The sequence below is a fragment of the Nocardia sp. CDC153 genome (assembly GCF_035818515.1).
Lineage (GTDB): Bacteria > Actinomycetota > Actinomycetes > Mycobacteriales > Mycobacteriaceae > Nocardia.
The window spans coordinates 1-57671 of record NZ_JAYKYU010000003.1 but is presented as its reverse complement, the minus strand read 5'-3'; the positions used below and the strand labels follow the sequence as shown (position 1 = coordinate 57671).

At 67.6% G+C, this 57671-nt stretch carries 53 protein-coding genes, 2 tRNA genes, 1 rRNA gene and 1 pseudogene (1 of these 57 running past the window's edge); 40 read left to right on the top strand and 17 right to left on the bottom strand.

Annotated features, from left to right (window positions below):
• From VMT65_RS17050 to VMT65_RS17035, 4 genes and pseudogenes are all read right to left on the bottom strand, one after another.
• Positions 1-1025, bottom strand: the 5' portion of a protein-coding gene (locus VMT65_RS17050; RefSeq protein ID WP_442790283.1) for a flavin-containing monooxygenase. Its footprint begins 499 nt before the window's first position; the window shows 1025 of its 1524 coding nt (coding positions 1-1025); the start codon lies at positions 1023-1025; its stop codon lies beyond the left edge, outside the window.
• Positions 1026-1048: 23 nt separating this feature from the next.
• A pseudogene (locus tag VMT65_RS38465) lies at positions 1049-1264 on the bottom strand (4-hydroxyacetophenone monooxygenase); the annotation flags it as partial.
• Between the two features lie 425 nt (positions 1265-1689).
• Positions 1690-2613, bottom strand: a complete 924-nt coding sequence (locus tag VMT65_RS17040; RefSeq protein WP_326309254.1) for a ferritin-like domain-containing protein — start codon at positions 2611-2613, stop codon at positions 1690-1692.
• A gap of 22 nt (positions 2614-2635) precedes the next feature.
• Positions 2636-3472 (bottom strand): SDR family NAD(P)-dependent oxidoreductase, encoded by an 837-nt coding sequence (locus tag VMT65_RS17035; RefSeq protein ID WP_326309253.1) that lies wholly within the window; start codon positions 3470-3472, stop codon positions 2636-2638.
• A 103-nt stretch (positions 3473-3575) separates the two neighbouring features.
• Here VMT65_RS17035 and VMT65_RS17030 point away from each other — a divergent pair, with 103 nt between their 5' ends.
• Positions 3576-4277, top strand: a complete 702-nt coding sequence (locus VMT65_RS17030; protein WP_326309252.1) for a TetR/AcrR family transcriptional regulator — start codon at positions 3576-3578, stop codon at positions 4275-4277.
• Between the two features lie 5 nt (positions 4278-4282).
• Here the strand turns inward: VMT65_RS17030 and VMT65_RS17025 are convergent, their stop codons facing one another.
• From VMT65_RS17025 to icmF, 3 genes are all read right to left on the bottom strand, one after another.
• Positions 4283-5269 (bottom strand): methyltransferase, encoded by a 987-nt coding sequence (locus VMT65_RS17025; RefSeq protein ID WP_326309251.1) that lies wholly within the window; start codon positions 5267-5269, stop codon positions 4283-4285.
• Positions 5270-5376: 107 nt separating this feature from the next.
• Positions 5377-6453, bottom strand: a complete 1077-nt coding sequence (locus VMT65_RS17020; RefSeq protein WP_326309250.1) for an amidohydrolase family protein — start codon at positions 6451-6453, stop codon at positions 5377-5379.
• A gap of 96 nt (positions 6454-6549) precedes the next feature.
• The gene (gene icmF, locus VMT65_RS17015) at positions 6550-9840 is read right to left on the bottom strand and encodes a fused isobutyryl-CoA mutase/GTPase IcmF (RefSeq protein ID WP_326309249.1); all 3291 of its coding nucleotides are present in this window, start codon (positions 9838-9840) and stop codon (positions 6550-6552) included.
• 153 nt (positions 9841-9993) lie between these two features.
• Here icmF and VMT65_RS17010 point away from each other — a divergent pair, with 153 nt between their 5' ends.
• The 5 genes from VMT65_RS17010 to VMT65_RS16990 are packed head-to-tail and all read left to right on the top strand — an operon-like array spanning position 9994 to position 15402.
• A complete protein-coding gene (locus tag VMT65_RS17010) occupies positions 9994-11493 on the top strand; it encodes a CoA-acylating methylmalonate-semialdehyde dehydrogenase (RefSeq protein ID WP_326309248.1) in 1500 nt (499 codons plus the stop codon).
• A 5-nt stretch (positions 11494-11498) separates the two neighbouring features.
• Positions 11499-12638, top strand: a complete 1140-nt coding sequence (locus tag VMT65_RS17005; RefSeq protein WP_326309247.1) for an acyl-CoA dehydrogenase family protein — start codon at positions 11499-11501, stop codon at positions 12636-12638.
• On the top strand, positions 12635-13717 hold the full coding sequence (locus VMT65_RS17000; RefSeq protein ID WP_326309246.1) for an enoyl-CoA hydratase/isomerase family protein: 1083 nt from the start codon (positions 12635-12637) through the stop codon (positions 13715-13717). The genes VMT65_RS17005 and VMT65_RS17000 overlap by 4 nt, the downstream gene beginning before the upstream one ends.
• A gap of 9 nt (positions 13718-13726) precedes the next feature.
• Positions 13727-14629 (top strand): 3-hydroxyisobutyrate dehydrogenase, encoded by a 903-nt coding sequence (gene mmsB / locus VMT65_RS16995; RefSeq protein ID WP_326309245.1) that lies wholly within the window; start codon positions 13727-13729, stop codon positions 14627-14629.
• A complete protein-coding gene (locus VMT65_RS16990; RefSeq protein WP_326309244.1) occupies positions 14626-15402 on the top strand; it encodes an enoyl-CoA hydratase in 777 nt (258 codons plus the stop codon). The genes mmsB and VMT65_RS16990 overlap by 4 nt, the downstream gene beginning before the upstream one ends.
• A gap of 10 nt (positions 15403-15412) precedes the next feature.
• Here the strand turns inward: VMT65_RS16990 and VMT65_RS16985 are convergent, their stop codons facing one another.
• Both VMT65_RS16985 and VMT65_RS16980 read right to left on the bottom strand, forming a co-directional pair.
• Positions 15413-16465, bottom strand: coding sequence for a hypothetical protein (locus tag VMT65_RS16985; RefSeq protein WP_326309243.1), 1053 nt, complete (start codon positions 16463-16465; stop codon positions 15413-15415).
• Positions 16466-16541: 76 nt separating this feature from the next.
• Entirely contained in the window at positions 16542-17084 is a 543-nt protein-coding gene (locus VMT65_RS16980) for a MarR family winged helix-turn-helix transcriptional regulator (protein WP_326309242.1), read from the bottom strand.
• Between the two features lie 126 nt (positions 17085-17210).
• Between VMT65_RS16980 and VMT65_RS16975 the strand changes: the two genes are divergently transcribed.
• Positions 17211-17284, top strand: a tRNA-Cys gene (locus tag VMT65_RS16975).
• A gap of 46 nt (positions 17285-17330) precedes the next feature.
• On the opposite strand, the gene VMT65_RS16970 is transcribed toward VMT65_RS16975, so the two are convergent.
• Together VMT65_RS16970 and VMT65_RS16965 are read right to left on the bottom strand one after the other, a co-directional pair.
• A complete protein-coding gene (locus tag VMT65_RS16970) occupies positions 17331-18737 on the bottom strand; it encodes a metallophosphoesterase (protein WP_326309241.1) in 1407 nt (468 codons plus the stop codon).
• Positions 18738-18744: 7 nt separating this feature from the next.
• A complete protein-coding gene (locus tag VMT65_RS16965; RefSeq protein ID WP_326309240.1) occupies positions 18745-19188 on the bottom strand; it encodes an Rv0361 family membrane protein in 444 nt (147 codons plus the stop codon).
• A gap of 120 nt (positions 19189-19308) precedes the next feature.
• Here VMT65_RS16965 and VMT65_RS16960 point away from each other — a divergent pair, with 120 nt between their 5' ends.
• The 6 genes from VMT65_RS16960 to VMT65_RS16935 all read left to right on the top strand — a co-directional run bounded on the left by VMT65_RS16960 (position 19309) and on the right by VMT65_RS16935 (position 25288).
• On the top strand, positions 19309-20331 hold the full coding sequence (locus tag VMT65_RS16960; protein WP_326309239.1) for an iron ABC transporter substrate-binding protein: 1023 nt from the start codon (positions 19309-19311) through the stop codon (positions 20329-20331).
• A gap of 143 nt (positions 20332-20474) precedes the next feature.
• Complete coding sequence (locus VMT65_RS16955) at positions 20475-21953, top strand: ABC transporter permease (protein ID WP_326310281.1); 1479 nt, start codon at positions 20475-20477, stop codon at positions 21951-21953.
• Positions 21950-23068 carry an ABC transporter ATP-binding protein gene (locus tag VMT65_RS16950; protein WP_326309238.1) on the top strand — a complete coding sequence of 373 codons (1119 nt, stop codon included), beginning with the start codon at positions 21950-21952 and terminating at the stop codon, positions 23066-23068. Before VMT65_RS16955 ends, VMT65_RS16950 begins: the two co-directional genes overlap by 4 nt.
• Before the next feature lie 108 nt (positions 23069-23176).
• Complete coding sequence (locus VMT65_RS16945; protein ID WP_326309237.1) at positions 23177-23530, top strand: hypothetical protein; 354 nt, start codon at positions 23177-23179, stop codon at positions 23528-23530.
• A 144-nt stretch (positions 23531-23674) separates the two neighbouring features.
• On the top strand, positions 23675-25072 hold the full coding sequence (locus VMT65_RS16940; protein WP_326309236.1) for a hypothetical protein: 1398 nt from the start codon (positions 23675-23677) through the stop codon (positions 25070-25072).
• 9 nt (positions 25073-25081) lie between these two features.
• Entirely contained in the window at positions 25082-25288 is a 207-nt protein-coding gene (locus VMT65_RS16935; RefSeq protein WP_326309235.1) for a hypothetical protein, read from the top strand.
• 10 nt (positions 25289-25298) lie between these two features.
• Here the strand turns inward: VMT65_RS16935 and VMT65_RS16930 are convergent, their stop codons facing one another.
• The 4 genes from VMT65_RS16930 to VMT65_RS16915 all read right to left on the bottom strand — a co-directional run bounded on the left by VMT65_RS16930 (position 25299) and on the right by VMT65_RS16915 (position 28814).
• Positions 25299-26573: a lipase family protein gene (locus VMT65_RS16930; protein ID WP_326309234.1), complete on the bottom strand. Its 1275-nt coding sequence runs from the start codon at positions 26571-26573 to the stop codon at positions 25299-25301.
• 380 nt (positions 26574-26953) lie between these two features.
• Positions 26954-27026, bottom strand: a tRNA-Arg gene (locus VMT65_RS16925).
• Positions 27027-27138: 112 nt separating this feature from the next.
• Positions 27139-27852, bottom strand: a complete 714-nt coding sequence (locus tag VMT65_RS16920; protein WP_326309233.1) for a DUF305 domain-containing protein — start codon at positions 27850-27852, stop codon at positions 27139-27141.
• An 11-nt stretch (positions 27853-27863) separates the two neighbouring features.
• The gene (locus tag VMT65_RS16915; RefSeq protein ID WP_326309232.1) at positions 27864-28814 is read right to left on the bottom strand and encodes a DUF3105 domain-containing protein; all 951 of its coding nucleotides are present in this window, start codon (positions 28812-28814) and stop codon (positions 27864-27866) included.
• A 122-nt stretch (positions 28815-28936) separates the two neighbouring features.
• Here VMT65_RS16915 and argS point away from each other — a divergent pair, with 122 nt between their 5' ends.
• The 10 genes from argS to prmC all read left to right on the top strand — a co-directional run bounded on the left by argS (position 28937) and on the right by prmC (position 41554).
• On the top strand, positions 28937-30595 hold the full coding sequence (argS, locus tag VMT65_RS16910; RefSeq protein WP_326309231.1) for an arginine--tRNA ligase: 1659 nt from the start codon (positions 28937-28939) through the stop codon (positions 30593-30595).
• On the top strand, positions 30596-32017 hold the full coding sequence (gene lysA / locus VMT65_RS16905; protein ID WP_326309230.1) for a diaminopimelate decarboxylase: 1422 nt from the start codon (positions 30596-30598) through the stop codon (positions 32015-32017).
• Positions 32014-33342 carry a homoserine dehydrogenase gene (locus VMT65_RS16900; protein WP_326309229.1) on the top strand — a complete coding sequence of 443 codons (1329 nt, stop codon included), beginning with the start codon at positions 32014-32016 and terminating at the stop codon, positions 33340-33342. Before lysA ends, VMT65_RS16900 begins: the two co-directional genes overlap by 4 nt.
• Positions 33339-34427: a threonine synthase gene (thrC, locus tag VMT65_RS16895; protein ID WP_326309228.1), complete on the top strand. Its 1089-nt coding sequence runs from the start codon at positions 33339-33341 to the stop codon at positions 34425-34427. The genes VMT65_RS16900 and thrC overlap by 4 nt, the downstream gene beginning before the upstream one ends.
• Before the next feature lie 25 nt (positions 34428-34452).
• Positions 34453-35409 (top strand): homoserine kinase, encoded by a 957-nt coding sequence (gene thrB, locus VMT65_RS16890; protein ID WP_326309227.1) that lies wholly within the window; start codon positions 34453-34455, stop codon positions 35407-35409.
• A 342-nt stretch (positions 35410-35751) separates the two neighbouring features.
• Positions 35752-37818, top strand: a complete 2067-nt coding sequence (gene rho, locus VMT65_RS16885; RefSeq protein WP_326309226.1) for a transcription termination factor Rho — start codon at positions 35752-35754, stop codon at positions 37816-37818.
• Between the two features lie 798 nt (positions 37819-38616).
• Positions 38617-38841 carry a 50S ribosomal protein L31 gene (rpmE, locus tag VMT65_RS16880; protein WP_033085055.1) on the top strand — a complete coding sequence of 75 codons (225 nt, stop codon included), beginning with the start codon at positions 38617-38619 and terminating at the stop codon, positions 38839-38841.
• A 137-nt stretch (positions 38842-38978) separates the two neighbouring features.
• The gene (gene prfA / locus VMT65_RS16875) at positions 38979-40058 is read left to right on the top strand and encodes a peptide chain release factor 1 (RefSeq protein ID WP_326309225.1); all 1080 of its coding nucleotides are present in this window, start codon (positions 38979-38981) and stop codon (positions 40056-40058) included.
• Between the two features lie 18 nt (positions 40059-40076).
• Positions 40077-40517 (top strand): aminoglycoside 6'-N-acetyltransferase, encoded by a 441-nt coding sequence (gene aac(6') / locus VMT65_RS16870; RefSeq protein ID WP_326309224.1) that lies wholly within the window; start codon positions 40077-40079, stop codon positions 40515-40517.
• A gap of 158 nt (positions 40518-40675) precedes the next feature.
• The gene (gene prmC, locus VMT65_RS16865) at positions 40676-41554 is read left to right on the top strand and encodes a peptide chain release factor N(5)-glutamine methyltransferase (RefSeq protein ID WP_326309223.1); all 879 of its coding nucleotides are present in this window, start codon (positions 40676-40678) and stop codon (positions 41552-41554) included.
• Between the two features lie 3 nt (positions 41555-41557).
• On the opposite strand, the gene VMT65_RS16860 is transcribed toward prmC, so the two are convergent.
• On the bottom strand, positions 41558-41851 hold the full coding sequence (locus tag VMT65_RS16860; RefSeq protein WP_326309222.1) for a DUF427 domain-containing protein: 294 nt from the start codon (positions 41849-41851) through the stop codon (positions 41558-41560).
• A 100-nt stretch (positions 41852-41951) separates the two neighbouring features.
• Between VMT65_RS16860 and VMT65_RS16855 the strand changes: the two genes are divergently transcribed.
• The 11 genes from VMT65_RS16855 to VMT65_RS16805 all read left to right on the top strand — a co-directional run bounded on the left by VMT65_RS16855 (position 41952) and on the right by VMT65_RS16805 (position 51722).
• Positions 41952-42617 (top strand): L-threonylcarbamoyladenylate synthase, encoded by a 666-nt coding sequence (locus VMT65_RS16855; RefSeq protein WP_326310280.1) that lies wholly within the window; start codon positions 41952-41954, stop codon positions 42615-42617.
• Between the two features lie 11 nt (positions 42618-42628).
• Complete coding sequence (locus tag VMT65_RS16850) at positions 42629-43825, top strand: MraY family glycosyltransferase (protein ID WP_326309221.1); 1197 nt, start codon at positions 42629-42631, stop codon at positions 43823-43825.
• 11 nt (positions 43826-43836) lie between these two features.
• Positions 43837-44283 carry a hypothetical protein gene (locus tag VMT65_RS16845; protein ID WP_326309220.1) on the top strand — a complete coding sequence of 149 codons (447 nt, stop codon included), beginning with the start codon at positions 43837-43839 and terminating at the stop codon, positions 44281-44283.
• Positions 44284-44700: 417 nt separating this feature from the next.
• Positions 44701-45426 carry a F0F1 ATP synthase subunit A gene (gene atpB, locus VMT65_RS16840; protein ID WP_326309219.1) on the top strand — a complete coding sequence of 242 codons (726 nt, stop codon included), beginning with the start codon at positions 44701-44703 and terminating at the stop codon, positions 45424-45426.
• Positions 45427-45501: 75 nt separating this feature from the next.
• Positions 45502-45744, top strand: a complete 243-nt coding sequence (locus VMT65_RS16835) for an ATP synthase F0 subunit C (protein WP_120736968.1) — start codon at positions 45502-45504, stop codon at positions 45742-45744.
• A 26-nt stretch (positions 45745-45770) separates the two neighbouring features.
• Complete coding sequence (locus VMT65_RS16830) at positions 45771-46325, top strand: F0F1 ATP synthase subunit B (protein WP_326309218.1); 555 nt, start codon at positions 45771-45773, stop codon at positions 46323-46325.
• A 19-nt stretch (positions 46326-46344) separates the two neighbouring features.
• Entirely contained in the window at positions 46345-47154 is an 810-nt protein-coding gene (locus VMT65_RS16825; RefSeq protein WP_326309217.1) for a F0F1 ATP synthase subunit delta, read from the top strand.
• A gap of 68 nt (positions 47155-47222) precedes the next feature.
• On the top strand, positions 47223-48860 hold the full coding sequence (gene atpA / locus VMT65_RS16820; RefSeq protein ID WP_326309216.1) for a F0F1 ATP synthase subunit alpha: 1638 nt from the start codon (positions 47223-47225) through the stop codon (positions 48858-48860).
• A gap of 57 nt (positions 48861-48917) precedes the next feature.
• Positions 48918-49889, top strand: coding sequence for a F0F1 ATP synthase subunit gamma (locus tag VMT65_RS16815; protein ID WP_326309215.1), 972 nt, complete (start codon positions 48918-48920; stop codon positions 49887-49889).
• An 18-nt stretch (positions 49890-49907) separates the two neighbouring features.
• The gene (gene atpD / locus VMT65_RS16810; protein ID WP_040805210.1) at positions 49908-51338 is read left to right on the top strand and encodes a F0F1 ATP synthase subunit beta; all 1431 of its coding nucleotides are present in this window, start codon (positions 49908-49910) and stop codon (positions 51336-51338) included.
• Between the two features lie 6 nt (positions 51339-51344).
• On the top strand, positions 51345-51722 hold the full coding sequence (locus VMT65_RS16805) for a F0F1 ATP synthase subunit epsilon (protein WP_326309214.1): 378 nt from the start codon (positions 51345-51347) through the stop codon (positions 51720-51722).
• Between the two features lie 98 nt (positions 51723-51820).
• On the opposite strand, the gene VMT65_RS16800 is transcribed toward VMT65_RS16805, so the two are convergent.
• Positions 51821-52912, bottom strand: coding sequence for an NAD(P)-dependent alcohol dehydrogenase (locus VMT65_RS16800; RefSeq protein ID WP_326309213.1), 1092 nt, complete (start codon positions 52910-52912; stop codon positions 51821-51823).
• 190 nt (positions 52913-53102) lie between these two features.
• Here VMT65_RS16800 and VMT65_RS16795 point away from each other — a divergent pair, with 190 nt between their 5' ends.
• The 6 genes from VMT65_RS16795 to VMT65_RS16770 all read left to right on the top strand — a co-directional run.
• Positions 53103-53762, top strand: a complete 660-nt coding sequence (locus VMT65_RS16795; RefSeq protein ID WP_326309212.1) for an MspA family porin — start codon at positions 53103-53105, stop codon at positions 53760-53762.
• 63 nt (positions 53763-53825) lie between these two features.
• A complete protein-coding gene (locus VMT65_RS16790; protein ID WP_326309211.1) occupies positions 53826-54503 on the top strand; it encodes an MspA family porin in 678 nt (225 codons plus the stop codon).
• Positions 54504-54671: 168 nt separating this feature from the next.
• A complete protein-coding gene (locus VMT65_RS16785) occupies positions 54672-55094 on the top strand; it encodes a DUF2550 domain-containing protein (RefSeq protein ID WP_326309210.1) in 423 nt (140 codons plus the stop codon).
• A gap of 149 nt (positions 55095-55243) precedes the next feature.
• A complete protein-coding gene (locus VMT65_RS16780; RefSeq protein WP_326309209.1) occupies positions 55244-55837 on the top strand; it encodes a cob(I)yrinic acid a,c-diamide adenosyltransferase in 594 nt (197 codons plus the stop codon).
• 10 nt (positions 55838-55847) lie between these two features.
• The gene (gene murA / locus VMT65_RS16775; protein ID WP_326309208.1) at positions 55848-57110 is read left to right on the top strand and encodes a UDP-N-acetylglucosamine 1-carboxyvinyltransferase; all 1263 of its coding nucleotides are present in this window, start codon (positions 55848-55850) and stop codon (positions 57108-57110) included.
• A gap of 441 nt (positions 57111-57551) precedes the next feature.
• Positions 57552-57671 (top strand): 16S ribosomal RNA (locus VMT65_RS16770); the annotation flags it as partial.

Below are 57671 nucleotides of genomic sequence, written 5' to 3'. Positions count from 1 at the left end.
TCCATGACCTTGAACCCGGTCGCCATGATGAGCACGTCGACTTGGTGGTGACGGCCGGTGGTGCGCAGTCCGCTGGCGGTGATCTCGGTAATGGGATCGGTTTCGAGCGTGACGTTCTCGCGGTTGAAGGTCTTCAGATAGTCGTTGGAGAACGAGGGCCGCTTGCAGCCGAGGGCGTACTTCGGTGTGAGCTTCTCGCGCACCACCGGGTCCTTCACCTGTTCGCGCAGATGGGCCAGGCCCGAGCGCTCGCCGAGCTTCACCACGGGCAGCACCTTGTAGTAGTGCGCCGAGAGCGGGAAGGTGATCTCCACGAACGCCTGGCTCAACCACCGGGTGAGGAATTGCCCGCCCGGCAGCCGCATGAGGGTGCGCACCGCGGGCGGCATGGGCGCGTCCGGCCGGGGCAGGCACCAGATCGGGGTGCGTTGGAACACGGTGAGTTCCGCGACCTCCTTGGCGATCTCGGGAATGATCTGGATCGCGGACGCACCGGTGCCGATGATGCCGACTCGCTTGCCCCGCAGGTCGATGCCATGGTCCCAGCGCGCGGTGTGCATGGTGATGCCCCGGAACCGTTCCGCGCCAGGGATATCCGGCAGCTTGGGGCGAGTCAGGACACCGGTCGCGCCGATGAGGTACCGGCAGGTGATCTCGTCTCCGTCCGAGGTCCGCACCCGCCACAGGTGGAGGGCGTCGTCGAAGTCCGCGCGGGAGATATTGGTGCCGAACCGGATTCGCGGTCGCAGCCCGTACTTCTTCACGCAGTGCTCGGCGTACGCCTTCAGCTCCCGGCCGGGTGCGTACACCCGCGACCAGGACCGCTGCTTCTCGAACGAATACTGGTAGCTGAACGACGGAATGTCCACGGCGATACCGGGATAGGTGTTCCAATGCCAGGTCCCGCCCACCCCGTCGGCCTCGTCGATCATGAGGAAGTCGTCGAATCCCGCCTTGCGCAGGGCGATGGCCGTCCCGATCCCCGAGAACCCCGCGCCCACAATGACGATCTCATGGTCAACCACAGTGCTGGTCACAGCGTGTCCTCCGCGTAGATGATGCAGTCCACCCGATGCTCGATCCCGTCCACGGTGCGAATCCCGAGCGGCGCGAGCCGGGCGATGGGCCAGGAGACGAGCGTGCAGTTGTCCCGCTCGAGGGCCCGGTAATAGCGACCGTGCACCCGCACCGCGGCCGCCCGATCCGGCGTCAACTGCCGCCGCTGCCACGAATCGCCCACCTGTAGGCGAAGATTCACCGCCGCCACCAGCCGCAGGACCTCCTCGCCCACCCGCCGCAGCACCTGTCCGCCAACCCCCTCCGTCATTCCGGCATGCTTTTGGCCGGGATCCACACCGGCCGCACTGTCACCGATCGGGGTGGATTCCGGCCAAAAGCGCGCCGGAATGACGGGGAGGACGGGCGCTTTGGGCAACTGGCGCAACAGCGTTCGAGCGCCAGGTAGCGGTGGGGTGGGCAGGATCCAGATCGGGTCGTGCTGGAAGACGGTCACGCGCCGGGCCTGATCGACGACCGGCGGCACCACCCTGGCCAGGGCGGTGCCGCCGCCGATGACGGCGACATGGAGGCGGTCGAGTTCGTGCTGGTCGCGCCAGTGGGCGCAGTGCACGATGGGTCCGGTGTAGGTTTCGCGGCTTCTCCGGGAGTCGTCCCGGCGCTGCGGGGCGCTCATTTCGCCACCGGCTCGTAGGTCAGCGCCTTGGACCACGACGGGGTGCGACGCAGGACGCGGGTGGGGAAGTGGTCGATGGCCTTGTTGAGCGCGTCGTTGATGCCCTGCACCGGCTGCCAGCGGTTGATGGCGGCCATGCCGTGCAGCCGGACCACGTGATACAGCGGCACGCGCTTGATGTCCGGGCTGCGCTCACCGGCCTTCTCGTAGCGCCGCACGGCATTCCAGAGCTTCTCCTCGTCCAGCCCCATGGCCATGATGTTGGTGGACATGCGCGACAGCAGCGGTGTGTAGAGCACCGCGCCCAGCAGGAAGGTGGGCCGCAGCGCATACCCCGCCGTCTCGATGGCGATGCGCCGCATCGGCCCGGCCCCGAGCTGTTCGAGCACCTGGAATCCGACCGCCAGATGCCGGGACTCGTCGCTGTTGATGTGTCGGAACACCTCGTGGCACAGCGGATCTCGCACCTCGTCGAGCAGGAACTTGACCAGCGCGCCGTCCAGTGCGCACTCCAGCGACGGGATCACCGTGCCCAGCACCGGCAGCGTCAGCCCGTCCCCGTAGCGGTCCAGCCATTGGATGACGAGCCGAATGTTCTTGTTGGGCACCGGCATCGCGTCCCCGTCGAGCATGCCCCAGCGTCGCATCAGGGCCAGTTCGGCATTGGCGTGCTTCTGCTCCTCGGCGTGGAAGTACCGGTAGATCTCCTTGAGCGGCCCGTCCGGCGCGCGCAGCGTGAGCGCGGCGAATCCGCGCGCACCCACGTGTTCGATCCACACCAGATCGGCCATGAACCGGGCCAACGTGGGGCGCTGTTCGTCGGTGATGAGCTCGGCTCCCGGTGCGTCCCAGTCGATATCGGCCAGCGCCCACTGTCGATCCTGGATGACGGTGAGCATGTCGGAATACGCGAACGCCATTGTTCAACTCCTTGCTGTGGAACTACCGCACCAGCCGCTCCAGCAGTCCGGCGGCGCGGGTGTAGGTATCGGGCAGTAGTCGCTTGGACTGCCAGATGGCCTTGGCCTCGATCTGCGGGACCACGTAGAACTGGCCCCGATCCACGGCGTCGAGGGTGGTGCGGGCGATCGACGCGGGCGGGCGGCCGGTCCAGCGAATGAGGCGGTCGCCCCAGCGCTGCACGTTCTCGTCGCCGATCGTGACGCCTTCCAGAATGTTGGTGCGAACGCCCGTGGGGCACAGCACGGTGACGGTGACGTCGGTGCCGGACAACTCCGCGGCGAGGGTCTCCGACAGCGCCAGCACCCCGGCCTTGCTCACGTTGTAGGCGGCCATGCGCGGCGCGGAGCCGAAGGCGGCGGCGGAGGCGACATTCACGATCGAGCCGTGCCCGGCCTCGCGCAGGCGGGGCGTGAAGACGTGGCAGCCGTGGATGACGCCCCACAGATTCACGTCGAGCACCTGATGCCATTCGGCGGGCGGGGTTTCGCCGATGAGGGTGCCGCCGCGGCCGATGCCCGCATTGTTGACCACCAGGTCCGGGCTCTTGCCGAACCACTCCTCGGCCGTGTGGGCGAGGGTGGTCACCTGGGCCAGGCTGCTCACATCGCAGACGGTGTCGAAGGCCTTTCCCCCTGCGGCGGCGACCAATTCGACGGTGGCGCGGGCCCGGTCCGGATCGATGTCGGAGCAGACGACCCGGCCGCCGCGCCGTCCGATCTCGACGGCGAAGGCCTGGCCGATGCCGCTGCCCGCGCCGGTCACCACCGCGTCCGCCTGCCGCGTGCGTCGGGACCCGCCGAAGGGATTGAGTCGCATGGGAACTCCCGGGAAGTGCCGTCCGGTCGGGCAATTGGTGGCGTATGCCACCACTGGCCGCACCTGCCACCAATTAGGCTCCCGGTGCGCTACTTTGTCAACTATGGACAGGTCCGCACCGGCGGCCGCACGCGCTTCGGCAAGGGCGGCAACGGAGTTACCCGCACAGGACGCGCACCCCCGGCGCGGCGGCACGTGGGGCGGGCGCACGCAGGAGGAACGCCGCGCCGAGCGACGTGCGCGGCTGATCGCGGCGGGCTTGGACATCTGGCTCGAAAACGGCTGGGCCGCCGTTACCATGCGCGGTGTGTGCACCCGCGCCGGCCTCAACGACCGCTACTTCTACGAGCATTTCGCCGATCGCGACGACCTGTTGGGCGCGGTCTGGGACGAGGTCGGTTTCCAAGTGCTGGCCGAGCTCTCGGCGGTGGTGGCGGAGAACCTCCAGCATCCGGCGCTGGGCATCCTGCACCTGGCCATCGCCCGCGCGGTCGCCCTCCAGTCGGAGGGCCCGGCCCGCATCCTGTTCGGCGATCACGCGGGCAGTCGGGTCCTCGAGGAGCGCCGCACCGAATTGCTCACCGAATCCACCGATCTCCTGATCGCCACCGCCCGCCCCTACCTGCGCCCCGGCGTCGACGAATCCGATCTGCGCATGGGCGTCCTCATGGGCATAGGCGGCTTCATAGAGCTCCTCACCGCCTGGCGCACCGGCACCATCACCGCCGACGCCGACCGCATCATCGACCACGTGAGCCGCACCGCCGACCTGCTCGGCACGCAATACCTCGCGCTGCCGGACTGAGCGCGTTACTTCAGCGCCCAGACCATGGATTCGGGTCCGGCGAGGTGTTCGGTTTGGGGGTCGTGGAAACCCGCTTCGGCGAGCCAGGTTCGGAGGTCGGCGGCGGTGTAGTCGAAGCCGCCCGGGGTTTCGATGAGCATATTGAGGCTCATGAGCAGGCCCTGCAGGTTGGTGCGGCGGTCATCGTCGATGAGGGACTCGTAGACCAGGAGCGCGCCGCCTTCGGGCAGGGCCGCGTACGCCTTGGCCAGCAGCATCTTCTTGGTGGGCAGGTCCCAGTCGTGCAGGATGTGGCCCATGACGAGGACGTCGGCCTCGGGCAGGTCGTCGGTGCGGAAGTCGCCGGGTTCGAAGACGACCCGATCCGCCACCGGCTCACTGTATTCGGTGAAAATGGGCGCCACCGGCGGCAGGTCGTAGCCGATGCCGTGCAGGTGTGGATTGGTCTCGAGCACGGTCCGCAACAGCGCGCCCTGCGCGGTGCCGATATCGGCCACCGTCTTCCACCGATGCCAGGGGAACACCTCGGCGATGGCGTGCGCGCTGGGGAGTGACAACCCGGTCATCGCGCGCTGAAAGTCGTAGAGCCGCTGCGGATCTCGGTACAGCGCGGTGAAGAAGTCGCCCCCGTTCTTGGCCTCGTTCTGCGGCAGCCCGGTGCGCAGGCCCTCGGTGAGCCCGCCCCAGAACGGATACAGCCGCGCGGCCGCCATCTCCAGGAATCCGCCGATGTACTCGCTGCCGGTGCTGTCCAGGTAGGTGGCGGTGTCGGCGGTATTGGCGTAGCGGTCGTCGGTGCGGCGCAGCATGTCCATGGCCACCAGGGCGTCGAAGAAGTCGCGCGCCGCGCGCGGGTGCAGGCCGAGTTCGCGCTGCAATTGCTCGGCGGTCAGCTGCCGATGCCCGAGCACCGTGAACACCCCGAGCTCGACGGCGCTGAGCAAGGTCCGGGACTCCCAGAAACCCATTCCGATCCGCAGGATCCGCTCCATGGCGCATCACGATAGCCACAGCGACGCTCCGGCAACGGCAAATCGGCCGGGCCGGGAGCGCCGGGTCGCGGGAGCCGGAATTCCGCTCGGGTCCCGGCGGGCGGGAATCAGAGCTCGTCGATCCGGTACACCCGCTCGGCATTGCTGCGGAACACCTGCTCGATGGCCTTGTCGTCGGCCCCGTGTTCGGCCAGCGCGGTGGCCACCGCCTCCGCCGCGTCCGGAATGCTCGTAATCGACTTGTCCACGGGGAAATTCGAGCCCCAGATCAGCCGGTCCGCGCCGAACACGTCCAGCGCGTGCGCGAGCAGCGGCGAAATCCGTTCCAGCAGTGTCGGAACCGGTGTCGGCTCGCCCCGCTTGGGCACCGGATGTCCGAGGATCGGCATCATCAGCCCGCTCACCTTGGACACCACATTGGCGTGCGCGGCCAAGGCGCTCAGATCATCGCGCCAGCGCACGAACAGTTCGCGCCGCTGCCCCGGGTTCTGGCCGGTATTGCGGCCGACCGGCCCGAAAATGCCCGCGGGCGTACCGAGATGGTTGAGCACGATGGTGGTGTCGGGGTATCGCTCGGCCAGCGCCGTCACCTGCGGCAGCTGTCCGGAATACACCCACGCCTCGAATCCGAGCCCGCGATCGGCCAGCGCCGCGAACCCGTCCAGGAACGCCTTCGAGCCGAGTTTGTCCGGTTCCTTGCAGGTCGCGCGCACGCCGTCGTCCGGGTGGTGCTCCACGCGGGTACGGATGCCCCGGAACCGCGGCGAGGCGGCCCGATGCGCTTCGAGCAGTTCGGCGAATTCGGGTTCGGTGGGATCGCCCGCACCGATGATCGCCCCCAGCGCCGGTGTGTCCACCCCGAACGGCAGGCTCGCCACCCACTGCGTCTCATTGGCCGGGGCGAGCGGGCCCTTGCCGTTCCACTCCACCTCGATGTGCACGATCACCTCGACCGGCACCTCCCCGGCGTCCGCGTGATAGTCGCGCGGCAGGTAAGGGTGCACGAAAGGCGTTGGATCCCCGACGAATTCGCGTTCCCGCCGGGGCGCCAGCCGTTTGGCCAGATCCATCGGCACCGGCACGTACCGGAAGAGTCTGGCCAGTCCGCTGAACTCCCGCGGCGTGGTCAATGGATCCCACTGGTGAATGTGCGCGTCCACAACGGTCATGCCCGCGAGGTCCATGAGGGTGCCTTCCGTCTGGGTCAGCCTCCTCCGGATTGTTCCACGCCCATCGGTCCACGGCCATGAAATCGGACCTGCCGCGCCCGGCGCACCCGCTCAGACATTCCTCCGATACTGCCCGCCCACGGTGAAGAAGGTGTCGGTGATCTGCTGCAGCGTGCACACCCGCGCCGCGTCCATCAGCACCTCGAAGACATTGTCGTCACCGGCGGCGGCCGCGGCCAGCCGGGCCAGGGCGGCGGGCGCCTCGTCGCGATGCCGGTCGGTGAACTCGCGAACCCGTTGCAGCTGAGACTGTTTCTCCGCCTCGGTGCCCCGCGCCAACTCCAGCACCCGATGCTCCTCCTCGTGCGGATTGCGGAAGGTGTTGACGCCGATGATCGGCAGGCTGCCCTCGTGCTTGCGGCGTTCGTAGAGCATGGACTCGTCCTGGATCCGCCCGCGCTGATAGCCGGTCTCCATCGCGCCCAGCACGCCGCCGCGCTCGCTGATGCGCTCGAACTCCCGCAGCACCGCCTCCTCCACCAGGTCGGTGAGCTCGTCGATGATGAAGCTGCCCTGCAGCGGATTCTCGTTCATCGCCAATCCCCACTCGCGATTGATGATGAGCTGAATCGCCAGCGCCCGCCGCACCGATTCCTCGGTGGGCGTGGTGACCGCCTCGTCGTAGGCATTGGTGTGCAGACTGTTGCAGTTGTCGTAGACCGCGATGAGCGCCTGCAGCGTGGTGCGAATGTCGTTGAAGCTCATCTCCTGTGCGTGCAGCGACCGCCCGGAGGTCTGAATGTGGTACTTGAGCTTCTGGGACCGGTCGTTGGCCCCGTACTTGTCGCGCATGGCGATCGCCCAGATGCGCCGCGCCACCCGGCCGATGACCGAGTATTCGGCGTCCATGCCATTGGAGAAGAAGAACGACAGGTTGGGCGCGAAATCGTCGATGTGCATGCCGCGCGCCAGATACGCCTCCACATAGGTGAAGCCGTTGGCGAGGGTGAAGGCCAGCTGGCTGATGGGGTTCGCCCCGGCCTCGGCGATGTGATAGCCGGAGATGGAGACCGAGTAGAAGTTGCGAACGCTGTTGCGCACGAACCATTCCTGGATGTCGGCCATCATGCGCAGGCTGAATTCGGTGGAGAAGATGCAGGTGTTCTGGCCCTGATCCTCCTTGAGGATGTCGGCCTGCACGGTGCCGCGCACGGTGGCCAGGGTGCGGGCGCGCAGCTCGGCGGCTTCCTCCTGCGTCGGCTCGCGGCCCTGCTCGGCCGAAAACTGTTCCACCGCTTGATCGATGGCGGTATTGAGGAAGTAGGCGAGGATGGTCGGCGCGGGACCGTTGATGGTCATCGACACCGAGGTGGTCGGCGAGTCCAGGTCGAACCCGTCGTAGAGCGCCTTCATATCGTCGAGGGTGGCGATGGAGACACCGGAGGTGCCGACCTTGCCGTAGATGTCGGGCCGCTCCGCCGGATCGTGCCCGTACAGCGTCACCGAATCGAAGGCGGTCGAAAGCCGTTTGGCGTCGGCGTGTTCGGACAGCACCTTGAACCGCCGATTGGTCCGGAAGGCGTCGCCCTCACCGGCGAACATGCGCGCGGGATCCTCATTGTCCCGCTTGAACGGGAACACGCCCGCCGTGAACGGGAACCGCCCCGGCAGATTCTCCGACCGCAGGAACCGCAGCAGCTCACCGTGATCGGTGAAGCGGGGCAGCGCCACCCGGGGAATCGAACTGCCGGACAGCGTCTCCCGCCGCAGCGCGGTCCGCAACTCCCGGTCCCGAACCTTGACCACCTGCTCCTCGCCCCGATACGACTCGGCGACCGCGGGCCATTCCGCCAGCAGCGCAGCGTTTTCCGGCGTGAGATCGGCCCGCGCCTCCTCGAGCAGGGCAGCCACCTCCGTCGCAGCCCCATCCGTCATTCCGGCGTGCTTTTGGCCGGAATCCACCCCTGGATCCCGGCCAACAGCATGCCGGGATGACGAGGAAGAGGTGAGTTCGCCGAGCACCTGCTCCAATCGCTGCACACGCTGCGCCGCGACGACCTGCCGGGCCGTCTGCGCGTGGTAGTTCCGGACCGTTTCGGCGATCTCGGCCAGATACCGCACGCGGGCGGGCGGAATGATCTGCGCGAAGCGCGTCGAGGCCCGAGTCTCGACGCGGGGGAGTACGCCTTCCTGCAATGGCAGTCCCTGCTCGCCGAGCAGTCCGGCCAGGTGCTGGTAGAGCGCCGTCACGCCGTCATCGTTGAATGTTGCCGCGCTGGTGCCGAATACCGGCATGTCCTCGGGCGAGGCGTGGAAGTCCTCGCGGTTGCGCACCAGTTGCCTCGACACGTCGCGCAGCGCGTCCTCGGCGCCCCGCCGCTCGAACTTGTTGATTGCCACGACATCCGCGTAGTCCAGCATGTCGATCTTCTCGAGCTGGGAGGCCGCCCCGAACTCCGGCGTCATCACATACAGCGAGACGTCCACGTGTTCGGCGATGGCGGCATCACCCTGCCCGATGCCGGGAGTCTCCAATACGACCAGGTCGAATCCCGCTGCCTTGCAGGCGATCACCATGGTGTCGATATCGTGCGGCAGTTCCCGCTCGCCCCGGGTGGCCAGCGACCGGAAGTAGACCCGCTCGCCGTCGAGGGCGTTCATGCGAATGCGGTCGCCGAGCAGCGCGCCGCCGCCGCGCCGCCGCGTCGGATCCACCGCCAGCACCGCCACCCGCAGCTTGTCCTGCTGATCGGTGCGCAGCCGCCGAATGAGTTCGTCTGTCAGAGAGGACTTTCCGGAGCCGCCGGTACCCGTGATGCCCAGCACGGGCACGTGCCGAGCCCCCGCCGCGGCGATCAGCGCGGCTCGATCCGCCTCGGGCAGCGTCCCCTGCTGCAGGCAGGTCAAGGTCCGCGCCAGTGCCGCCCGATCCCCGCTGAGCACGGCCTCCACGGGCGCGGGAGTCAGCGAAAGGTCCACGTCGCACGCCGAAATCAGCTGATTGATCATCCCCGGCAGGCCGAGCCGCTGCCCGTCCTCCGGCGAGAAGATCGTCACGCCCGACTCCGCGAGCCGCGCGATCTCCTCGGGAATGATGACCCCGCCACCGCCGCCGAAGATCTTCACGTGCTCGGCACCGGCCTCCTTCAGTGCCTTGGCCAGGTACTCGAAGTACTCGATGTGCCCGCCCTGATACGAGCTCACCGCGACACCCTGCACATCCTCGGTGACCGCCGCGTCCACGACCTCGCGCACGGCCCGGTTATGCCCTAGGTGAATCACCTCGGCCCCCTGGGCCTGCAGGATTCTGCGCATGATGTTGATGGCCGCGTCATGGCCGTCGAACAGCGCCGCTGCGGTCACGAACCGCACTGGATTGACCGGGACATGCAAGTCGGGCATGTGTTGCCTCCGCGCGGAGAGCCTGTAGTTGCTGTGAATTATCACACAGCCAATACTTGGATGTCCAACTATAGGATCGCCACGGAACGCGCAATCGGCGCGCAAGCTTCGCAAGCATCGAGACAGGCTGTAAAAGTCGTGGAAGGACCAGGCATGGTTCGCGAACTCACCCACTTCGTCGGCGGGAAGCACGTCCCGGGAACTTCGGGCAACTTCGGCGATGTGTTCAACCCCAGCATCGGGCAGGTGCAGGCGAAGGTGCCGCTGGCGAGCAAGAGTGAGGTCGAGGCGGTCATCGCCAATGCCGCCGCGGCGCAGCCCGCGTGGGCCGCGACGAACCCGCAGCGGCGGGCTCGGGTGCTGATGAAGTTCCTGACGCTGGTGCAGGACGAGATGGATTCGCTGGCGGCCCTGCTGTCCAGCGAGCACGGCAAGACCATCGCCGACGCCAAGGGCGATATCCAGCGCGGCCTCGAGGTGATCGAATTCGCCTGCGGCATCCCGCATCTGCTCAAGGGCGAGTACACCGAGAGCGCGGGCACCGGCATCGACGTCTACTCCATGCGGCAGCCGCTGGGCGTGGTCGCGGGCATCACCCCGTTCAACTTCCCGGCCATGATCCCGCTGTGGAAGGCCGGTCCGGCGCTGGCCTGCGGAAATGCCTTCGTGCTCAAGCCCTCCGAGCGTGACCCCTCGGTGCCGCTGCGCCTGGCCGAGCTGTTCCTCGAGGCCGGACTGCCCGCGGGCATCTTCAATGTCGTCAATGGCGACAAGGAGGCCGTGGACACGCTGCTGCGCGACGAGCGCATCAAGGCCGTCGGCTTCGTGGGGTCCACCCCGATCGCGCAGTACATCTACGAGACCGCGTCCGCGAACGGTAAGCGCGCGCAGTGCTTCGGTGGGGCCAAGAACCACGCCATCGTCATGCCCGATGCCGATCTCGACGATGTGGCCGACCAGCTGATCGGCGCGGGCTACGGTTCCGCGGGTGAGCGCTGCATGGCCATCTCGGTGGCGGTGCCGGTGGGCGAGGAGACCGCGGATCGCCTGCGCGCCAAGCTCGTCGAGCGCATCAACAAGCTCAATGTCGGCGTCTCCGACGACCCGGGCGCGGACTTCGGGCCGCTGGTCGGACGCGACGGTGTGGACCGGGTGAACAACTACGTGCAGATCGGCGTCGACGAGGGCGCGGAGCTGGTCATCGACGGCCGCGGCCTGGTCGTGGAAGGCGGCGAGGACGGATTCTTCGCGGGCGCAACGCTGTTCGACCGCGTCACCTCGGACATGCGGATCTACAAGGAAGAGATCTTCGGCCCGGTGCTGTCCATCGTGCGCGCCAAGGACTTCGAAGAAGGCCTGCGCCTGGCCAACGAGCACGAATACGGCAATGGCGTCGCCATCTTCACCCGTGACGGCGATACGGCCCGCGACTTCGCGGCCCGCGTGCAGGTCGGCATGGTCGGCATCAATGTGCCGATCCCGGTGCCGATCGCCTACCACACCTTCGGCGGCTGGAAGCGGTCCGGCTTCGGCGATCTCAACCAGCACGGCCCGGACTCGATCCGCTTCTACACCAAGACCAAGACGGTGACGCAGCGTTGGCCCGCGGGACTCAAGGAGTCCAATGCCTTCGTCATCCCGACCATGGACTGACGCTGATGTTCGTACTGGACGAGGACGAGAAGGCGATCGTCGAGACCGCCCGCTCCTTCGCCGACGAGCTGCTCGCGCCCAATGCCCTGGAATGGGATGAGCGCAAGCACTTCCCGGTGGATGTGCTGCGCAAGGCGGGCTCGCTCGGCCTGGGCGGCATCTACGTGCGCGAGGACGTGGGCGGGTCGGAGCTGCGGCGGCTGGACGCCGTGCGCATCTTCGAGCAGCTGGCCACCGGCTGCCCGGCCGTGGCCGCCTACATCTCCATCCACAATATGGCCACGTGGATGATCGACACGTATGGCGATGAGAAGCAACGCAATCGGTGGCTGCCGGGGCTGACGTCCATGGACCTGCTGGCCTCCTACGCGCTGACCGAACCGGGTGTCGGTTCCGACGCGGCGGCCTTGAGCACCAAGGCCGTTCGCGACGGCGACGACTACCTGCTCAGCGGCGTCAAGCAATTCATCTCCGGCGCGGGCAGCAGCGATGTGTACGTGATCATGGCGCGCACCGGAAACGAAGGGGCGCGCGGCATCTCGGCGTTCATCGTCCCGGCCGATACCCCGGGACTGTCGTTCGGGGCCAATGAGCGCAAGATGGGCTGGAACGCGCAGCCCACCCGCCAGGTCATCCTCGACAATGCCCGGGTGCCCGCCGCCAACCTGCTGGGTGCGGAGGGCAATGGTTTCCGGATCGCCATGAACGGGCTCAATGGCGGGCGACTCAATATCGCCGCCTGCTCGATGGGCGGGGCGCAGGCCGCGCTGGATCAGACCGTGGCCTATATGGCGCAGCGCAAGGCCTTCGGCTCGCGGCTGCTGGACAATACCGCCCTGCAATTCGAGCTGGCCGATATGCGGACCTCCCTCGAGGCCGCCCGCACCCTGCTGTGGCGCGCCGCCGCGGCCCTGGACGCCGACGCCCCCGACAAGGTGGAGCTGTGCGCCATGGCCAAGCGGTTCGCCACCGACGCCGGGTTCGAGGTGGCCAACAAGGCCCTGCAATTGCACGGTGGCTACGGTTACCTGGCCGAATATGGCATCGAGAAGATCGTTCGCGACCTGCGGGTGCATCAGATTCTCGAGGGGACGAACGAAATCATGCGGGTGGTCGTCGCCCGCTCGGTGGTAGGAGCAGCATGAGCGCGGAGACATCGAAAAGCGCCGAGGTGTTGATCGAGAAGCGGGACGGGCTCGGCCTGATCACGCTGAACCGGCCGCGGGCCATCAACGCGCTCAACCATCCGATGGCGCTGACCATTCTGGACGCGCTGCGGGCCTGGGCCGACGACGACGAGGTGCGCGCCGTGGTGCTCACCGGCGCGGGCGAGCGCGGACTGTGCGCGGGCGGCGATATCGTCTCGATCCACAATGACGCCAAGAACGCCGTGGCCCAGGGTGATTCGCCGCGGGTCTCGGCGGATTCGCCGAGCGGGAAGTTCTGGCGCGACGAGTACATTCTCAACGCCCTGATCAAGCGGTACCCGAAGCCCTACGTGGCCATCATGGACGGCATCGTCATGGGTGGCGGCGTGGGCCTGTCCGGGCACGCCTCGCACCGCATCGTGACCGAGCGGTCCATGGTCGGCATGCCCGAGACCGGAATCGGCTTCATCCCGGATGTGGGCGGCACCTGGCTGCTCGCGCACGCGCCCGGCGAGATCGGCACGCATGTCGCGCTGACCACCGCGCGCATGTCCGCCGGGGATGCCATCGCGGCCGGATTCGCCGACTACTTCGTGCCCTCCGAACACCTGCCGGCGCTGCTGGACGCGTTGCACGACAACGAGATCGACGTGGCCATCGCGAAATTCGCGCAGCCCGCGCCGGTTTCGGAGTTCGTGGCCCAGCAGGACTGGATCGACGCCTGCTACAGCGCCGACACCGTCGAGGAGATCGTGCACCGGCTCCAGATCGACGGTCGTGCCGAGGCCGCCAAGGCCGCGCAGGACGTGCTGTCGAAATCGCCGGTGGCACTGAAGGTCACGCTGCGCTCACTGCGCGAGGCGCGTCGGGCCCCGAGCCTCGAGGCCGCGCTGAATCAGGAGTACCGGGTCTCCGCCGCCTCCCTCAACACCCACGACCTGGTGGAAGGCATCCGCGCCCAGGTCATCGACAAGGACCGCAACCCGCGGTGGTCGCCCGCCACCCTGGCGGACGTCACCGACGCCGACGTCGACGCCTACTTCGGCGCGCTCGGCGATCGCGAACTGGGACTGTAAGGACGAATCATGAGCAATACCACCAAGGTCGGGTTCCTCGGACTCGGCCACATGGGCGGGCCGATGGCCGCCAACCTGGTCAAGGCCGGGTACGACGTGCTGGCCTTCGATCCCGTTCCCGCCGCGCAGGCTCAGGCCCGCGCGGACGGCGCGACCGTCGTAGCGACTGCCGCCGAAGCGGTTTCGGCCTCCGACGTCGTCATCACCATGCTGCCCAACGGCCGCATCGTGCTCGACCTCTACAACGAGGTCCTCTCCGCCGCCAAGCCCGGCACGCTGTTCGTCGACTGCTCCACCATCGATGTCGCCGACGCCAAGCAGGCCGCGGAACTCGCCGCCGCGACGGGACATCGGGCCCTGGACGCCCCCGTCTCCGGTGGCGTGGCGGGCGCGGCGGCGGGCACCCTCACCTTCATGGTGGGCGGCGCGGACGCCGACTTCGCCGACGCCCTACCGCTTTTGGAGGTCATGGGCGGCAAGGTCGTGCACTGCGGCGGCGCGGGCGTCGGCCAGGCCGCCAAGATCTGCAACAACATGCTGCTGGGCATCTCCATGATCGGTCTCTCGGAAGCCATTGTGCTGGGCGAGAAGCTGGGGCTCACTCACGAGAAGTTCTTCGACGTGGTCTCCACCGCCTCGGGCCAGTCCTGGGCGCTCACCTCGTATTGCCCTGTGCCCGGCCCGGTTCCGGCCAGCCCGGCCAACAACGACTACCAGCCCGGCTTCGCGACCGCGCTCATGACCAAGGACCTGGGTCTGGCGGCCAGCGCGCTGCGGGGCAATGGGGTCGACGGGCAGATCGGACTGCTCGCCGCGGAGATCTACAGCCGCTTCAACCAGGACGAAGCGGGCAAGGACTTCTCGGCTATCGTCACCGATATCCGGAAACGATCTGAGGGAGAGACGGCGTGACCGACTTCGAGACCATTCTGCTGGAGCGCAAGGGGCGCGTCGCCCTCATCACGCTGAACCGGCCGAAGGCCCTCAACGCGCTGAACTCGCAGGTCCTGGCCGATATCTCGGCCGCCCTCGACGAGCTCGAGAACGACAATGAGATCGGCGCGGTCGTGCTGACCGGATCCGACCGGGCCTTCGCGGCCGGCGCGGACATCAAGGAAATGCAGTCCAAGTCCTACATGGACATGTTCCTCACCGACCACTTCGCGGGTTGGGACCGACTGGTCGCCTTCCGCAAGCCCATCATCGCCGCGGTCGCCGGTTACGCCCTCGGCGGCGGCTGCGAACTCGCCATGATGTGCGACCTGCTCATCGCCGCCGACACCGCCAAGTTCGGCCAGCCCGAAATCAAGCTCGGCGTCATCCCCGGCATGGGCGGCTCCCAGCGCCTGACCCGCGCCGTCGGCAAGGCCAAGGCCATGGACCTCATCCTCACCGGCCGCAATATGGACGCCGAGGAAGCCGAGCGCGCGGGCCTGGTCTCCCGCATCGTCCCCGCCGCCGAATTGGTCTCCACCGCCATGGAAGTGGCCGAGACCATCGCGTCGATGTCGCTGCCGTCGGTCATGATCGCCAAGGAGGCCGTGGACCGCGCCTTCGAGACCACCCTCACCGAGGGCCTGCGCTTCGAGCGTCGGGTGTTCCACTCGCTGTTCGCGACCGAGGATCAGAAGGAAGGCATGACCGCCTTCGTCGAGAAGCGTCCGGCGAACTTCACCAACAAGTAGGGCGTGGGCCTCAGCCGTGCTTCGGCGGCCCGACCACCTCGACGGTCGGCGGCTTGCCGTCGGTGTGGTCGCCGCCGTCGCGGTTCATGGCCAGCGCGCCGACGATCGTGCCGCCGAGCGTCGCGGTAACCGCCACCGCCGCAACGAGTTTGCGGCGGGACACCGGGGAGGAGGACGGGGCCTCGTGTGCCCCGTGTGGCGTCATATGGACGCTGCGGATGCTGCGGGCCGACGGCCGTTCGGCGGCCAGCAGGACCGCGCCGCGGGTGGAGACGAATTCCGGTTCCGGATCGTAGATCAACGGGAGATCCAGCTGCTGTTTCAGCTCGTCCCGAATGCTCTTGTTGCGGGTGCACCCGCCCAGGAGGGCGATGCCCGTCGGCTTGACGCCGGTCTCGTCGATCATGTGGCGGACGAAGGACGCCGAGTGATGAATGCCCGCTTCGACCAGTTCGGCGAAATCGCTGCGGGTGACCACGGTGCGCTGCCCGGTGATCGGGTCGCAGACGGTCAGTACGCGTTCGGAGGCCAGCGCCTCCTTCTGACTGCGGGTGGTGGCGAGGTCCAGGGTGATGCCGTGGCGATTGAGCAGCCAGCGCAGCAGGGCATCGTGGCCGTCACCGCCCAGGACGGTGCTGCGCTTGGTGGCGAGGACGGCATCGGTTCGACAGTCGATCTGGGTGAGGGTCAGGCCGGAGGCGCCTAGGTCGTAGAGCAGGACCGAGCCCTCGGTGGGAAGTCTGCCGGTGAAACGGAGATATCTGAGCTGGGCCACCGGCTCGTCGATGACGGTCAGACGATTGCGGCCCGCGGCCGTGCGGACGGATTCGGCGTGGGTGTTGCAGCGACACGTCACCGCGATGCCGGTGATGAATTCGTCCCGCTTGGCGGCGGACTTGCGCATCAGCCGAATGGCCTCGAACACCGCCTCCTCCATGCTCCCGCCACCGGCACGGCGTAGGACCTTGCAGCGGTCGATCGGGGGCAGGTGAGGCTGGTCGGAATGGGTGAGCATGGCGCGTGCGCCAGCAGCGCCCGCCGACACCCCGAGGACCAGCACCATGGCCTCAATGGTGAACCTTTTGCGAGCCGAATCCAAGACTATGACGCAGGAAATTGGCTGCTGAGTCGCTGAAGGGTTACTGACCGGCCCAGCGCGTCGGCGAGCTACCCGGATCGAAGTCGCCGGCGGCCTGCCGGAACTCCGCCAGCAATTGCAGCAGCAACTGCAATCGTTCCGGCGGCAGACCGGCCTCGGCGAAAACTCGCCGGTTCAGTTCGATGGTGGCCTTGGCTACCAAATCCCTTCCGGCATCGGTTATTTCGATGAGCGTGGCGCGCCGGTCGCTCGGATGCGGGACGCGCTTCACCAACTGCGCGGCTTCCAGGCGGTCGACGGTGTTGGTGACCGAGGTGGGGTGCACCTGCAGGCGGGCACTGGCCACCGCCATGGGCAGCGCGCCGGTTTTGCTGAAGCTCAGCAACATGAGTAGCTCGTACCGAGAAAAGGTCAAACCGGTCGGTCGCAAAGCTTCGTCGACCCGGGCCATCACGATCTGCTGGGCCCGCACCAGCGAGGTCACCGCGGCCATCCCGTCGGCCACGTCCCCCCACCCGTGCTCCGTCCACTGGCGATGCGCCTCCTCGATCGGATCGAGCGGCAGCGGACGTGGACGCGACATGTCCCGATCATCGCACGTCGCGGACCGCTTGGTCGCAATGCCGAGCCGATCCGGACATCGGTCGGAATCACGATGATTCGAAACGTTGGCGGCGTGCCCGATTCGCCGCATTATTGGTGCCACGATGCGGGTGTGACCGAGTGGCCAGGTGGCGGTCTGCAAAGCCGTGTACGCGGGTTCGACTCCCGCCGCTCGCTCCATCGACGGAAACGCCTCCCATGCCGGACATGGGAGGCGTTTTCTTGTTCAGGCGGGTGACACTCCGCTCAGATCGCGCAGCACCGTGTGATTGCGGTCGGCGGTGGTGCCGAGGGTGTATTCGGGTAGCAGGCCGTAATACTCGCCGCGCGAGCGCGTGCTCCAGCGGCGGGCGCCGTCGGTGCGGGTCTTGTAGAAGTTGACCATGTAGCCGCCCTCGTACAGGCGCAGCAGGGTGTAGCCGCCCGGGTATTCCTTGCAGGCGGCGACTTCCAGGAACTCGACGGGGATGGGCAGGTCCGCGCGGGTGCGGCGATTGCGGTGGGTGTGGCCGGAATGGTGCAGGAAGACGCCGGGCGCGGATTGGTAGATCGATTGCAGCTCCGCGGCATTCGCGGCGTTCAGGATGAAGCTCGGGCCCGCGAGATTCGACCAGCCGGATTCGGTGGTGACGGGGTGATGACCGAAAAGCAGTGTGGGACGGTCCGGATCGGCGGTGAGCAGTTCGCGCAGCTCGTCGAGTTGGGAGCGGTCCATGGTGCCGCCCGCGATATCGAGTTCGGTGGTGTCCAGGGCGATCAGGCGGAGTTCGCCGAGCTCGTGGGACGCCAATTGCTGTCTGGTGCTGAAGGAATCGCCCCAGCAGTCGTTGTGGTCGAGGTAGGGCGTGCAGCTCGCGTAATCGGAGCCCAGGTGCGGGCGGTCGTGATTGCCGCGGGCCGCGAACCAGTCTCGGCCCGGGACGCCCCAATTCGCGAGGGCCGTGTGGACGCCGCGCACCTGCTCGGGGGTGGCCTCGGCGGTGAGGTCACCGGCCAGCAGGAGATGGTCGACTGCGCGGTCGGGACGGCGCATGTCGTCGAGCAGGGCGGCCAGCATGATCTCGGGATACGGTGCGAGACCGGGCTCTTGGCGGAATCCGGGCGGCAAGCCCGCGGTGATGATGCCGCTGACCTCTTCGCCGTAGTGAATGTCGTTGGAGAGGGCCAGTGTTCGCAGCAGGCGACCCGGCGGCGGCACCAGGGTGGTGAAGACGCCCTGGGTCTCCGGCGTATTCGGCTGGCGGGTGGACACATTCAGGGCGGGCGCGGCCGGGATGCCCGCCGAGCGGGCCTCGAACCGATAGGTCCGGCCGGGTTCCAGGTCGGTCACCTCGGCGTAGTGGAAGGCGGTCGGCCGGGAGTCGCCGAAGACCTGCCGCAGTGCGGAACCATCGGCGGGTGCGAGCCAGACCTCACTGTCCGTCTCGACCGGGACCGGATTGCCATTGGCGTCCGGGCCGTAGGTGGTCCAGGTCAGCACGGCCGATCGATCGGTGATGGTGACGACCTCGAGATCGGTCACAGCGAGCGAACCCGCCTGTGCGCGAGCCGGACTCGCCCAGCCCAGCGGCATGGCCGCCGCCACCGCGAGCAAGCCGAGCAGCTGACGTCGATTCGGGCCGCAGCAGCTCATGGCCGTCCTACTTCGCGTCGCTGGAGCAGACCTTCCATACGCCGTCTTCCTTGCGCAGATGTTCATTGGTGGAGCGTTTGCTGTCGGCGGCACCGGGAACGCTGAAGGTGCCGAGGGTGACGGCGGTGGCGCGATCGCCGGTGATGGTGATGCCCTGCACCGAATCCACCCGCATCGAGACCCGGCCCTGGTCCATGGCCTTCTTCTGGGCGTCGGTGTACGCGTCGTATTGGGCGCGGTCGCTCGCGCAGGTCTTGCCCACGGCCTGTGAGGCTCCGCCGGTTGACAGCGCGGTGTAGAAATCGCGCAGCGCGGTCTCGACGCGCTTGTCCTCGCTGGGGCCGGAGTCATTGCCGTTCAATGTCACCGCGGCGGCGATGCCACCTCCCACGAGCACCACGGCGACGACGCCGAGTCCGATGGTCAGGGGAGTGCGGCGAGTGCTGGTCACCGACGGGAGATTACAGCGATTCCGTGTCGATTGGTGGGCCGGGATTTGAACCCGCGGGGCGGGACTGTACGTTGGTTAGGCAAACCTCAGAGGCGAGGCTGGCAGAGGGAAAGGACGGTCATGACGGCGGCTCGATGGAAACTGGTGTCGGGTGCACTGGCGGCGATCGCGGTGCTGGGCGCGACCACCGCCTGCTCCAGCTCGTCCTCCGGCGACAACGAGATCCTGGTCTACAACGCGCAGCACGAATCCCTCACCAAGGAGTGGGTCGACGCGTTCACCAAGGACACCGGGATCAAGGTGACCATCCGCAATGGCGGTGACACCGACCTGGGCAACCAGCTCGTCGCCGAGGGCAAGAACTCGAAGGCCGACGTCTTCCTCACCGAGAACTCCCCGGCCATGGCGCTGGTCGAGAACGCCGGACTGTTCGCCGATGTCGACGCCGACACCCTGGCGCAGGTGCCCGAGCAGTTCCGCCCGTCCACCGGCAAGTGGACCGGAATCGCCGCGCGCTCCACGGTTTTCGTCTACAACACCGCCAAGGTCCCGGCCGACCAGCTGCCCAAGTCGCTGCTGGACCTGCAGCAGCCGCAGTGGAAGGGCCGCTGGGGCGCGGCCCCGAGTGGCGCGGACTTCCAGGCCATCGTGGCCGCCCTGCTCGCGCAGAAGGGCGAGGACGTCACCAAGGCGTGGTTGAAGGGCATGAAGGACAACGTGGTCGCCGACAAGACGAACACCTCCGTCATGAAGGACGCCAACACGGGCCAGGTCGACGGCGGCATCATCTACCACTACTACTGGTACCGCGACCAGGCCAAGACCAAGGAGAACAGCGCCAACACCCAGCTGTTCTACTTCAAGAACCAGGACCCGGGCGCCTTCGTCTCCATTTCCGGTGGCGGCGTGCTGAAGTCGAGCAAGAACCAGACCAATGCCCAGAAGTTCCTGAACTTCATCACCTCCAAGAAGGGCCAGACCGTCCTGCAGACCGGTGACTCCATGGAGTACCCGGTGGCCTCCGACGTCGCCGCGAATCCCGCGCTGCCGCCGCTGGCCTCGCTGGACGCGCCCAAGATCGACCCGAGCAAGCTGGACGCCAAGAAGGTCACGCAGCTCATGACCGAGGCGGGCCTGCTGTAACCGTGACCGTTCGGACCGATGTTCCCGGGGGAGCCGCACCGGCTTCCCCGCGCGGGCGCACGAAGGCATCCACGACCCGGGCCGCACTGCGGCCCGGGTCGCTCGTCACCCCCGGGTCGCTCATCACCATTGCGGCCCTGCTCATGGTGGCGGCCACCTTCGTGCCGCTGGGCTACATCGTGTCCACGCTCGTCTCGACCGGATGGCACGAGACCGCGCAACTCGTCTTCCGCCCGCGCGTGGGCGAATTGCTGCGCAACACCGCCGAATTGGTGGTGTTGACCGTTCCGATCTGCGTGGTGCTGGGTGTGGGCCTGGCCTGGATCGTGGAGCGCACCACTGTGCCGGGCGCGGCCTGGTGGGGGCCGATCTTCGCCGCGCCGCTGGCGGTTCCGGCCTTCGTCAACAGCTACGGCTGGGTCAGCGCCATCCCCTCGCTGCACGGATTGTGGGCGGGCGTGCTCGTCGCAACGGTGTCGTACTTCCCGCTGGTGTATCTCCCGGCGGCGGCGACCCTGCGGCGGCTGGATCCGGCCGTGGAGGAATCGGCGCGGGCGCTGGGCTCGGGGCCGGTCGCCGTGTTCGCCCGGGTCGTGCTGCCGCAGCTGCGGCTGGCCGTGCTCGGTGGGGGACTGCTGATTTCGCTGCATCTGCTGGCCGAGTACGGCGCGTTCGCCATGATCCGGTTCGACACCTTCACCACCGCCATCTTCGAGCAGTACCAGTCCAGCTTCGCGGGCGCGGCGGGCAGCACGCTCTCGGGCGTGCTGGTGGTGCTGTGCCTGGTGCTGCTGGCCGCCGAGGCCGGGGTGCGCGGGCGGGCCCGCTACGCGCGGGTGGGCGGCGGCGCGCAGCGCGGGGCGAATCGAATTCACCTGGGGCTGGGCCGGATTCCCATGTTCGCGGTGCTGACCGGTGCGCTGGCGGCCACGCTGGGTGTGCCGCTGTGGACCATCGGACGCTGGCTGAAGATCGGCGGGGCGGCGGTGTGGAATACCGGTGAGATCGGCGAATCCCTCGGCCAGACCCTCGGTTTGGCCGCCACGGCCGCGGCTATCACCACCCTGTGCGCCTTCCCCGTGGCCTGGATCGCGGTCCGCTCCGGATCGCGGTTCGCGCGAATCATCGAGGGCGCCAACTACATCACCAGCTCGCTGCCCGGCATTGTGATCGCGCTGGCGCTGGTGACGGTGTCGATCCGGTGGCTGCCCGCGCTCTACCAGACGGCCGCGACCATTCTGGCCGCCTACACGCTCATGTTCCTGCCGCGCGCCCTGGTGAGCGTGCGCGCCGGGCTGGCGCAGGTGCCGGTCGGGTTGGAGGAGGCCTCGCAGGTGCTCGGAAAATCCCCCGCCGCAACCTTTTTCCGGGTGACGCTGCGCTTGACCGCCCCCGCGGCGGCCGCGGCGGCCGCCATGGTGTTCGTGGCCGTGGCCACCGAACTGACCGCCACCCTGCTGTTGGCCCCCAATGGCACCCGCACCCTCGCCATGCAGTTCTGGCAGCTGTCGGGCGAATTGGACTACGCGGCGGCCGCGCCGTACGCGCTGATCATGATCATCGCCTCGGTGCCGGTCACCTATCTGCTGTTCACCCAATCCAGGAAGGCGGCGGGACTGTGAGTCGTCTTGTCGTAGACCAGGTTTCCAAGACCTTCGGGCACGCGCCGGTGCTCGACGGTATCGGCCTCGACGTGCCAGACGGCAGCGCCACCGCCGTGGTCGGCTCCTCCGGCTGCGGCAAGACCACGCTGCTGCGGGTGATCGCCGGATTCGAGAACCCGGACGCGGGCTCGGTGTCCATCGGCGGGGAAACCGTGACCCGGCAAGGGTTCTCGGTGCCGCCGCACCGGCGCAAGATCGGGTACGTGGCGCAGGACGGCGCGCTGTTCCCGCATCTGACCGTGGGGCAGAACATCGCCTACGGGCTCGGCGGGGGACTGGGCGGCCGGCGCAAGCACCGGCACCTGGTGACCGAACTGCTCGAAATGGTGTCGCTGGACGCCTCGTACGCCGATCGGCGACCGCACCAGCTCTCCGGTGGACAGCAGCAGCGCGTGGCCCTGGCCCGCGCCATGGCGCGCAAGCCCACCGTCATGCTGCTGGACGAGCCCTTCAGCGCCCTCGACACCGGACTGCGCGCCGCCACCCGGCAGGCCGTCGCCGAAACCCTGCGCGCCGCGGGCATGACCAGCATTCTGGTCACCCACGATCAGGAGGAGGCGCTGTCGTTCGCCGATCAGGTGGCCGTCATGTGCTCGGGGCGGTTCACCCAGGTCGGCACGCCCGAAGAGGTGTACGCGGCCCCGGCGGATCTGTTCACGGCCGGATTCCTCGGCGACACCGTGCTGCTCGACGCCACCATCGGCGCGGAGACCGCCGAGACCGTGCTCGGGCGCATCCCCGTCCAGGTGGACGCGCCGACCGGTGCGGGCGCGGTCATGATGCGACCCGAACAGCTGCTCGCGCGGGTGGCGGGCAATGGCCACGACGGTTGCGCGACCGTGCGCGCCCTGGAATTCCGGGGCGCGGATGTCATGCTGACCCTCGATCTCGATGGCTGCCCCGAGCTCATCCAGGTGCGCCGGGTCAGTGTGGACGCGCCCGCGGTGGGTGACCGGGTCGAGCTCGAAGTGCTCGGTGCGGCGGTCGCTTTCAGCAGCGCGCAGTGCGCCGCGGCGGGCCGCGCGCCCGCGAACGGCGGCGCGGTGGTGGCGGACGCGGTGTCCACGGTCTGATCGACCGGTGGCGTCGAGCCGAAGCCGCGGAATATGACTGGACGGTCGGTGTAGCACCTATATTGGCGCGGAGGCCAATTCGCCTCGGCTCGACTCGAAGGAGATCAGGTGCGCCGCACGCTGCTCGTCACGTCCGCCCTCGCCGCCGCGTGCGCGCTGGCCCCCCTCGCGCAGGCGGATCCGCCCGCCGATCCGGCGCTGAAGGTGCAGGCCGTCTACGGCCCCGAACAGTTCCCCATGGCGGGCGTGGCCGCGGACATCGCGCCCTGCGGCGGCGGCGCGAACCTCGCGACCATCACCACCGGCAATGACGGCACGGCCGTCTATCCCGGTGCGCCCGGTTGCTATCGGGTGCAGATCGGCACGCCGGTGGGGTGCGCGCTCGACGGCGACGCGGCCCTCGAACTCACGTCGGTCCCCGGCAGCACACCCGTGGCGACCTTCCGTTTCCGCTGCGCCTGACCCGGTGATCCGGCCGCGCCCGGCCCTGTGACCGAGTCCACGTCTCAGGCTTCACACAGCCCAATCCTGTTAACCTCGCCAACAGATAGCTGCTCGTTATTGCTGTAACGCGGAAGGCGTCGCATCACCAACGAAAGGTGACAGATGGGCGCGAAGTTCGCGTTGGCACCACCGGCGGGACTCGCCGCGCCCCCGGGGCTGCGGCGCTTCGCGCGCCCGGTGGAGGCGACGGCGGCGCTGCTGGGGGCGGTGATCGCGGGCCTGCTGCTGATGGCCCCGCTGGATCTGGGGCGCGGCGCCGAAGGTCCGGTGCTGCAAATGGATCTGATGGTGTTGAACATGCCGCGCGCGGCCGCGGCGGGGGCGGCGTTCGCGGTGGTGTCCGCGGCGCTGGTGGTGGCGCTGGGGCGGCGCAGCGCGTGGATCGCCTCCTTCGGCAGCGTGGTGGTGTTGCTGCTGGACCATCTCTGGACTCGGGACGCGGCCTCCACCGGGACGCTGACCACGGTCAACTACATCGACTCGATCTTCAGCGGAATTCTGTTGGGCGCGCTCGCGGTCGCGGTCTTCGGCAAACCGCTCGCGACCGGCGCGTACCTGATCGGCGCGCTGTCGGCCATTCTCATCGGCGACCAGACCTCGCTGCCCGAGTCGGGCAGTCGCAGTCCACTCATCGAATGGGCTTCCGGCGGCACGCCCCCGATGTGGCTGGTGCTGCTCGCGGCGGCCGCCTTGGCGCTCGGTGTGCTGGTACAGCGCGCCGAGGTCTCGGTCGGGTCCGAGAACACCGATCTGGCCATCGGCCCGATTTTGTCCGCGCTGGTGCTGGTCACCGCGACGGCGCTGTCCACCGATTGGTTCGTGCGGCACTCCGGAACCCCCGCGCAGATCGGGGTGATGGTGGCCGTCACCATTGCCGCGGCCGTGCTGGCGGCGCTGCTGTTGCCCGGTCGCGAGGGCACGCTGGTGCTGCTGTCGGTGGCGGTCGCCAACGCGGGCAGCGCGATCATCGCGGTGCCGCGGCCGGATTGGAGTGCGCCCATCCCGGTGCTCGCGGTGGTGGTGGGCCTGGCCGCCGGGCGGCGGTGGCGCTCGCCCTGGGCCGGCATGGCCGCGACCGGTGCGCTGGCGGTCTTCGCGGCCACGACCGTGGATCTGGCGCGCGGGCACGCGGTGATCCCGATCCTCGGGGTGACGCTGACGGCGCTGATCATCGGATACTGCTTCGGCGCGGCCGTGCCGGAGCACGCGGGCAGTGCCGTGGTGGCGGTCGCGGTGCTGATCGTGCCCTGCCTCGTGGTCGCGTTGCGCGGCCACAGTTTCGGACGCGTCGCCTACTCGCCGCGCTGGTATCGGGATCCGCAGGCCACGATATCCGCGGTGCCGGGGTGGATGGCGCTGGTCATCACGCTGGGCTGCGCGGTCGGCCTGTACCTGCTGTGGCGGATTCGCTCCCCGCGACGTGCGGCGACCCGGCCGCCGACCACCACGCGGGTGCTGGCCCTGCGCGAGGCGCCCCGGAACGCCTTGCCCCAGGGCTAGTCTGGCCCCATGGCCGACACCGCAGCCGTGGATCCGACCCTCGATCCCGAACACGCCGAGTATGGACTGGCCTGGTCCAAGCAGCTGTTGAAGCCTGAATTCCGGGGTCCGGGAAAGGCTTTCGGTCACGAGGTGCCGATCGCCGACGACGCGCCCGCCTACGACCGGCTGGCCGCCTGGTTCGGTCGCGATCCGGGCTGGACCGCCCCGGCGTGAAAACGCCGCACTAGCGCCCGAATCGGGTGTCCACCCAGGCGAGCGCGTCATTGAACGACGCCTCCAGCACACCCCGGTGGTCGACGCCCGGGTAGCCGCGATACTGCACCGGCTGTCCGCCCGCCTTCTGTTGCACGACCATGGCATCGGTGGCCAGCGCCGGGACGGTGGTGTCCGAACGGCCCTGCAGTACCAGCAGCGGCTGTGTGAAAGACAGTGCGCTGGGGTCGTTGTCGTTGAGGACGCGGGTCAGCGCCGACATGTCACCGTTGCGGGTGAAGACCTCGTCGGCCGTCAACCCGCCCCAGGAATCGGACTGCCGCAGCTGGCCGATGCAGCCGGTGTCGGCCTGGTCCAGCATGGATTGCGCACGGGGAGTGAGGAATCGGGCCGGATCGAGATCCGCCACCGTCTGCGCGCCACGAATGATCAAGGGCAGGAACGCCACCGCGCCACCGGTGAGCGGGGTCAGCGCGCCCGCCACGCCCGCCGAATTGGCCAGCTGCGAGGCCTGTAGACCAATGCCCTGATGCGAGGCGGGCGCGAGCGCCACCGAACCCAGCAGCTGCAACTCCGGTGCCCACTGCTGCGCCTGCGCGTCGGTGAAAATGGCCGCCTGGCCGCCCTGCGAGTGCCCCATGGCCACCCAGCGCGTCCCGATCTCGGGATCGACTTCCCGTGCGGCCCTGGCCATATCGGTGACCGCGCGCTGTTCGGCGGTGCCGATGAGGTAGCCGTGCGGGCCGGGCGTGCCCAGGCCCTGATAGTCGGTCTGCGTCACCGCGTACCCGGCCGCGATCCACCGCTCCTGCACCCGCCGCACCAGCGAGGTGTAGTCGTGGGCCGGGAAATCGGGGGAGGTGTCCTGCGAGGGCGCGCAGACATCGGCGACCCCGGTCGTCCCGTGCGCCCAGGAGATCAACGGCCAGCCGCCCGGCGGCGGCGTGCCGTCCGGCACCGCGAGCGTCCCCGAGACCGCCACCGTATCGCCGTGCATGTCGACCGACCGATACAGGACCAGATAGTTGCGTGCCCCCGCGAGCGCGGGATCGCCTGTGAGCGGCCGCAATTGGATCACCGACCCGTGCGTGCCCGCCACCCGCTCGTCCACCGGGTGGTAGAACGCCGCCGCCGATTCCTCCGGTGTCACGGGCGTGGCCACGACCGGCGCGGCGAGACTCAGACCCGTGAGGGCGACGGCCGCGAGGCTGGTGAGTCCCCCGGCGAGTGGGCGCGAGACGCGTCGCTGCGGCTGTTCGGCACGGGCGCTCTCGTTCTCGGACACCCTTCAGAACTTACCGGCCCATCCCCATTTCACATCGCAAGGCACGGCTGCCGAGTTGCCCCCGAAAAATGCGCTCGCGGTGTCCGATTGCCTCCTGCACAACCGGACACCGCGCTGCGCGACTCCCACCTTTGCGTCCATACCCGAAATTCGGAACGCCAATCCTCCACGATGGCACGAAAAGTCAGTCCCGCCTCCCCGCGACTTCAGCGGGCAGCCGGGTGCCGTTGCCAATCCCACACCCGTGCCGCCGGTCGCCTGCCGAACCGATTTCGGGCGTACCCGGCGAGTTACCCTGATCGGCACGAAATCAGTTGTCCCCCTAGGCAACGCATATGAGTAAGGCCCCGACCGTCATTTCGGTCGGGGCCTTACTTCGGTGCCCTCGGCAGGATTCGAACCTGCGGCCTTCTGCTCCGGAGGCAGACGCTCTATCCCCTGAGCTACGAGGGCGGGGATGGTCCCGTCCGGTCTCCCGGTCGGGCGCAGAAAGCGTATCGCATTGGGTGCGCTGCGCCAAAAAGCGACGCGGACCGGGTGTTTTGGGTGTCCGGCCCGCGTCGGGTCAGTTCATGGGCAGGGGGGAGACGCCGCGTTCGGCGAGCATTTGGGTCATCAGGTCGGCCTCGCTCTTCTGCGTTTTGGCCATGCTCTGCGCCAGCGAGCGGACCGCGTCGGTGTCGGCGCGCTGGGCGGCGTACTCGATCATTGGCATGCCGCCCTGGTGATGGCGCAGCATCAGCTGCAGGAACAGGGTGTCCAGGGCGGTGCCGGTGGCCTGGCCCAGGGCGGCCATCTCCTGATCGGAGGCCATGCCGGGCATGGACTGCACCGCGCCGGAATGCATGGCGGTGCCCGAATGCTGGTGTGCGGACATGTCGGTCATCCACCCCATGTAGCCGTCGGGGGAGATGAGCGGCTTGTCCCACTGCTGCAGCCAACCCTGCATGCGGCCCGCCTGATTGGCCTGCGTGGTGAGGATGTCGTAGGCCAGGCGCTTGACCGCCGGATCGGTGGATCCCGACAGCGCCAGGCCCGACATCTGCACCGCCTGGGTGTGATGCACCGACATGTCCTGGGAGAAGCCGACATCCACCGCGCCGGGCTGCTCGGCCTCGTGCTTCAACGGATTGCCGACCAGGATGCCCGCCAGGAAACCGGCGAGCAGCACCCCGACCACGCCGAGCATCGCCAGCAGCTGCCGTTGGTTGCGGCGGGGATGCTGGGCGGGCTCGGCGGCGGGTTCCGGTTCGGAACTGCGATCGGGGACGTCGGACATGAACGGCGGCATTACTGGGTCGGAGCCGGCTGCTCCGGCTGCGTCGGCGGGGTCTGGTCCTCGGCGGTCGGGGCCGGGATGGTCGGAATGCCGCCGGGCAGGGTCGGCGTACCGCCGGGCAGGCCCGGGATGCCGGGGATGCCGCCGGTGGGCATGCCCGGAACGCCGCCGGACTCGTCCTGCGCCTTGGTCGCGCCCTTGCCGTCCATCGGGACCGCGTCGGGGCCCGGCGCGGAGGGGTCGAAGGCGGGCGGGTTGTCGACATTGAAGGTCGGGTTCGCGCAGTCCGCGCCCACCTCGGGGTAGGTGTACTGGTTCAGCCGCAGCGCGGTGATGAACTCGCCGACGCGCTTGTCATCGGCGCTGGTCAGCTTGAGCTGATGGCCCCACGACTGCAGGGAGATCGGCGAATCCAGCCCCGGGTAGGGCGACATGAGGGTGTAGGGCTTGCCCTTCACCTTGGCGGCCAGGGTGTCGATGCCCGCCTTGTCGAGCTTGTCCGGGTTGTAGGCGATCCAGATCGCGCCGTGCTCGAGCGAGTGCACCGCGTTCTCGGTGCGAATCGCCTTGGGGTACACCACGCCGGTGCACACCGCCCACGAGCCGTCGTGCGGGCCGCCGAAGGGCGGGGCCTGGTCGTAGGCCACGCGCTGGGTGGCCGCCACGTGCAGGCCCGCGGGGTAGTCCTTCTTCACCACGCCCGAAATCTGATCCGAGGGATCCTTCTTCTGCGCGGACGGCGTGTACTTGTTCTGCTCCTGCTTGTCCTGGATCTTGGGCACCAGCACCCAGGCGATCGCACCGATGAGGGCGACCACGCAGACCACGGCGCCGATCGTGAGCCAGGGAATCTGACGCTTACCGCCCAGCTTGGTACCGCCACCCCCCTTGCGGGACGAACCGGATGATTTGCCCGCGGCTTTGATGGCCTTGGCCGACTTGGCACTGGTCTTGCTCGGCATGCTTTTTGTGCTCTCTTCGACGTGTCGGACAATCAAACGACGCGGCCGCATCGTTTGCTGGGCACCTGCCCGGTGGTGCCCGCTCGCGGCGTTCACCTGCTCAGACCATAGGATAGTGACTCGTGACTCCAGCTGACCTTGCAGATCTCCTTCGTGCTACCGCGGCGAAGGTACTTGTCGAACGCGGATCCGACCCTGCGGTCCTGCCCGACGAGGTCAAGGTGGAGCGTCCCCGCAACCCCGAGCACGGAGACTATGCCACGAATGTGGCCATGCAGGTAGGGAAGAAGGCGGGAATGAATCCCCGCGACTTCGCAACCCTGCTCGCCGAGGCGCTGTCGCAGGCCGAGGGCATCGACGCCGCCGAGGTGGCCGGACCTGGCTTTTTGAACATTCGCCTGGCCAAGGCCGCGCAGGGCGCGATCGTGGCGAAGATTCTCGAGGCCGGTGAGAACTTCGGCACCGCGGGCACTCTCGCGGGCCAGCGGATCAACCTGGAATTCGTCTCCGCCAACCCCACCGGACCGATCCACCTGGGCGGCACCCGCTGGGCCGCGGTCGGTGACGCGCTGGGCCGGATCCTGTCCGCCCAGGGCGCGGACGTCACCCGCGAGTACTACTTCAACGACCATGGCGCGCAGATCGATCGGTTCGCCAACTCGCTGGTCGCGGCCGCCACCGGGCAGCCGACGCCCGAGGACGGGTACGCGGGCGCGTACATCAACGAGATCGCCGACACCATTGTGAAGGCCAACCCGGGCGCGGCCGAGCTGCCCGCGGACGAGCGGCACGAGCTGTTCCGGCGCGAGGGCGTCGAGCTGATGTTCGCGCAGATCAAGAAGACGCTGCACGAGTTCGGCGTCGACTTCGACGTGTACTTCAACGAGAGCTCGCTGTTCGCCTCCGGCGCGGTCGAGAAGGCCATCGAGACGCTGAAGGCCTCGGGCAAGCTGTACGAGAAGGACGGCGCCTGGTGGATCGCCTCCACCGAGTACGGCGACGACAAGGACCGCGTCGTCATCAAGAGCGACGGCAAGTCGGCCTACATCGGCGGTGACATCGCCTACTTCCAGAACAAGCGTTCGCGCGGCTTCGACCTGTGCATCTACATGCTGGGCGCGGACCACCACGGCTACATCGGCCGGCTCAAGGCCGCCGCGGCCGCCTTCGGCGACGACCCGGACACCGTCGAGGTGCTCATCGGCCAGATGGTGAATCTGGTGAAAGACGGTGCGGCCGTGCGGATGTCCAAGCGCGCGGGCACCGTGGTCACCCTCGACGACCTGGTCGAGGCGATCGGCGTGGACGCCGCGCGGTACTCGCTGGTGCGCTCCTCGGTGAACTCCAGCATCGACATCGACCTGGACCTGTGGACCAAGCAGGACAGCGAGAACCCGATCTATTACGTGCAATACGCGCACGCCCGCACCAACCAGATCATCGGGAATGCCGCCGCGTTCGACTTCGCCTCGGTCACACCGGATTTCGCGCTGCTCACCGATGATCGCGAGGGCGAGCTGGTGCGCACCCTCGGCGAGTACCCGCGGGTGGTGGCCACCGCCGCCGAGACCCGCGAGCCGCACCGCGTGGTGCGCTACCTGGAGGAGCTGGCCGGGGCCTATCACCCCTTCCAGTCCGACAAGACGCTGCGCGTCATCCCGCAGGGCGACGACGCGGTCAGCCCCCTCAATGCCACCCGCCTCGAGCTGGTCAAGGCCACCCGTCAGGTGCTGGCCAACGGACTCGGCCTGCTAGGCGTCTCTGCCCCGGAGCGTATGTAGATGAGTGCCCACCCCGCCGGACCCCGCCACGCGGACATCCCGCACGCGCCGACGCTCGCCGAGCGGCCCAGCGATCCGGCGCAGATGATCGAGCTGCCCGCGAATGTGTGGCCGCGCAATGCCGCTCGCGACGCCGACGGTGTCGTGCGCCTGGCCGGTGTGCCGGTGCACGAGCTGGCGGCCGAGTTCGGCACGCCGCTGTTCGTGATCGACGAGGACGACTTCCGTTCCCGCTGCCGGGATATGGTCCGGTCCTTCGGCAAGGACGCGCGAATTCACTACGCCTCCAAGGCTTTCCTGTGCGGCGAGGTCGCGCGCTGGATTCGCGACGAGGGCCTGCACCTGGATGTCTGCTCCGGCGGCGAGCTCGCGGTGGCGCTGCACGCCGGATTCCCGGCCGAGCGAATCGCCCTGCACGGCAACAACAAGTCGGTGCCGGAGCTGGAGCTGGCGGTGGAGGTCGGGGTCGGCAACATCGTCATCGACTCGCTGATCGAGATCGAGCGCCTGGAGGCCATCGCCAAGCGTGCGGGCAAGGTCGCCGAGGTGCTGGTCCGGGTGACCGTCGGCGTGGAAGCCCACACCCACGAATACATTTCGACCGCGCACGAGGACCAGAAGTTCGGCTTCTCCATCGCTTCCGGCGATGCCATGGACGCCATCGCCCGGGTCTTCGAGTCCGACAATCTGCGCCTGGTCGGCCTGCACTCGCACATCGGCTCGCAGATCTTCGAGATCGACGGCTTCGAGGTCGCCGCCCGCCGCATGCTCAAGCTGCTGCACGAGGTCGGCGTGAAGTTCGGCGCCGAGAAGTCCGCGCAGATCGCCACCCTGGATCTGGGCGGCGGCCTCGGTATTTCGTACCTGCCGAACGACGATCCGCCGCCGCTGGACGAGTTCGCCGCCAAGGTGTGCGACCTGGTCGCCAATGAGGCGGCCCAGATCGGGCTGCCGCAGCCGAAGATCGCGGTCGAACCGGGCCGCGCCATCGCGGGCCCCGGCACCGTGACCCTCTACGAGGTCGGCACCATCAAAGATGTTGTGCTCGACGGCGGCAATCGCCGACGCTATGTGAGCATCGACGGCGGCATGAGTGACAACATTCGTCCCGCCCTGTACCAGGCCGAGTACGACTGCCGCCTGGTCTCGCGCGCCAGCGAGGCCGGTCCGGTGGTGGCTCGCGTGGTCGGAAAGCATTGCGAGAGTGGGGATATCGTCATCCGCGATACCTGGCTCCCGGCCGATGTGGGCCCGGGCGACCTGGTGGCGGTGGCCGCGACCGGCGCGTACTGCTACTCGATGTCGAGCCGCTACAACTTGCTCACCCGGCCCGCGGTGGTCGCGGTGCGAGACGGCAAGGCGCGCTTGATTCTTCGCCGTGAAACGGTGGAGGACCTACTCAGCTTGGAGGTGAAGGCATGACCGAGAACAAGACCGGCGTGTGGGGACAGGATCATCCCATTGGCGTCGCGGTCCTCGGCATGGGCACGGTCGGTACCGAGGTCGTGCGCATCATTCGCGACCACGCAGACGATCTGTGCAACCGTGTCGGCGCTCCGGTCGTGCTGCGCGGTGTCGCCGTGCGCGACCTGAGCAAGGACCGCGGTCTGCCCGCCGAGCTGCTCACCACCGATGCCGAAACCCTGGTCACCCGTGACGATGTCGACATCGTCGTCGAGGTCATGGGCGGCATCGACCCGGCCCGCGCCCTCATCGGCAAGGCCCTGAACGCGGGCAAGTCCGTCGTCACCGCCAACAAGGCGCTGCTGGCCGACTACACCGGCGAGCTGGCCGCCGCCGCCGAAAACCACCGTGCCGACCTGTATTTCGAGGCCGCCGTCGCCGGCGCCATCCCGGTCGTGCGCCCGCTCATCCAGTCGTTGTCCGGTGACCGGGTCAATCGCGTGGTGGGAATCGTCAACGGCACCACCAACTTCATTCTCTCGGCCATGGCCGAGACCGGCGCGGACTACTCCGACGTGCTGGCCGAGGCCACCCGCCTGGGCTACGCCGAGGCCGATCCGACCGCCGATGTCGAGGGCTACGACGCCGCCGCCAAGGCCGCCATCCTGGCCTCGGTCGCCTTCCACACCCGCGTCACCTCCGGCGACGTCTACCGCGAGGGCATCTCCAAGATCACCTCCGAGGATCTGGAGACCGCCGCGGCCGTGGGCTGCACGGTGAAGCTGCTGGCCATGGCCGAGCGCGTCACCGACGAGGACGGCAAGGACAAGGTGTCCGTGCGCGTCTACCCGGCCCTCATTCCGCGCAAGCACCCGCTGGCCTCGGTCAGCGGCGCGTTCAACGCCGTGGTCGTGGAGGCCGAGAACGCCGGTCGCCTGATGTTCTACGGCCAGGGCGCGGGCGGCGCCCCCACCGCCTCGGCCGTCATGGGCGATCTGGTGATGGCGGCGCGCAACAAGTTCTTCGGTGGCCGGGCTCCGGGCGAATCGGTCTATGCTGAGCTGCCGATCGCCTCGATCGGCGACACCCCGACCCGCTACCACGTGAACCTGCAGGTGGCCGACCGCACCGGCGTGCTGGAGGCGGTCGCGGGCGAATTCGCCAAGCACCACGTGAGCATCTCGACGGTCCGCCAGGAAGGCCACGACGAGGGCGCGCGCCTGGTCGTGGTGACCCACCACGCGCAGGAATCCGCGCTGGCGGATACCGTTGCCGCGTTGGCCGAACTGGACTCCGTCACGTCCGTGACCAGTGTTCTGAGATTGGAAGGCACCGAGGAATGAGTGCAACCGCACGAGCTGCAGCCGTGCATACGCCGTGGCCGGGCTTGATCGACGCGTATCGGGATCGCCTCCCGATTCCCGCCGACTGGAAGGCCGTCACTCTCTTCGAGGGCGGCACCCCGCTGGTGCCCGCGCACCACCTCTCCGAGCTCACCGGCTGTGAGGTGTACCTCAAGGTCGAGGGCGCGAACCCGACCGGTTCGTTCAAGGACCGTGGCATGACCATGGCCATGACCGACGCCAAGTACAACGGCAAGAAGGCCGTGCTGTGCGCCTCCACCGGCAACACCTCGGCCTCGGCCGCGGCGTACGCCACCCGCGCGGGTCTGCACTGCGCGGTGCTGATCCCCTCCGGCAAGATCGCCATGGGCAAGCTGGCCCAGGCGGTCATGTTGGGCGCGAAGATCATTCAGGTCGACGGCAACTTCGACGACTGTCTCGAGCTGGCCCGCAAGGTCACCTCGGAGTTCCCCGAGGTCGGCCTGGTGAACTCGGTGAACCCGGCCCGCATCGAGGGTCAGAAGACCGCCGCGTTCGAAATCGCGGACGCGCTGGGCAAGGCCCCCGACGTGCACGTGCTGCCGGTCGGCAACGCGGGCAATATCACCGCGTACTGGAAGGGCTACAGCGAGTACTACGCCGACGGCGTCACCACCGCGCGCCCGCGCATGCTCGGTGTGCAGGCCGCCGGTGCCGCGCCGCTGGTCAACGGCGCCCCGGTGTCGAACCCGGAGACCGTCGCCACCGCCATTCGCATCGGCGCGCCCGCGTCCTGGAATCAGGCCGTGGCCGCCAAGGAGGAGTCGGGCGGCGCGTTCCGCGCGGCCACCGATGACGAGATTCTCGCCGCGTACCGCCTGGTCGCGGCCAAGGAAGGCGTCTTCGTGGAGCCCGCCTCCGCCGCCTCGGTCGCCGGTCTGCTGGCCGCGCGCGCCGAGGGCTGGCTCGACGCCGGTCTGACCGTGGTGTGCACGGTCACCGGCAACGGCCTCAAGGACCCGGACAATGCCCTCGCGGGCATGCCCGAGGTCAAGCCCATCGCGGTCGACCCGGTCGCCGTGGCCCACGAGCTCGAGCTGGCCTGAGTTGACCTCGCAGGACACTCGAGTCATGACGCGGACGCTGCCCGCCGGAATCTCCGTCACCGTGCGGGTTCCGGCGTCGAGCGCCAATCTGGGTCCGGGTTTCGATTCCCTCGGAATCGCTTTGGGGCTCTACGACGAGATCGTGGTGTCCACCACGGACTCCGGGCTCACCATTCGGGTCGAGGGGGAGGGCGCCGACGATGTGCCCTGGGGCCCTTCGCATCTGGTGGTGCGGGCCATCGAACGCGGTCTGCAGGCCGCGGGCGTGTGGGCCGACGGCCTGGACGTGGTGTGCCGCAACGTGATTCCGCACTCGCGCGGCATGGGTTCGTCCGCCTCGGCCGCGGTCGGCGGTTTGGCCGCCGGGCGCGGACTGGCCGCGAAGTTCGATCCCGAACTGGCCTACGGCGATGACGTGCTGGTTCAGCTGGCCGGTGAATTCGAAGGCCACCCCGATAATTCGTCGGCCAGCATTCTCGGCGGATTCGTGGTGTGCTGGACCGAAACCGACCGTTCGGCGGACGAAAACGGCAGTGCCGACGCACATCACGCGCGTGTCTACCGCGCCGTGCGACTGGAACCGCACCCCTCGCTGCGTCCCGTGGTGCTGATTCCGGAAGAGCGTTCGGCCACCGCGCACACCCGCGGCCTGCTCCCCGAGCAGGTTCCGCACGTCGACGCGGCCTTCAACGCGAGTCGTTCGGCGCTCGCGGTAGTCGCCTTGACGCAACGTCCCGACCTGCTGCTTCCCGCCACGGCCGACCGGCTACACCAGGGCTACCGCGCGTCGGCGCTGCCGCTCACCACCAAATGGGTGGAGCGACTGCGCGAAGCGGGCATCGCGGCCACCGTGTCGGGCGCGGGACCGACCGTGCTTGCCTTCACGACCAGCGAATTTCCCGAAGAACTGCGCGAACTCGCGATCGCCGACGGCATGCGCGTTCTCGAGCCGGGTATTTCCGGCGGAGTATTGGTGGATTGACAGCGCGCCTGCCTTGCCGATGCAAAAGGCGGGAGCTATCCTGAGCGAGTCCGTACATCGTGCGCGTCAGACGCCGGTGCTTCATCAGGGCAAATCGCTCCAGAGGCTCCTTGCTCAGGCTCGAGGCTTGAGGCTCGAAACTTGGGGGTAGCCAGTCAACTGGAATGATCTCTCCCACCAGGTGGTTCGAAAAACCACAGCTCTCGGTGGCGGAGCCCACGTGGTGGCGACCCCACCGGCCCGGCGGGACATGCGATACGGCATCCGAGTCCGGCACGAGACCGGACTGCAGGAGGAACCCTCGAACAGGCACACGGCGGTCGAGGGAAGGAAAGGATTTCCGTGACAGATACGGACCTGCTCGCGACACCCGGGACGGATAGCGATTCAGCGTCCTCGGGTAGCCGCGAAAGTGACTCCGGACAGATTTCGAAGATGAGCGAACAAACTGACGTCGCACGATCGGGGCTGACTGGAATGTTGTTGCCGCAGTTGCGTGCGCTTGCGGGAGAGCTCGGTATCCGAGGCACTTCCGGGATGCGTAAGGGTGATCTCATCGCCGCCATCAAGGAGAACCAGTCCGGCGGCACCTCCAAGGCCGCCACCGGCAAGGCCACGCGAAACGCGAAGGCCAAGGCCGAGGACGCGCCGACCGGTGGGGAGTCCGCGTCGGCTTCCGCGCCCGCCAAGGCGCAGGCCACCGAGTCCGCTCCGGCCCGGGCCGAGGTGAAGGCGGAGGTTCCGGCGAACCAGGCCGACAAGGTCGAGGCGCGCCAAAACTCTTCGGAGACGCGCGAATCCAAGCGTGAGGACGCCGCCGAGGGCACTCGTGCCGAGGGTGGCGACGAGGGTCGCGACGGTGGCCAGCGCGGCCGCGGTCGCCAGCGTCGGGGCCGCGAGCAGCGCGGTGCCGCCGCCAACACCGAGACCGCGAACGCCGAGGCCCCCGCCACCGAGAAGGGTGAGCAGGAGGGCGGCGAGCGTCGCCGCGACCGCAACCAGGGTGACCGCAACCAGGGCGAGCGCAACAACCAGCGCAACGACCGTGGTGAGCGGGGCGAGCGTGGTGAGCGGAATCAGAACGGCGGCCAGCAGAATCAGAACGGCACCGGCCGCGCCAACCAGCGTGACGACCGCAACGATGACGACGAGGAAGGCGGCCGCGGCCGTCGGGGCCGTCGCTTCCGGGAGCGTCGTCGCGGCCGGGATCGCGACGGTGGCGCCGGTGGTGGCGAGGCCCGCGAGCTGGAGATCCGCGAGGACGACGTCCTGCAGCCGGTCGCCGGCATCCTCGATGTCCTCGACAACTACGCGTTCGTCCGCACCTCGGGCTACCTGGCCGGGCCGAACGACGTGTACGTGTCGATGAACCTGGTGCGCAAGAACGGTCTGCGCCGCGGTGACGCCATCACCGGTGCGGTGCGCGCCCCGCGCGACGGCGATCAGTCCAACCAGCGTCAGAAGTTCGATCCGCTGGTGCGGCTGGACACGGTCAACGGCACCGATGTCGAAAGTGCCCGTCGCCGTCCGGAATTCAACAAGCTGACCCCGCTGTACCCGAACCAGCGCCTGCGGCTGGAGACCCAGCCCAACAAGCTGACCACGCGTGTGATCGACCTGATCATGCCGATCGGCAAGGGCCAGCGCGCGCTGATCGTGTCCCCGCCCAAGGCGGGTAAGACCACGATCATGCAGGACATCGCGAACGCGATCTCGGTCAACAACCCCGAGTGCTACCTGATGGTCGTGCTGGTGGACGAGCGTCCCGAGGAAGTGACCGATATGCAGCGCTCGGTGCGCGGCGAGGTCATCGCCTCCACGTTCGACCGGCCGCCGAGCGATCACACCTCCGTCGCCGAGCTCGCCATCGAGCGCGCCAAGCGACTGGTGGAGCAGGGCCAGGACGTGGTCGTGCTGCTCGACTCGATCACCCGATTGGGCCGCGCGTACAACAACTCGTCCCCGGCTTCGGGCCGAATCCTTTCCGGTGGTGTGGATTCCACCGCGCTGTACCCGCCCAAGCGGTTCCTCGGCGCGGCCCGCAATATCGAGAACGGCGGCTCGCTCACCATCATCGCCACCGCGATGGTGGAGACCGGCTCCACCGGTGACACGGTCATCTTCGAGGAGTTCAAGGGCACCGGCAACGCCGAGCTCAAGCTGGACCGCAAGATCGCCGAGCGCCGGGTGTTCCCGGCCGTCGACGTCAACCCGTCCGGCACCCGCCGCGACGACCTGCTGATGTCGACCGACGAGGCCGCGGTCATCCACAAGCTGCGCCGCGTGCTGTCCGGCCTGGATTCACATCAGGCCATCGATCTGCTCATCGACCGGCTCAAGAAGACCAAGAGCAATGTCGAGTTCCTCATGACGGTCTCCAAGACCGCCCCGGGCGCGCTCGACGAGTAAGGAAAAGGGGGCTCCGCAGCAGCGGCGCCCCCTTTCTCGTTTCGCAAGGGTGACAACTGATTTGGCACCGACCGGGGTAACTCCTCGGGGACGTCCAGAACTCGAGTGGCTCCGCTTCGGCGGGGCCGCTGTCGTGTTTCGGGGGAGAAGAAGAACAACCCGATGAGTGCCGCGCCGACGATCATGAAGCCGAGGATGAGCGCGGTCACGGCACCGGAGACACTCGGTGCCGTGACCGCTGTGTAGGTGAGGGTGGCGTCCCCCCGCGGTGGGTTTGGGGCCGGGTCAACGGACCCCACCGCGCTGCCGGACTCTCCGGGAGCCATCCACCAGCCCACCACCACCAGCAGTGTCAGCGTGACCAGGACCCCCGCCGCGACGAACTCCGCGCGCCGCCGCTGTGCTCTCCCGGCCTCGGCGTGCGCGGTCACGGGGGACGGGCCCCCGGTCGTCGCGTCCTTCCTGGTCACTGCTGTCCTTCCGGTCGTCGCGGGACTCTCACCTGGACAAACTCTATGAACACGGATGTTCGTGGTCCTGAGTAGCGAGCTACTCGACTTCCAGCCTCACTCCTGTACACGAAATATGCGTGCCCGTAGTTTCGTGGGGTGGGGTGTGGGAACAAACGGGACCGACCGCCTGTTCAGGACGGTGTCACCCCTCGTGACGACCACTCGGTCGCGGCACATATACTGTTCCGTCGGCAACCATGCCTAGTCGGCTTTGGTTCACGTCTCGCGTTCGCGGTCCACTCCCGGGCAGTGATGAGGCGACCCAAAGCCAGTTGAAAGGACACCCATGAAGGCAGGAATTCACCCCACGTACGTGGACACCACGGTCGTGTGCGGCTGCGGCAACACCTTCCAGACCAAGAGCACCAAGGAGTCGGGCCAGATCACGGTCGAGGTCTGCTCCCAGTGCCACCCGTTCTACACGGGCAAGCAGAAGATTCTGGACACCGGTGGCCGCGTGGCGCGCTTCGAGGCTCGCTACGGCAAGCGTGCCCCCAAGGCCGCGAAGTAGCTGTCCCGCCGACGCCCGTCCCGCATTCCGCGGGCCGGGCGTCGGTGCGTTTGTGGACCTACTTCCCGTGAGCCGAGACGGCTCACACATACTTTCCGGGTGTGCCAAAGCCCGGCACCCCGATGGGAGGAACCGCGATGGCCGACAAGACGGCCCCCAACGCGATCGACGACATCCTGGCCGAGTACCAGGGGCTGGAATCCCAGCTCGCCGACCCGTCACTGCACAATGACCCGGGCGCGGCCCGTCGCGTCGGCAAGCGCTTCGCCGAGCTCGGCCCGATCATGGCCACCTACAACAAGCTGAAGACCGCGCGTGAGGATCTGGCCGCCGCGCAGGAGCTGGCCGCCGACGACACGTCCTTCGCCGCTGAGGTGCCCGGCCTGCAGGAGCAGGTCGAGGAGCTCGACAAGCAGCTCACCGACTTGCTCGCGCCGCGCGACCCGCACGACGGCGACGATGTCATCCTCGAGGTGAAATCCGGTGAGGGCGGCGAGGAGTCGGCGCTGTTCGCCTCCGATCTCGCGCGCATGTACCTGCGGTACGCGGAGCGGCACGGCTGGAAGGTCGAGGTGCTCGGCGTCACCTACTCCGATCTGGACGGGTACAAGGACGCCAGCTTCTCCATCAAGAGCAAGGAACCCACGCGCGACGGCGTGTGGTCCAAACTCAAGTTCGAGGGCGGCGTGCACCGCGTGCAGCGCGTGCCGGTCACCGAATCCCAAGGGCGCATTCACACTTCGGCCGCGGGCGTGCTGGTGTACCCCGAGCCCGACGAGGTCGAGGAAGTCGAGATCGACGAGAAGGACCTGCGCATCGACGTGTACCGGTCCTCCGGCAAGGGCGGACAGGGCGTCAACACCACCGACTCGGCGGTGCGCATCACCCACCTGCCCACCGGGCTCGTGGTGACCTGCCAGAACGAACGGTCCCAGCTGCAGAACAAGATTCGCGCCAAGCAGGTCCTCGCGGCCCGGCTGCAGGCCCTCGCCGAGGAGCAGGCCGACGCCGAGGCCGCCTCGGGCCGCGCCGCGCAGATCCGCACCGTGGACCGCTCCGAGCGCATCCGCACCTACAACTTCCCCGAGAACCGAATCGCCGACCACCGCATCGGATTCAAGGCCCACAACCTGGATTCCGTGCTGGACGGCAATCTCGACGACCTGTTCAACGCCCTCGGCGAGGCCGATCGGGCCGCCCGGCTCGCGGCCGAATAAGCCTGGGGGACAAACGGAATGCGTATCGAGCGAATGAACGCGGAGGCCATCGACGAGGTGGCCCCGCTGCGGTACGCGCTGTGGCCGGTCTCGGACGAGAAGGAGCACCGGGACGAATTGGCGGAGCTGGCGCAGAGCCCCGACGCCGTGGTCCTGGTCGCGCGCTCCGAGGCCGGTGAACCCATCGGGTACGCCGAGGCCAGCATCCGCCGCGACTACGTGAACGGCTGCGACACCTCGCCGGTGGCATTCCTGGAAGGCATCTACGTGGCTCCCGGGCACCGGCTGCACGGGCTGTCCGGGGCGCTGTGCGAGGCGGTCGAGGCGTGGGGCCGCGAGCTCGGCTGCACCGAACTCGGCTCGGACGCCCTGCTGGAGAACGCCGTCGCCCACCGCTTCCACCAGGCCGTTGGCTTCGAGGAGCGCGAACGAGTCGTGTACTACCGCAAGAAGCTCTAGGACCGAGACAACGGGCGCTGGGCCCGAGACGCCGGGCGCTGGGCTCGAGGCCCGACGCCACGCCCGATGGGCCCGGCACGCGCGCGGTTGGGCGGGAGACCGTTCGAGGCAATCAATTTCGTGCAAGCATGTGCGTGGGGAGAAAGGCTGCGATTCCTGTGAGTCGTGCACCGTTGCGACCGGCCATCCGACAGGCCGTCGAGGTCCTGGCCGCGGCCGGAGTCCACAGTCCCCTGGCGGACGCGGAAAATCTTGCGGCACATGTGCTGGGCGTGGACCGGGGACGGTTGGCGCTCATGCCGATGCTCACCCCCGACCAGCTGGAGGAGTTTCGCAAGCTGGTCGCCCGGCGCGCGGAACGCTTTCCGCTGCAACACCTTACGGGCACCGCGGCGATGGGGGAGATCGATCTGGCGGTCGGGCCGGGCGTTTTCATCCCGCGGCCGGAGACCGAGTTGCTGTTCGCCTGGGCCCTGGCGCAGCTCGAGCAGGTCGGCCACGGGCATCGGCCGACCGTGGTGGACCTGTGCACCGGATCGGGCGCGCTCGCCCTGGCCATCGCCCACGCCCGCCCCGACGTCCAGGTCCACGCCGTCGAACTCGACGCCGAAGCCCTGACCTGGGCCCGCCGCAATGCCCTGCAACTGGCCGACGAGGGCGACACCCCCATCGACCTGCACGCGGGCGACGTCACCGACCCGACCATCCTCGACCACCTCGACGGCACCGTGGACGTGGTCGTGTCCAACCCGCCCTACATCCCCGAGGACGCCCAACTCGACCCCGAGGTCATCGACCACGACCCCCACCGGGCCCTCTTCGGCGGCCCCGACGGCCTGTCCGTCATCCGCCCCATGGTCGCCACCATCGCCCGCCTGCTGCGCGAAAACGGCTCCGCCGCAGTCGAACACGACGACACCAATGGCTCCGGCGTCGCGGCCCTCTTCGCCGCCCACGGCGGTTTCACCGATATCGTCGAACACCCCGACCTGGCCGGAAAACCCCGCTTCGTCGTCGCCCGCCGGATCGCGGACTGAGCGCTATTCGGGTTCGCCCTCGACCTCGACGCCGTGCCAGAACGCGACATGGTTCTTGATCTTGCGCGCCAGCGGGCTGGGGTGCGGGTAGTACCAGGCGGCGTCGGGATTCTCCGAGCCGTCGACGGTGACGGTGTAGTAGCTGGCGATGCCCTTCCAGGGGCAGACGGTGTGTTTGTCGCTCTCGCTGAAGTATTCGCTCTTCAGCGAGTCCACCGGGAAGTACTGATTGCCCTCGACCTCCACGGTTTTCGGGGCCTCGGCGATGACCGTTCCGTTCCAGATCGCACGCATCATGGGTCGTGCCTCCTTCGTCGAGTCCGAGAATACGGCGCAATCGTGTCGGAAACCCGGCGCGACAGTGGCCCCCGAAGCATCCCGTGTCAAGATGTCAGCCGTGAGTACCGTCTACGACTGTGCCGATCCCGATTCCCGTGCCGCCGGTCTGAGCGCCGCGCGGAGCACGCTGAAGAGCGGTCGATTGGCTGTCATTCCGACCGACACGCTGTACGGGCTCGCCGCTGACGCCTTCGACAGTCAGGCGGTGGGCGCTCTGCTGGCCGCCAAGCGGCGCGGGCGGGATATGCCGGTGCCGGTGCTGGTCGGGTCGTGGAACACGATCGACGGGCTGGTGTTCTCGGTGCGCCCGCAGGCCCGCGAGCTGATTCGCGCGTTCTGGCCGGGTGGGCTGACTCTCGTTGTGCAGCAAGCGCCTTCGCTGGCGTGGGACCTCGGTGACGCGCGCGGCACGGTCGCGCTGCGCATGCCGCTGCACCCGGTGGCCCTGGAACTGCTGCGCGAGGTCGGCCCGCTGGCCGTGTCGAGCGCGAACGTCTCCGGACAGCCGCCCGCCACCACCGTGGCCGAGGCGCAGGCGCAGCTGGGCGAGCTGGTCGGGGTGTACCTCGACGGCGGCCCGGCCGATCACGCCGTGGCGTCCACCATCGTCGACCTGACCGCCGACACGCCCCGGATTCTGCGCGAGGGCGCGGTGCCGGTGGAGAAGCTCGCGGAGGTGCTCGGCATGTCGCCCGAGGAGCTCCGTCAGGACGGCGCGCGGTGACGGCCCGTTAAATGCTGCTGAGTCAGGGCGTATTCAGCCAGGGCGCGGTCGTCCCGCTGCGGGAGCTGCTGCTGGTGCTGCTCGTCGCCACGGTCATCGCCTTCCTGTCCACGGGCGGAATCCGGGTGCTGGCCATCGCCTTCGGCGCGGTGGCGGTGCCGCGCGAGCGCGATGTGCACACCAAGCCGATTCCGCGGATGGGCGGCCTGGGCATCTACCTGGGCCTGCTGGCGGCCGTGCTGTTCGCGCACCAGCTGCCCGCCCTGCGTCGCGGCTTCGACTACCCCAAGGACATTCCCGCGGTGTTGGCCGCGGCCACGCTCATCGTGCTGGTCGGCATCATCGACGACCGCTGGGGGCTGGACTGGCTGACCAAGCTGGTCGGCCAGATCACCGCCGCGGGCGTGATGGCCGTGATGGGCCTGAGCTGGGTGGCCATCTACAACCCCTTCACCAATGAGACCGTGGTGCTGGACCCGCTGCAGGGCGGTCTGGTGACCGTCGGCATCACGGTCACCGTCGTGAACGCCATGAATTTCGTGGACGGCCTCGACGGGTTGGCCGCGGGCCTGGGTTTCATTGCCGCCGTCGCGGTTTTCGTGTTCACCGTGGGTTTGCTCTACGAGGTCGGCGGTTCCACCGACACGTATCCGCCCGCGTTGCTGGCCGCCGCCCTGGCCGGTGCGTGCCTGGGATTTCTCCCGCACAATTTCTCCCCGGCCCGGATTTTCATGGGCGACACCGGTTCCATGCTCATCGGATTGATGTTGGCCGCGGTCTCCACGGGCGCGTCGGGGCGAATTCCGCTGCAGGGTTACGGCCCGCGCGACATCGTGGGTTTGCTGTCACCGCTGTTGCTGGTGGGCGCGGTGATGTTCATTCCGGTTCTTGATCTTGTTCTGGCGGTTGTCCGTCGCGTTCGCGCAGGTGTGAGTTTTTCCACTCCGGACAAAATGCATCTTCATCACCGTTTGCTGCAGATCGGACATTCGCAGCGTCGTGTTGTGCTCGTGATCTACCTCTGGGTGAGCGTGCTGGCATTCGGCGCGGTCGGCACCTCGTTGATCTCGGACCGGCGCATGGTGGTGCTCTTGTTCGCCGCCGGATTGGTTTTCGCGCTCATCGTCACCGCGGTCCCGTCCTGGCGTGAGCTGAAAATGAACCCGACCCGCAAACCGCCCCACGATCGCGATCAGGTCGCCGGGTAAGGTTGCTGATCGTGAGCACGCCCCCCAATCCCGGTCCCGCCGCGAATCCCGGTCCCGACGCCCCGCTGCGCGCGGCCCTGCGCTACGGCATCGTCGGTTTGGCTGTGCTGGTTGTGGTTTCGGCCGTCGTGTCCGCGATCTGCGCGGGCCTGCCCGGCCTGTGGGGCGCGCTGATCGGTGCGGCCCTCGGCGGCGCGTTCATTCTCACCACGGCCGCCTCGGTGTTGTTCAGCGCGAAGATCGAATCGGGCCTGCAGGGCATCGTGCTGCTGGGCAGCTGGGTCGGAAAGCTGCTGCTGGCAGTGGTTGTCATCGCGGTGCTCAAGCAGTTCGACTTCTACAACCGCTACTCGCTGTTCTTCACGGTCATCGCCGCGCTGCTCATCGTCTTGGGCGCGGAGACGTACGGCCTTCTGCGCCAACGCGTTCCGACCGTCGAAGTGGAGCGCGACCTGTAGTTCCGGGCCTCCGGAGACCCCGACGAAACACCGGTCACCACGGGTTTCGCCGACCCCCTACGCATTGTCGTAGATAACTTGATAAACTCTTTACCTGTAGCCAACCGAATCAACAGGGGGGGTCACCTGAGACCCGCCTGAGAGCAGGTTATGCTTACAGCCGTACCGGGCCCTCAGGGCTACGGTTCTGCACCGTCGACGATGTCGCCGACGCGCGTACAGACGCCAGGGCGTGACTGCCACAGCTGCTGACGAACTTCGAGCCGACCTGAGTCGACCCACCAGATCGTCAATGTCCGATCGAACCGCAGGAGAAAACTATCTCCTGCGTTCCGACCACGGGAGAGAACGCTGAGCGTCACCATTTTGGCGGGCGAGTTCCACGCGCCGTCACTCAACGACTTCTTCCCTCCAGCAGTGCTGTTCGAGGGGACGCCTTTCGAGCTCGACCGTTTGATGCTGATTCGCATCCTCATGTCGGCCGTTCTCGTGATCGTCATGCTCGCGGCTTTCCGTCGTCCGCAGCTGGTTCCGCGCGGTCTGCAGAATGTCGCGGAATCCGGTCTGGTGTTCGTCAAGGAACAGATCTGCGACGAGGTGCTGGGTAAGGAATCCGGCAAGAAGTTCTTTCCGCTGATCGCGTCGATCTTCTTCGCGGTGTTGTTCTTGAATGCCTCGGGTGTTATTCCGGGCCTGAACATCTCGTCGAACGCGCGCATCGGCATGCCGCTCGTGCTGGCCGTCGTCGCCTACCTCACCTTCAACTATGTGGGCATCAAGAAGTACGGCTTCCTGAAATACATGCGCTCGTCCATCGTGGTGCCGAATGTGCCGCCCGCGCTGCACGTGCTGCTGATCCCGATCGAGTTCATCTCGACCTTCGTGCTGCGCCCGTTCACGCTGACCGTCCGTCTCATGGCGAACATGCTGGCCGGCCACATCATGTTGGTGCTGTTCTTCAGTGCCACCCAGTTCTTCCTGTTCGACGCCGTCCCCTGGATGAAGGTGTTCTCGCCGTTCTCGCTGCTGGCGGGCTTCGGCTTCACCCTCTTCGAGCTCCTGGTCGTCTTCCTGCAGGCGTACGTGTTCGCGCTGCTGACCGCCGTGTACATCGGTCTGGCCCAGCACGCCGACTCCCACTGACCAACCGCACCAACTCCACAAACCTGCCACACACGCCGCCTCGGCGGGTGGGCGACAGAAAGGGAACAAACACCAATGAGCAGCACCCTGACCTTCCTGGCCGAGAACGCTCCGACCGCCAAGGGCTACGGCGCCATCGGCTACGGTCTCGCCGCCATCGGCCCGGGTATCGGCGTCGGTATCGTCGTCGGTAAGGCCATCGAGGGCATCGCCCGTCAGCCCGAGCTGCAGGGCACCATCCGGACCAACATGTTCCTGGGTATCGCGTTCACCGAGGCCCTGGCGCTGATCGGTCTCGTCGCCGGCTTCATTTTCTGATTCCGGCCAAAGACTAGGAATCAACGATGAACAGCACCTACTTGCTCGCGGCTGAGGAGGCCGACAAAAACCCCCTCATCCCGGAGCCGTATGACATTTTCTGGTCTGCGGTCGTCTTCATCGTTATCGCCTTCGTTTTCGGCAAGTACGTCGTCCCGCGCCTGACCAAGGTGCTCGACGAGCGGACCCAGAAGATCGAGGGCGGTATCGCCAAGGCCGAGGCCGTCCAGGCCGAGGCGCAGGCCACCCTGCAGCAGTACCAGGAGCAGCTGGCCGAGGCTCGCCTCGAGGCTGCCCGCATCCGTGAGGAGGCCCGCACCCAGGGTGCGGCGATCCTGGCGGCGATGCGTTCCGATGCGCAGGCCGAGGCCGATCGCATCGTGGCCGCCGGTCACTCGCAGCTGGAGGCTCAGCGCCAGCAGATCGTGACCGAGCTGCGGGCCGAACTGGGCCGCACCGCGGTCGACCTGGCCGAGAAGATCATCGGCCAGTCGGTGGCCGACGAGGCCAAGCAGGCGGCGTCCATCGATCAGTTCCTGCGGGAGCTGGACGAGAACGCTGGCATCGGGGTCGGAAGGTAACGACGCGAAAGTGGGAAGCATGTACGCAGCGAGCCGCGAGGCGAGTTCCCGTGCGCGGGAAGCTCTTCGGGCCGCTCTGACCGGTAGCGACACCGTCGCGGCTACTACGGGGTCGGAACTGTTCGCCGTTGTCGCCGTCCTCGACGACCAGCGTTCGCTGCGTGTGGCGCTCGCGGATAAGTCGGTGTCGAGTTCGGCGCGCGCCGAGCTGGCCGAACGCGTCTTCGGCGGCAAGATCAGCGGAACCACCCAGGCCGTGCTGACCACCGCGGTGGCCCAGGACTGGTCGCGCGCCCGCGATCTGGTCGACACGCTGGTGCTGCTCGGCCGTGAAGCGCTGCTGCGCGCCGCGGAGGACCGCGGCCGCCTCGGCGCGGTCGAGGACGAGCTGTTCCGGCTGGGCCGCATCATCGATGACAACCCGGACCTGGAGCAGGCGCTGCAGGACCACGGCAAGCCGGCGGATGCCAAGCGTGCCCTGGTGCAGCGTCTGCTCGCGGGCAAGGTCGAGGACATCACCCTGCAGCTGGTCGAGCAGTCCGTGCTGCGCCACAAGGGCGATGCCGGCCAGGCCATCGATGAGCTGTCCGATCTGGCCGCGTCGCTCCGGGAGCAGATCGTGGCGCACGTGCGCGCCGCGGTGGCCCTGACGCCGCAGCAGCGCGAGCACCTCGCCGCCTCGCTGCAGCGCATCTACGACAAGCCGATCACCGTGCATGTGCAGGAGGACCCGACCTTGCTGGCCGGCGTCGTCGTGCACGTGGGCGACGACGTGATCGACGGCAGCGCCATCGGCCGACTGCAGCGCTTGCGTCAGTCTCTCGCCTAAGAGACTCAGAACGCCGAAAAGCGCACCAACACACCGACATTCGAGACCACAGCGAGAGCAGGAAGAACATGGCGGAGCTGACGATCTCCCCCGATGAGATCCGTAGCGCGATCGAGAGCTACACCCAGAGCTACACCCCCGAGACCTCCATCGAAGAGGTCGGTGTCGTTACCGACACCGGCGACGGCATCGCCCACATCAGCGGCCTGCCCTCGGCGATGGCCAACGAGCTGCTGGAGTTCCCGGGCGGCGTCCTCGGCGTGGCGCTGAACCTGGAGGACACCGAGATCGGTGCCGTCATCCTGGGTGAGTTCGACACCATCGAAGAGGGCCAGCAGGTCCGCCGCACCGGCGACGTGCTCTCGGTTCCCGTGGGCGACAAGTTCCTCGGCCGCGTCATCGACCCGCTGGGCGCGCCGATCGACGGCCTGGGCGAGATCGAGGCCGACGAGCGTCGCGTGCTCGAGCTGCAGGCCGCCACCGTGCTGCAGCGTCAGCCGGTCGGTGAGCCCATGGCCACCGGCATCACCGCCATCGACGCCCTGACCGCCATCGGCCGCGGCCAGCGCCAGCTGGTCATCGGCGACCGCAAGACCGGCAAGACCGCGGTCTGCATCGACGCGATCATCAACCAGAAGGCCAACTGGGCCACCGGCGATCCGACCAAGCAGGTGCGCTGCATCTACGTCGCGATCGGCCAGAAGGGCTCCACCATCGCGGGCGTGAAGGCGGCCCTCGAGGCGCACGGCGCGATGGAGTACACCACCATCGTCGCGGCCCCGGCCTCCGACTCCGCCGGCTTCAAGTGGCTTGCGCCGTACACCGGTTCGGCGCTGGGCCAGCACTGGATGTACCAGGGCAAGCACGTCCTGATCGTGTTCGACGACCTGTCCAAGCAGGCCGAGGCCTACCGCGCCATCTCGCTGCTGCTGCGCCGCCCGCCGGGCCGCGAGGCGTACCCGGGTGACGTCTTCTACCTGCACTCGCGCCTGCTGGAGCGTTGCGCGAAGCTGTCCGACGAGCTGGGCGCGGGCTCGATGACCGGTCTGCCGATCATCGAGACCAAGGCCAACGACGTCTCGGCGTTCATCCCGACCAACGTCATCTCCATCACCGACGGCCAGGTCTTCCTCGAGTCGGACCTCTTCAACAAGGGTGTCCGCCCGGCCATCAACGTCGGTATCTCCGTCTCCCGAGTCGGTGGCGCCGCGCAGACCAAGGCCATGAAGAAGGTCTCCGGTTCGCTGCGTCTGGAGCTGGCCTCCTACCGTGAGCTCGAGGCGTTCTCCGCCTTCGCCTCCGACCTGGACGCCGCCTCGCTGGCCCAGCTGGAGCGTGGCGCGCGCTGGGTCGAGCTGCTCAAGCAGGACCAGTACGCCCCGGTTTCGGTTGAGGACCAGGTCGTTTCGCTGTACCTGGTCGACGGCGGCTACTACGACTCCGTCCCGGTCGCCGACGTGCGTCGCTTCAACGCCGAACTGCTCGAGTACCTGCACAGCTCGGTGCAGTCCTCCTTCGACGCCCTGCAGGGCGGCGCGAAGGTGCTCGAGGGCGAGGCCGCCGACGCCATCAAGGCCGCGACCGAGAAGTTCAAGCAGGGCTTCCTGGCCTCCGACGGCTCGCGGGTCGTCGAGGCCGAGGCCGACAAGCTGGACCACGAAGAGGTCGAGTCCCTTTCCGTCACTCGCAAGCACGTCGAGAAGTAATCGAGCGAGCACGATGCGACTGACCGAATCGACGAATGAAGGGAGTGTGAACCGCTAATGGCAAGCGTGCGCGAATTGCGCTCCCGCATTCGTTCTGTGAGCTCGATCAAGAAGATCACCAAGGCCCAGGAACTGATCGCGACCTCGCGAATCAGCAAGGCGCAGGCCCGAGTTGCCGCGGCCAAGCCCTACGCGGAGGAGATCACCAAGGTGCTCGCCGAATTGGCGAGCGCCAGTGGGAATCTCAATCACCCGCTGCTCACCGAGCGTGAGAACCCGCGCCGCGCAGCGGTTCTGGTCATCACCTCCGACCGCGGCATGTGCGGTGGCTACAACTCCAACGTGCTCAAGCGCGCCGAGGAGCTCATGGTCACCCTGCGTTCCGAGGGCAAGGAGCCGGTGCTCTACGTGATGGGCGCGAAGGGCCTGACCTACTACACCTTCCGCAAGCGGTCGGTGAACGGGTCCTGGCTGGGCTTCTCGCAGCAGCCCAACTACGCCGACGCCTCGGCCGCGTGCAACCACCTGGTGGAAGCGTTCATGGCCGGGTCCGACGGCGAGGTCGCCACCCCGAACGGGGCGGGCACCATGGCCGGTGTCGACGAACTGCACATCGTCTACACGCGTTTCGTGTCGATGCTGTCGCAGCAGCCCGAGGTGCGTCGCCTGGCCCCGATCCAGGTGACCTTCGTGGACGAGAACTTCGACATGGGTCCGGATTCCTTCACCGACTCCGAGTCGGCGGAATTGAAGCCCCAGTACGAATTCGAGCCGGACGCGGATCGCCTGCTGGGCGCGCTGCTGCCGAAGTACATCAACACTCGGATCTACTCGTCGCTGCTCGAGGCGGCGGCATCGGAGTCGGCTGCGCGCCGCACCGCCATGAAGGCCGCGACGGATAACGCCACGGACCTGGTCAATTCGTTGACCCGGACCGCGAACTCGTTGCGCCAGGCGCAGATTACGCAGGAAATCACGGAAATCGTCGGTGGTGCCAATGCACTGGCGGCGAGCTCGGACCGCGACTAAGGCCCAGGAAGAGAACCAATGACCGCAGCTACTGAAACTCGGGTCGGCACAGGCCGTGTCGCCCGCGTCATCGGACCCGTCGTGGACGTCGAGTTCCCGCGCGGTTCGATCCCTGACCTGTACAACGCCCTGAACGTGGACATCGCGCTCGCGTCCGTGGCCAAGACCCTGACCCTCGAGGTCGCGCAGCACCTGGGCGACAACATCGTTCGCACCATCTCGATGCAGCCGACCGACGGTCTGATCCGTGGCGCCGAGGTGCGCGACACCGGCAAGCCGATCTCGGTGCCCGTCGGTGACGTCGTCAAGGGCCACGTGTTCAACGCCCTCGGCGACTGCCTCGACACCCCGGGTCTGGGCCGCGACGGCGAGCAGTGGGGCATCCACCGCCAGCCGCCCGCCTTCGACCAGCTCGAGGGCAAGACCGAGATCCTCGAGACCGGCATCAAGGTCATCGACCTGCTGACCCCGTACGTGAAGGGCGGCAAGATCGGTCTGTTCGGTGGCGCCGGTGTCGGCAAGACCGTTCTGATCCAGGAGATGATCACCCGTATCGCGCGTGAGTTCTCCGGCACCTCCGTGTTCGCGGGCGTCGGTGAGCGCACCCGTGAGGGCACCGACCTGCACCTGGAAATGGAAGAGATGGGCGTCCTTCAGGACACCGCCCTCGTCTTCGGCCAGATGGACGAGCCGCCGGGCACGCGTATGCGCGTCGCCCTCTCGGCCCTGACCATGGCCGAGTACTTCCGCGACGTCCAGAACCAGGACGTGCTGCTGTTCATCGACAACATCTTCCGGTTCACCCAGGCCGGTTCCGAGGTCTCGACCCTGCTGGGTCGCATGCCCTCGGCCGTCGGTTACCAGCCGACCCTGGCGGACGAGATGGGTCAGCTGCAGGAGCGCATCACCTCGACCCGTGGCCGCTCGATCACCTCCATGCAGGCGATCTACGTGCCCGCGGACGACTACACCGACCCCGCGCCGGCCACCACCTTCGCGCACCTGGACGCCACCACCGAGCTCTCGCGTCCGATTTCGCAGAAGGGCATCTACCCGGCCGTCGACCCGCTGTCGTCGACCTCGCGCATCCTCGAGGCCTCGATCGTCGGCGAGCGGCACTTCCGGGTGGCCAACGAGGTCAAGCGAATCCTGCAGAAGTACAAGGAACTTCAGGACATCATCGCCATCCTCGGCATGGACGAGCTCTCCGAAGAGGACAAGGTCCTCGTCGGCCGCGCCCGTCGTCTGGAGAAGTTCCTCGGCCAGAACTTCATCGTGGCCGAGAAGTTCACCGGTCAGCCGGGTTCGGTCGTGCCGCTGGAGCAGACCATCGACGACTTCGATCGCGTCTGCAAGGGCGAGTTCGACCACCTGCCCGAGCAGGCGTTCAACTCCTGCGGTGGCCTGGACGACGTCGAGGCGGCCGCGAAGAAGATCGCCGGGAAGTAGTCACCCATGGCAGATATGTCCGTTGATCTGGTCGCCGTCGAGCGGCTGGTGTGGTCGGGCCGGGCGAAGTTCGTCTCGGCCCAGACCACCGAAGGTGAGATCGGCATCCTCGCCGGGCACGAGCCGCTGCTCGGGCAGCTCGTCGAGGGCGGCACCGTGACCATCGTGTCGGACTCCGACGAGCGCATCGTCGCGGCCGTGCACGGCGGATTCTTCTCCGTCACCGCCACTTCGGTGCGCGTGCTGGCCGAATCCGCCGAGTTCTCGTTCGACATCGACGAGGCGGCCGCCAAGGCCGTCGTCGCCGATGCGGATGCGAGCCCGGCCGCGCTGGCCAAGGCTCAGGGCCAGCTGCGGGCGCTCGAGAAGGCGGCGCACGCCTGAGCGGCGTGACGTAGTCTTCGGAACCCAAGCGAAGAGCGGCGGTCCCAGGGAATCCCCTGGGGCCGCCGCTCTTTTCGCGCGCTCGTTTCCTGGGTGAATTATTCGAAGGTCAGGATGGGTTTGATCGTGCCGCCGTGATGCGCGTCGGCCACCGCGGTGTCGATATCGGCGAATGCGTAGGTCTTGCTGATCTTCTCGATCGGGAATTTGCCCTCGGCATGCCACCGCAGCAATCGCGGAATGAACTGCTGCGGGTCCCCGCTGCCCTCGATGCAGCCGCGAACGGCCTTGCCATTGCCGGTGAGATGGCCGATCTCCAGGTCCATGCTGGCCTCGCCGAGGCCGACGAGCACCAGCGTGCCCATGGGTGCGAGCGCCTCCAAACCCTTGGCGATGACGGGGTTCAGCGCGGTGGTGTCGAGCGCGAAGTTCGCACCGCCCTCGGTGGCCGCGACGACCTGGGCGACCACGTCCTCGGTCGCGCCGTCGATGGTGACGTCCGTGCCCAGTTCCTTGGCCACGGCCAGCCGCTCCGCGGAAAGGTCAATGGCCACAATGGTTCCCGCGCCGATCGCCCGGGCCGCCATGAGCGCGGCCATGCCCACGCCGCCGACGCCGAAGATGGCGATGGAGTCGTTCGGACCCGGCTTCATGACATTGGCGACCGCGCCCGCGCCGGTCTGCACGCCGCAGCCGAAGGGGGCGGTGGCCACCAGATCGACGCTCTCGTCGACCACCACGACGCAGCGCGCGGGCACCAGCGCGTGGGTGGCGAAACTCGACTGCCCGAAGAACGCGCCCATCACGCGCTCGCCATCGCGGCTCAGCGGCGAGGTGAAATCCGATCGACCGCCCGAGGTATTGAGAATGACGAAATTCTCGCAATACGGCGGAAGTCCGTTCAGACAGCGCGAACACGTGCCGCAACTGGCATAGGTGAGTAGCACATGGTCGCCGACTTCGATGCCGGTTACCTCCGAGCCAATCCGCTCGACAATGCCCGCGCCCTCGTGCCCGAGCACGATCGGCAACTCCGGCGGGAACAGACCCTTGGTGACCAGATCGGTGTGGCACACGCCGCTCGCGACGATGCGTACCAGCACCTCACCTGGGCGCGGGTCCTCCAGATCCAACCTCTCCAGCGAGAACGGTTTGTCCGCCCCCCGGGCGACTGCGGCGGTAATTTGCACGGAATCTCCTCCAACACTTCCGAATTGTCCGGAGCATAAGAACCTGTTCTAGATTTCGGCCATGTCGGATCCCGCTGAGTGGGGCTTCGGGTGGACATGTGGTTGAATGCATTCGCCGGTTCATGGATGTGATCCAACCCATACGGCAAAGCCTCGGCTATTCCAGCATTTTCAGCTTTTTTCTCCAGCGATGAGCGAGGGGTTGATGAGCGGGCTTCGTTATGGCAAGTGGGGGGTGGCCGTCGCAGTGGTCGCGGTCGCCCTCGGATTCTTCTCACCGGGAGCCGCCAACGCGGATGTCACCGTGCCGCTCCCCGACGGGCACATCGAGGGCCCGGGCGTGAAAATCACCAGTCTCGGTGAGCGCGCGATCATTTCGCCGTCACTTGCGGCCAATGGCGCGGGGCGTACCTCGTGGGTGTCGGGCAATGTCATCGCCGAGGTGGACACACCGGACGGGACCGTCGGTCCCAACAACGGCCCGAAGAACTATCCCGGAACCAACAATTCGGGTACCCACGGATCGTCCAACCTCACCACCGGATACATCGTCGGATGCCAGGTGAATCTGGGTGTGGTCAGCGCGAACTCGACGTTCGCGATCAGCGCCACGCCCAGTCTCTCGGGTGGATTCAGCTTCCCGCTCTCGCCCGGTCAGGTGCTGTGGATGGCCATCAACAACATCGAGTTGACCAAGAGCGGCAGCTACACCATCAACTACCAGGACATTCCAATGGAGATTCAGGGTTGCGGTGGTTACGCCCAGGCCCGTCAGGTCTCCGTGGTCGAGATCATCGGCGCGGACTACCACAAGGTCACCCTCTACGGCCAGCCGTTCAGCATCGGCTGACGAGACCACTCCGACGGAAGGGATCGCATGTACGACAAGGCAATTTGCGTTCGGGGTGGCAGGGTGTTCGGAGTGGCGTCGGCCGCGGCGGTGGTGCTCGGGCTGGGCGCGGCCGGACCCGCGCATGCCGACACCTTCATTCCGCTGCCCGGCGGGTCGATTACCCGCACGCTCGCCGATGGCACCACCATGACGGTTCGCATTACCGGTGAGTCCGCGAAGATCAGCGGATCCATGGGCGACACCCCGGCGCATCGCAATGTCTGGACCACCGCGGTGGCCAGTGTGGACCTCGACGGCCCGAGCGCCGGGAGCGATCAGATCCAGATCAAGATCAGTCCCGGCTATATCGTCGGCTGCCAGGTGGACATCAGCGGCGGAATCAACAACGGTACGAGCGGCGGGGTGACGAACGACCCCACCAAGGCGACTTCGCAGAATCCATTCGGCGGTCTTTCCGCCACCCAATCCCTGTCCGAGGGCATCACACTCGGACCCGGGCAGGCGGTCTCGCGGCTCATGCTGGATCTGGAGAAGCCCGACGACTACGGCCAGGAGTCGCACAAGCGCTACAACAAGGTCTCCGGTCCGCATGCCAGCGTCAGTTGGCAGGACGAGGCTTTCGAGGTGAATGGTTGCGGCGGTTACGCACAGGCGCGCTCGTTCGTGGCGGCCGAGGTGGACACCCCGACCTTCATCGGCAACCTCGTGCTCTACGGTGAGCCTTTCAGCATGGGCTGATATATCTTCCGCACCCCGCTGAACAGCGCATTCGTCACATTCGGTGGATGGCCGGACTCCGCCTTTCCCGGGTCGCTAGTATCGACCGAAAGCGGGGCCCGGCCACCGGCCGGTTCGTGATCGACAGCAACGCGGATGTGAAGGGACGGAGCGGCATTGCAAACCGGGATGTGGCTTCTGATCATTCTGGTGTTGCTGCTCGTCGCCCTGGCCCTGGTCTCGACCTATCGCCTGATCATGTTGCGCCGCGGCGGCACCGCCGCATTGCTGCGGGTGCTGCCCGCGCGCGGGCACGGCGGGGGTTGGCGGCACGGCCTCATTCGCTATGACGAGGACACGCTCCTCTTCTACAAACTCTCCAGCCTGAAGCTCGGCCCGGACTCGACCATGCGCCGCCTCGCCATCGAGATCGGCCCGCGGCGTTCTCCGCAGGGCGACGAGTACGACATCATGACCGACGAGGTCATCGTCATGTGCTCCGACGGTGACGGCAGCTACGAGCTGGCCCTCGACCGCGGTGCCATGGCCGCCTTCCTCTCCTGGGTGGAATCCCGCCCGTCCGAGCGTATTCGCCGCCGCCGCGCCGGGTAAGCGGCGTATGCCAGCGTGACAACTGGTTTCGTGGCGGTGGGGGTAACTCACCGGGGACGTCCAGAACGCAGCCGGCCGCTCGTCCGCCGGTCCGCGACGCGACTAGGTTGACACTTACCGATCGGCAAAAGGCGCGGAGAGGCGGAACAGTGAGCGTGCACTTGACTCGGATTTACACCCGGACCGGCGATGACGGGACGACCGGTTTGAGTGACTTCTCCCGGGTGGCCAAGACCGATCCGCGGCTGATCGCCTATGCCGACTGTGACGAAACCAATGCGGCACTCGGGGTGGCCATCGCGCTCGGGCAGCCGGACGAGCGAATGCTCGGTGTGCTGCGTTCCATACAGAACGATCTTTTCGACGCCGGCGCGGACCTCTCCACCCCCGTGGTGGCCGACCCCAAGTACCCGCCGCTGCGCATCACCCAGGCCTATATCGACCGCCTCGAGAAGTGGTGCGATGAGTTCAATGAGCCTCTGGCACCGTTGAATTCGTTCATTCTGCCCGGCGGCACACCCCTGGCCGCGCTGCTGCACACGGCCCGCACCGTCGCACGACGCGCCGAGCGGTCGGCCTGGGCCGCCGTCGACGCGCACGCGGAGGACACGAGTGTGTTGCCCGCGAAATACCTCAACCGACTGTCCGACCTGCTGTTCATTCTGAGCCGCGTGGCCAATCCCGATGGCGACATACTCTGGCGGCCGGGCGGAGAGGCCACGGGTACGGGATCCGACCACTAGGCTGACCCCCGTGAGTGAACGGTTTCTGGTGACCGGGGGCAGCAGGCTCGTCGGTGAGGTCGCGGTGGGCGGCGCGAAGAACAGCGTCCTCAAGCTGATGGCCGCCGCGTTGCTGGCCGAGGGTACGACCACCATCACGAACTGCCCGGACATCCTGGATGTGCCGCTGATGGCCGAGGTCCTGCGGGGCCTGGGCTGCGATGTCGCGATCGACGGTGGCACGGTCACCATCGCGACGCCGCCGGAGCCGAAGTACCACGCGGACTTCCCGGCCGTCACCCAGTTCCGGGCCTCGGTGTGTGTGCTGGGTCCGCTCATGGCGCGGTGCAAGCGGGCGGTCGTGGCGTTGCCCGGCGGTGACGCCATCGGTTCGCGTCCGCTGGACATGCACCAGCAGGGATTGCGACTGCTCGGCGCGACCTCCGAGATCGAGCACGGCTGCCTGGTGGCGCGCGCCGAGGAACTGCAGGGCGCGCGGATCCGCCTGGACTTCCCGTCGGTCGGCGCGACCGAGAACATTCTGATGGCCGCGGTGCTCGCCGACGGTGAGACCGTCATCGACAATGCCGCGCGCGAACCGGAGATCGTGGACCTGTGCAACATGCTGGTGCGGATGGGCGCGAAGATCTCCGGCGCGGGCACCTCGGTGTTGACCATCGAGGGCGTGGACAAGCTCGCCCCCACCACCCACCGGGTGATCGGCGATCGCATCGTCGCCGCGACGTGGGGCATCGCCGCCGCCATGACCACCGGTGACGTGCGGGTGACGGGCATCAACCCCAAGCACCTGTCGCTGGTGCTGGACAAGCTGCGCTCCGCGGGGGCGCGAATCTCGTTCGAACCGGACGGTTTTCGTGTGGTGCAGGCGGATCGCCCGCGCGCCGTGAACTTCTCGACCCTGCCGTTCCCGGGCTTCCCCACCGATCTGCAGCCCATGGCCATCGGCCTGGCCGCGATCGCCGACGGCACCTCGATGATCACCGAGAACATCTTCGAAGCGCGCTTCCGCTTCGTCGAGGAGATGATCCGCCTGGGCGCGGATGCCCGCACCGACGGGCATCACGCTGTGGTGCGCGGGATTCCGCGCCTGTCCTCCGCACCGGTGTGGTCCTCCGACATTCGCGCGGGCGCGGGTCTGGTGCTCGCGGGTCTGGTCGCCGACGGTGTCACCGAAGTGCACGACGTCTTCCATATCGACCGTGGCTACCCGGATTTCGTGGAGAACCTGCGTGGGCTCGGGGCCGAGATCGAACGGGTCGGAACCACCGACTGAACGGCCGGTGTCGGGGCGTGTTCGCGAAAACCCGTCCTGAACAGGCGATTTGACATGCGAACAACCAACACGTAACTTATTCCAGGTCAGAGCGACACGGACACCGACTCCGGTGAGACGAGCTTCGCCTGATGATCACACTAGCTCCCACCAACCAGCGGATTTGGTTCTGCCGTGCGGCTGGGGCTAAGCTTGAAAAGTTGCCTCACGATCGAGCGGGACATAGCGCCCGGGAGATCGTTTGTGCGTGTGTTCTTTGAGAACTCAATAGTGTGTCGATGAATGTCAGTGCCAAATATTTTATTTGGTTCCGGCCTCAGCCCCCCGTGTTGGGGTCGGACATTTAAGTCAGCTAATTTCCGGCTGGCGATTGTTTTGCTAGGTTTTCGGACTCTGGTTCGAGATACTTCTGATTCGCCCTTCGGGGTAAATCTAGAGTCTTCAACGGAGAGTTTGATCCTGGCTCAGGACGAACGCTGGCGGCGTGCTTAACACATGCAAGTCGAGCGGTAAGGCCCTTCGGGGTACACGAGCGGCGAACGGGTGAGTAACACGTGGGTG

Bases quoted from the DNA above. Each gene is read 5' to 3' on its own strand.
- VMT65_RS17040 (WP_326309254.1), bottom strand. From the start codon at position 2,613: ATGGCGTTCGCGTATTCCGACATGCTCACCGTCATCCAGGATCGACAG.
- VMT65_RS17035 (WP_326309253.1), bottom strand. From the start codon at position 3,472: ATGCGACTCAATCCCTTCGGCGGGTCCCGACGCACGCGGCAGGCGGAC.
- VMT65_RS17030 (WP_326309252.1), top strand. From the start codon at position 3,576: ATGGACAGGTCCGCACCGGCGGCCGCACGCGCTTCGGCAAGGGCGGCA.
- VMT65_RS17025 (WP_326309251.1), bottom strand. From the start codon at position 5,269: ATGGAGCGGATCCTGCGGATCGGAATGGGTTTCTGGGAGTCCCGGACC.
- VMT65_RS17020 (WP_326309250.1), bottom strand. From the start codon at position 6,453: ATGGACCTCGCGGGCATGACCGTTGTGGACGCGCACATTCACCAGTGG.
- icmF (WP_326309249.1), bottom strand. From the start codon at position 9,840: ATGCCCGACTTGCATGTCCCGGTCAATCCAGTGCGGTTCGTGACCGCA.
- VMT65_RS17010 (WP_326309248.1), top strand. From the start codon at position 9,994: ATGGTTCGCGAACTCACCCACTTCGTCGGCGGGAAGCACGTCCCGGGA.
- VMT65_RS17005 (WP_326309247.1), top strand. From the start codon at position 11,499: ATGTTCGTACTGGACGAGGACGAGAAGGCGATCGTCGAGACCGCCCGC.
- VMT65_RS17000 (WP_326309246.1), top strand. From the start codon at position 12,635: ATGAGCGCGGAGACATCGAAAAGCGCCGAGGTGTTGATCGAGAAGCGG.
- mmsB (WP_326309245.1), top strand. From the start codon at position 13,727: ATGAGCAATACCACCAAGGTCGGGTTCCTCGGACTCGGCCACATGGGC.
- VMT65_RS16985 (WP_326309243.1), bottom strand. From the start codon at position 16,465: ATGGTGCTGGTCCTCGGGGTGTCGGCGGGCGCTGCTGGCGCACGCGCC.
- VMT65_RS16980 (WP_326309242.1), bottom strand. From the start codon at position 17,084: ATGTCGCGTCCACGTCCGCTGCCGCTCGATCCGATCGAGGAGGCGCAT.
- VMT65_RS16970 (WP_326309241.1), bottom strand. From the start codon at position 18,737: ATGAGCTGCTGCGGCCCGAATCGACGTCAGCTGCTCGGCTTGCTCGCG.
- VMT65_RS16960 (WP_326309239.1), top strand. From the start codon at position 19,309: ATGACGGCGGCTCGATGGAAACTGGTGTCGGGTGCACTGGCGGCGATC.
- VMT65_RS16955 (WP_326310281.1), top strand. From the start codon at position 20,475: ATGGTGGCGGCCACCTTCGTGCCGCTGGGCTACATCGTGTCCACGCTC.
- VMT65_RS16940 (WP_326309236.1), top strand. From the start codon at position 23,675: ATGGGCGCGAAGTTCGCGTTGGCACCACCGGCGGGACTCGCCGCGCCC.
- VMT65_RS16935 (WP_326309235.1), top strand. From the start codon at position 25,082: ATGGCCGACACCGCAGCCGTGGATCCGACCCTCGATCCCGAACACGCC.
- VMT65_RS16920 (WP_326309233.1), bottom strand. From the start codon at position 27,852: ATGTCCGACGTCCCCGATCGCAGTTCCGAACCGGAACCCGCCGCCGAG.
- VMT65_RS16915 (WP_326309232.1), bottom strand. From the start codon at position 28,814: ATGCCGAGCAAGACCAGTGCCAAGTCGGCCAAGGCCATCAAAGCCGCG.
- lysA (WP_326309230.1), top strand. From the start codon at position 30,596: ATGAGTGCCCACCCCGCCGGACCCCGCCACGCGGACATCCCGCACGCG.
- VMT65_RS16900 (WP_326309229.1), top strand. From the start codon at position 32,014: ATGACCGAGAACAAGACCGGCGTGTGGGGACAGGATCATCCCATTGGC.
- thrC (WP_326309228.1), top strand. From the start codon at position 33,339: ATGAGTGCAACCGCACGAGCTGCAGCCGTGCATACGCCGTGGCCGGGC.
- thrB (WP_326309227.1), top strand. From the start codon at position 34,453: ATGACGCGGACGCTGCCCGCCGGAATCTCCGTCACCGTGCGGGTTCCG.
- rpmE (WP_033085055.1), top strand. From the start codon at position 38,617: ATGAAGGCAGGAATTCACCCCACGTACGTGGACACCACGGTCGTGTGC.
- prfA (WP_326309225.1), top strand. From the start codon at position 38,979: ATGGCCGACAAGACGGCCCCCAACGCGATCGACGACATCCTGGCCGAG.
- VMT65_RS16860 (WP_326309222.1), bottom strand. From the start codon at position 41,851: ATGATGCGTGCGATCTGGAACGGAACGGTCATCGCCGAGGCCCCGAAA.
- VMT65_RS16850 (WP_326309221.1), top strand. From the start codon at position 42,629: ATGCTGCTGAGTCAGGGCGTATTCAGCCAGGGCGCGGTCGTCCCGCTG.
- VMT65_RS16835 (WP_120736968.1), top strand. From the start codon at position 45,502: ATGAGCAGCACCCTGACCTTCCTGGCCGAGAACGCTCCGACCGCCAAG.
- VMT65_RS16830 (WP_326309218.1), top strand. From the start codon at position 45,771: ATGAACAGCACCTACTTGCTCGCGGCTGAGGAGGCCGACAAAAACCCC.
- VMT65_RS16825 (WP_326309217.1), top strand. From the start codon at position 46,345: ATGTACGCAGCGAGCCGCGAGGCGAGTTCCCGTGCGCGGGAAGCTCTT.
- atpA (WP_326309216.1), top strand. From the start codon at position 47,223: ATGGCGGAGCTGACGATCTCCCCCGATGAGATCCGTAGCGCGATCGAG.
- VMT65_RS16815 (WP_326309215.1), top strand. From the start codon at position 48,918: ATGGCAAGCGTGCGCGAATTGCGCTCCCGCATTCGTTCTGTGAGCTCG.
- atpD (WP_040805210.1), top strand. From the start codon at position 49,908: ATGACCGCAGCTACTGAAACTCGGGTCGGCACAGGCCGTGTCGCCCGC.
- VMT65_RS16805 (WP_326309214.1), top strand. From the start codon at position 51,345: ATGGCAGATATGTCCGTTGATCTGGTCGCCGTCGAGCGGCTGGTGTGG.
- VMT65_RS16795 (WP_326309212.1), top strand. From the start codon at position 53,103: ATGAGCGAGGGGTTGATGAGCGGGCTTCGTTATGGCAAGTGGGGGGTG.
- VMT65_RS16785 (WP_326309210.1), top strand. From the start codon at position 54,672: ATGTGGCTTCTGATCATTCTGGTGTTGCTGCTCGTCGCCCTGGCCCTG.